We start from the raw sequence: 53,901 nt of genomic DNA, 5'->3' as shown, positions 1-53,901 counted from the left end.
GATCCCTCTCAACACCGCGGAGCGCTCCTGGGGGTCAAGATACTGGGCTACCGCTGCATGGCCGCCTCAGGGCTTGGAGGGCTGGAGAAAAGGTGGGCGCTTGGCTCATGACTGCGGATACCAGAGGGATTCGAGGGTGTGGACAAGGGCCGCTGCCTGCTGCGGCGAAGGGGCAGTTGGCAGACAGACGGTAACATGGCCCAGCTTGCGCCCGGGGCGGGCGGGGGTCTTGTGGTACCAATGCACGGTGGCATTGGGGATCTCCGCCAGGCGCTGCCGCTTCTCGGCATAGTCGCTGGTGGAGTGCTCGTAGCCCAAGAGGTTGACCATCACCGCCCCCCCACACTTGAGGGAGGGATCCCCCAAGGGAAGGCCAAGGATGGCCCGCAGATGTTGCTCAAATTGCGAGGTGTAGCAGGCTTCTAGGGTGTAGTGGCCGGAGTTGTGAACCCGCGGCGAGATCTCGTTGATCCAGATCCCAGCCTTGGGATGAGGCGGCGGCACCCAGAACAACTCGATGCCGAACACCCCAACCGCTTCTAGCTTTTCCATCACCTTAACTGCCAAGTCCCGGATCTCGGCCTCGACCGTTGGGGGGATGCGGGCGGGCACGAGGACGTGGCGACAGATTTGGTTAACCTGAACAGTCTCCACGACGGGGTAGACCCGGATCTCCCCCGTCAGCCCCCGCGCCACCATCACTGCCAGCTCCCGCTCAAAGGGGATCCACTCTTCCACAAGCAGCGGGATCCCCCTGTACTCGGCAAGGGTCTGTTGCAAAGCCGCGCGATCGGGCAAGATGCGGGTGCCCTTTCCGTCGTAGCCCTGCCGCCGCCGCTTGAGCACCAAGGGAAAGCTCAGGCTAGATAGATCTGCCGTCTCTGCCGGCCAAAAAGACGGCACCGGCAACCCCAGCTCTGCCAGAAACTGCCGCTGGCGCAACTTGTCTAGCAACGGCTCCAGGGTGCTAAGGCGAGGGCAAAAGCGGGATTCTTCCGGATCCAGCCTTTTTAGCTCCGGCAGCAGGATGAACTCGTTTTCAAAAGTTACCACTGGGCAGCGCTGCAATAGCTGCGCTGTAGCCTGGGTGTCGGTTACAGCGCCCCAAACTACCCCATCGGCCACCGCCACTGCCGGATCGGTGGGGGCAGTCGCCTGCACAATCAGCGGAATCCCCAAGGAGCGGGCCGCCAAAGCCAACATCTGCGCCAACTGCCCCCCGCCGATTACCCCTACGGGCTGCATCTGGGTTTGGGACTTCACTTCTATACTGAGAGGAGAAGCACCGTCTAGTCTACCGCCCTTGGCCCCTACCTCTAGGGCAAGGAGAAGCACTGTGGAGTCATCCAAGCTAAAAGAACTCATCGACCGGGCTTTGCAGGACAAGATCCTCACCCGCGCCGAGCAACAAGAAATCCTCCAGGCAGTTACCGCCGATTCCCAGGTCTCACCGGAAGAACACGAACTGCTGGAAATGATTGTGGAGCGCCTCAACAGCGGCGAGATTCGCGCCGTCGATTGATTCCTTTTCGAGTCTTGCCCAAAAGTAAGTGGCAGCTTGGAAGCCAGCAGTTGTCAGCGCAGCTCCAAAGGGCTGGGATAGACTGGAGATCCCCTGGCTCTATCTAGCATGCTGCCGCCATGAGTTCTCGCTCCTCAGACTGGTTTACGCGGGCACGCCACTTCTTTTACGGCACAGCCACTGCCCTGGTGGAGCTCCTGGAGGATCCCCAGAAGCGCGCCGAAAGTTTCGGCCGTCTTTCTGGCGACTGGGCGGCGCTGGCTGCAGAGCTGGAGCAAAAAGGAGAGCAGATTGAGCAAGAGGCTGTTCGCTACCTTAAAAGCCTCCGCCATGAAGCCACCAAGGCTCCTGGCCCAGCCGTAGAGAGCCAAACACCGGCCCCCCAGAGCGGCTCCCCAACCGCCACCATCTCCAAAGAAGAAATGGGCGAACTGATGGAGCTGATCCACCAGATTGAGTCCTTGCGCCTGGAGCTAGAGCGGTTGCGCACGGAACCCTGCTCGGATGCTGGCCTTTCTGCTTGATCCCAACGCCCGTGCGGTTTGACGTTGTTACCCTTTTCCCAGAGTTTTTTGAATCGCCCTTGCGCATTGGCTTAGTGGGCAAAGCCCTACGGCAAGGGATCGCCGAGGTTCATCTCACCAACCCGCGCGACTTTGCCGCCGATAAGCACCGCCGGGTCGACGATGAGCCCTATGGGGGCGGGGTAGGCATGGTGCTCAAGCCAGAGCCCTTTTTTGCTGCTGTCGCCTCCCTGCCTTGCCTGGATCCCCGCGAGATCATCTTGCTCACGCCCCAGGGACAACCCCTAAACCAAGCCCTGCTGCGGGAGCTGGCCCAAAAGGCCCAGCTCATCCTGCTCTGCGGCCAGTACGAAGGTTTTGACGAGCGGATCTGCCAGTATCTAGCCACTCGCGAGGTGTCGCTGGGGGATTTTGTGTTAACAGGGGGGGAGATCCCGGCACTGGCCTTGATCTACGGCGTGATCCGTCTCTTGCCTGGCACGGTTGGTAAGGTAGACTCTTTGAAGAAGGAGAGCTTTGAGGAGGGTCTGCTCGACTATCCTCAGTACACCCGCCCAGCCGAGTTTCTGGGGTACAAGGTGCCCCAGGTGCTTCTTTCAGGTAACCACGAGGCCATTGCCCGATGGCGTCTGCAGCAGCAGTTAGTACGCACCTGGCAACGACGGCCGGATCTGCTGGCCAAACGTCCCCTCACCCCCGAAGAACAACAGTTGTTGGCTGAAGGCCTGGCCGAGCAGCGCACTGAGGTGGAGAAACAAGATGCGCGTGAACTGTCTCAACTCCCTTCTCAGCCTTGCTGACCATGGGGCTAGGATTCTGGGGCTGCTGCTGGTAGGGATCCTGGCTAGTCCGGGGCTTGCTCTAGCCCAAACTGCCCAAACTGGAAGTGGCAACGAGGCCATTTATCGCGACGGCAGAACCCCGCTGTTCAACGGCTCCAGCCTTGATATGAGCGATCTCTTCCGGGCTGCTGAACTCCTCTCCCGCCAGAGGGCCACCTCCCGCTGGGACAGCCGGGCGGCCATCGATGCCGCAGTGGAGCAGTTTAACCAATCCCGCCGTCGCCCCTTGCTGTTTTCGCCGGGAGCAGGGAGATCCAAAACCCCTCTTGCTCGCTAACTTAGCTCCCCTCCTCAACCTAACCTGTGTTAGGATCGCAAGGCTATTCTTGTGGGCGCTAAGCAATAGCGCCAGGTTTTCGGGATCCCCTAGGAGATACTGCCGTGGTTAAGAGTACCCCCTCCAGCAAAACCGATAGGGAGCAGCACCTGGATCCCGCTAGGCGGGGTCACTCCAAGGACAGTTCCACCGAGTCCAAGGGGATCTCGGGCTTCCTCCAAGAGACGCGGGCCGAACTGGCCAAAATTGCCTGGCCAAGCCGTCGACAATTGGTTAGCGAATCCATTGGCGTTTTGCTAATAGTGCTGGCCTTCGCCTCATTTATTTACCTGGTTGACCAGCTGTTTGGCTGGGTAGCCACTCAACTGTTCTCGTAGCTTTAGGCAGGGGAGGGGAGAGGAGGTGAAGTATGAGCCCAGGGTTAGAGCAGCGGCGGAGACGCCGCAGAGACTACGTTGAGCCCCTAGAAGCTGCGGAAACAGAAACGACGGCGGAAGAAGGGGAAGGTCAAAGCCAGCGCAACTTGCGCTGGTACGCCGTTCAGGTAGCTGCTGGCTGCGAAAACAAAGTTAAAAGCACTCTCCTGCAGCGGGCAGCAGCCCTGGATGTGGCCGATCAAATCGTCGAAGTGGTGATCCCAAAGCGGGTGGGCTTCAAGCTGGATCGATCCGGCAAGCGCCAGGAGCAAGAGGAAAAGATTTTCCCCGGCTATGTGCTCGTGCGCATGGATCTCAACGACGACACGTGGCGGGTGGTGAAAACCACTCCCAATGTCATCAACTTCGTTGGCACGGAACAGAGACGACCCTATGGTCGCGGTCGGGGGCATGTGACACCGCGGCCCCTCAGTCCCAGCGAAGTTCAGCGCATCTTCAGCACCGCTGAGGTGGAGGCGGTGCCCCTCAAGATTAACCTGGCCCCTGGGGATCGCATTGAGGTGCTGTCTGGCCCCTTCCAGGGGTTCTACGGCGAGGTGGTGGATGTCAGCCCAGAACGGGGCAAGCTCAAGGCTTTGATCTCAATTTTTGGGCGGGATACTCCGGTAGAATTAGAGCTTGGTCAAGTGCGAAAAGAGGTGTAACTGCGTCGCATGGCTAAGAAACTGGTGGCAGTAGTCAAGCTGGCCATCCAGGCGGGCAAAGCCACCCCCGCCCCCCCCATTGGCCCCGCCTTGGGTCAGCATGGGGTCAACATCATGGCCTTTTGCAAGGAGTACAATGCCAGAACGGCGGATCAGGCGGGCATGGTGGTGCCGGTCGAGATCTCCATCTACGACGATCGCAGCTTCACCTTTGTCCTCAAGACGCCGCCAGCCTCGGTGCTGATCAAGAAAGCCCTTGGCATTGAGTCAGGCTCCAGCGAGCCCCACAAAGTCAAGGTGGGATCCCTGACCCGCGCCCAACTCCGCCAGATTGCCGAGCAGAAGCTGCCAGATTTGAATACCAACGATGTGGAGGCGGCGATGAGAATCATTGCCGGCACTGCCCGGAGCATGGGAGTGACGATAGTTGACTAGGGCTCTGCTAGCCCAGCTTGTTTGTCGTTTTGGGGGAGAGAAGTTCTCGCCAGAACCCCGAGGAGAAGTTATGGCTCGAAAACTGTCCAAACGCATGCAGGCTTTGCGGGAGAAGATCAAGCCCATCCCCTATCCCCCCGCAGAAGCCATTGCCCTCATGAAGGAGACAGCCACTGCCAAATTTGACGAGGCGGCTGAGGTTCACATTCGCCTGGGGATCGATCCCAAATATGCTGACCAGCAGCTGCGCTCTACGGTGGTTTTGCCGCGCGGCACCGGGCAAGAAATTCGAGTAGCGGTAATTGCCCGCGGCGAAAAGGTGGTGGAAGCCCAGAATGCTGGGGCCGACCGAGTGGGGTTTGAGGATCTCATCGAGGAAATCAGCAAGGGCGTGATCGACTTCGACCTGCTGATTGCCACTCCCGATGTGATGCCCCAGGTGGCCAAGCTGGGGCGCCTGTTGGGGCCGCGCGGCCTGATGCCCTCTCCCAAGGGGGGAACGGTTACCATGGATCTGGCCCAGGCAATTAAGGAGTTCAAGGCCGGCAAGCTGGAGTACCGGGCGGACAAAACTGGCATTGTCCATTTAATCTTCGGCAAGTGTCAGTTTCCGGTTGAGGCGCTGCTGGAAAACCTAAAGGCGGTGCAGGAGTCGATTGACCGCAACCGTCCCCCTGGGGCAAAGGGCAAGTACTGGCGAACTATGCATATTTGTGCTACGATGGGTCCTTCCATTGAAGTTGACGTTAATGCCCTGCGGGAGTTAAAGTTGGTTGCCTAGGTCTGGCGTAATAAGGTAAGTTGACTAGGGCAAATTTTGGCCAGGGAGGGAGCCAAACGGGAAACCTTTCCACAGTTGAAATAGAGAGCCGAAGACAGCAGGCGCCAAGTGGCTTAATCTCCTGCCGAGGCTTGGGTGGAGTGGGAAAAATTCCCGAAGCTTATGCTTGCCCAAATGCGTCTCGGCGGAGGCTGGGGCGCATTCCTTTTGCAGTGGCAACCACATTACAGACAATCGAGGAGGTGAGCGCGTGGGCAAGCAATCCTTAGCAAAGAAAGCAGAGGTAGTCGATGAGGTTCGATCCCTGTTGCAAGCTAGCCAAATGGTGCTGGTCATCGACTACAAAGGTCTAACCGTTGCTGAGATGAACCAGCTGCGGGCGGAGCTGCGCAAAGCAGACGCCGTCTGTATGGTGGTTAAAAATACCCTGATGCGGCGGGCCGTTGCTGACCTTAAGGCTTGGGCAGGGATCCTGCCTTTCTTGTCCGGGCCAACGGCTTTTATCCTGATCCGGGGCAATATCGCGGCGGCCCTGAAGGCGTATCAAGACTTTGCCCGGCAAACCAAGAAGACTGAGTTTCGCGGTGCTGCCGCTGAGGGGCTGTCTCTGACCTTGGATCAGGCCAAGGCCATTGCTGACCTGCCGCCTAAGGAGGTGCTCCTGGCCCAAGTGGCAGGCAGCCTTAAGCTAGTAGCCACCCGACTGGCGGTTGGGCTCAATGCTGTGCCTAGCCAGGTGGCCCGCGGTATCCACGAGATCCCGGCCTCACTGGCGCGGGCTGTGCGAGCCATTGCCGACAAGGAGGCGGCCTGAAGGTAGCCGCTTCGATGGGCCAACGGCTCAATTGCACCCTGCTACTTCTTGTTACCTAAGGAGACACAACCATGGCTTCAGAGCGTGTTCAAAGCATCCTGGAAGAGCTGAAGACCTTGACTTTGTTGGAAGCTGCCGAGCTGGTGAAAGCCATTGAAGAGACCTTTGGCGTCAGTGCAGCTGCACCGGTAGGCGGCATGGTCATGGCTGCTCCCGTGGCGGCAGCAGCGGCATCGGCACCAGCAGCGCCGGCTGAGCCGGTAGAGGAGCAAACGGCTTTTGATGTCATTCTCGAGGCTGTTCCTGCCGACAAGAAGATTGCCGTTCTTAAGGTGGTGCGCGAGCTAACCGGCTTAGGCCTAAAGGATGCCAAGGATCTCGTGGAAGCTGCTCCCAAAGCAGTTAAGGAGGGAGTCTCCAAGGAGGAGGCCAACGAGATCAAGAAAAAGCTGGAAGAGGCCGGCGCCACGGTTAAGATCAAGTAGTCGGAGGTGGGGAAGAGGCGTTTTTTCCCTGCTCTCTGCCGAAGCTGCAAAAGAGGGGAGGGGCGGTTTGCCCCTCTTTTTTGCTGGTTTCTACCCCTCAAAACGGGTTGCCGGGGGGCTCGCGGGGGCTGCAACTTCGACCAGCGCTCATCGCCGGATGGGGAAAGAGCCCTCGTCAGGAGGTCGGAAACCATTACAATGGGTTACGGACGTTTGCCACCACCCCCCATGGACTTCGGAGTCGGATTTCTCTCCAACAATGTCATGCTGCCGATCCTGGATTTTTTCTACGGGATCGTGCCCAGCTATGGTCTGGCCATCATCTTTCTGACATTGGTGATCCGCTTTGCCCTCTACCCCCTCAATGCCGGGTCCATCCGCAACATGCGGCGCATGAAAGTCATTAGCCCGGTGATGCAGCGGCGGATGCGAGAGATCCAGGAGAGGTACCGCGACGACCCGCAAAAGCTGCGCGAGGCCCAGGCCAAACTCTACAGCGAACTAGGGGTTAACCCGCTTGGGGGGTGCCTGCCGCTGCTTATTCAAATGCCAGTGCTGTTTGCGCTCTTTGCCACGCTGCGGGGATCCCCTTTTGCGGCGGTAACCTACGACGTCAACCTGCAGATCTTGCCAGCAGAGGTGGCGGCTGAGGTGGTACCCACTCCCTACGTCAGCTCCAGCAAGAACATCTTCGTCGCCGACTCAGTCCACAAGCCGGTGGTGCTGGTGGTGCCTAAGGGTACCAAGGTTGCCGTAGGGGAGCAGGTGCAGTGGATGCTGCAAGGGCCAGGGGGCAAACCCTTCGAGCAACTGGTAACAGAAGCGGGGGGAGACCCCAAGCTGTTGCAGCCAACTTGGAGGATTGTCAAGGGAGAGGAGCGGGTCCAGCTCCAGCCCGATGGCACCTTGCTGGCCCTGCAGCCGGGGGAAGTAGCGCTGCAGGTCTCGATTCCAGGCTTGGCCTCAGATACCGGCTTTCTGTTTATTGATAAGCTGGGCCGCGTTGGCGCTTTTGACCCCGATGGAACCATCCACTGGGATATCATCGCCATGGTCGCCCTCTTTGGCCTTTCCATCTACCTCAACCAGGCCCTGACCAATACCGGCCAGGAGGATCCCAGCCAGAGCTCGATGGCCCGCATTACCCCGGTGCTGTTTTCGGCGATGTTTCTATTTTTCCCCTTGCCGGCTGGGGTTTTGCTCTATATCCTCGTCTCCAGCATTTTCCAGACGCTGCAGACCTTCTTGCTCTCGCGAGAGCCTTTGCCAGAGAGCCTGCAGCAGTTGGTGGAAGAGGAACGGCGCCGTGCTGCCCAGGTTAGTAAGGAGGTAGACCGAGCAGTAAAACCCAAAGCCGCTGGGGGAGCTCGGGAATCTTTGCCCTTTGAGCCCTAAGCAGTCCTCTGGCCGCTGGGTGGGTGGGCTTGCAGTTAACTGGTTGATAGTCTTTCAGCAGTTGGAAGCTGTTGGGATGAGCCACCCTGAGTCTTCTACAGGTTCCCCAAGGGGAGCCGCCGCTAAGAAATCCCACCCGCAGTTTGAAGAGACCGCTGCTCCTTTCCAAGCTAAGCTTTCTCCCGCCGAGCAGCGAGAACGGGCTAGAGAGTGGTTGCAGCAGGTGCTATCGGCCATGGGGATACCGGCAGCAGTGCGGGTAGTGGGCGAGGTGATTGAAATTGAGGCCAGTTCTCTCACGCCTGTGCAAAAGCAAGTCTTGCTTTCCAAAGTGCCCCCAGGGCCCGTCCCCAAGGAGACTAAAGTTGACGAAGAGCGTACCCCAGTAGTGCTGGATGCTTTGCAATATCTGGCCAACACCCTTCTCAACCTCAACCAGCCAGAAGACCAGCAACAACCCTATATCTTGGACTTAGACGGCTATCGAGAGCGCCGCTTGCAGGAGTTGAAGGCTTTGGTGGCTACGGCGGTGGAGAAAGTGAGAGCAAGTGGTCGGGAGTACGAGTTTCCCGAGCACCTTTCGGCTGCCGACCGGCGGCAAATCCACACGCTCCTCAAAGACCCTGCCTATGCTGACCTAGAAACCTTTAGCCGAGGTAAAGAGCCGGATCGCCGCTTGGTCATCCGCCGGGCTCCGCGCCGGGGTAAGTGAGGGCGCAGCTAAGGGACCCCAACTGTCTGGAGGGAAATGGGGCTATGCTGAAGCCAATTCGTCTATCCGAGCTGCGGCAGCTGCCTGGCCAAACCCAGGAGGTACGGTTTCGGCAGTTTTTTGCTGGCTTTGAGAGCCTGACACCGGTGGAGGGATCCCTGCGGGTCAGCCACCGAGGACACTTTGTTGAGGTAAAGGCCCAGGCCCGCACCATCGTGACTCTCACTTGTCACCGCTGCTTGCAGCAGTTTAACCACCGGCTGGAGCTAGATGTTGAGGAGATCATTCTCATTCGCGAGCCCAACTCTGGCCCTCCACCCCTGGAGCTGGAACTGAAGGAGGAAGAGGATCTGCTGGAAAGCTTGCCCCCCAACGGTGAGCTGGATGTGGAGGACTTGATGCGCCAGTACCTGCATTTGGAGATGCCCACCCAGTTGCCCTGTCGCCCCGATTGCCCAGGTATTGTGGTGGAGTCGGCTGCGCCGGCAGGGGATCCCCGCTGGGCGCCGCTGGCAGCTCTTCTCAGAGAGATCTCCTAGAAATACCGCTTCATTTGGATCCGAAAGCGGCCTTTTTTCGTCTCAACCACCTCTTCAATTTGCAGCCGACCCCGACCGCGGATGGCAATCCAATCCTGAGGGCTAAGGAGGTAGCTGGCTTGGGTAACTGGCTTCCAGTTGACTCGTACTTCTCCCCGCTGGATCTCTTCCACCATTTTGCTGCGGGAGATGCCGAATCCGGCTGAAGCCACTGCGTCCAAGCGCAAAGAGGCTTCCACACTGGTAATGGACTTTACCCGCGGCGGCTGCACCTTTAATTGGTTGAGAGGGATGGAGCTAACCTTGACCGGCACACTGCGCACTTGCTTCAGGTTGAGGCTGAGATAGTCCACCAGTTCAGGTACCACGATAGCCTGCGCGCCTGCTTCTCCAACTGCGAGAATGTCTCCTACCTTTTCGCCGGCAATTCCTATTGCCAGAAGGGCTTCTAAAAAGTCGCCGTGAGTAGCTGGGTCGAAGAGAAAGTTCCCCTGAATTTCAATAGCCGCTAGCGGGATCCCTGGTGCCTCCACACCAACCTCGGGGCGAGCCAGGGCCAGGCGCTGGCGCTCTGCCTGGGCATAGCCTCCCCAGGCCACCACCTGCAGTTCGGCTAGCTTGTTCAATCGGCTTTGGACGGCGGCAATCTCCGGCGGCGAGAGAAAATCGCTGTAGACCACCTGCCAAGTTTTCAGGGCCTGCTCTCCTAGGTCTAGGATGCGCGCCAAGGTTTCTCGATACTCCGCTCCCTTCAGTAGTTCGGCTCTGGGCAACATGGTGGGGCGCTTCAACCCTTGCGGCTCTGTTCCGCTTGCTACATGCTAAGCTGGATTAGGGTCCTGGCGGGCGTAGCCAAGTGGTTAAGGCAGAGGATTGTGGTTCCTCCACTCGTGGGTTCGAATCCCATCGTCCGCCCTCTCTACTCGCAGCTTAAGACCAGCGTGCCTACGGCGTCGATGCTGCCGGTCCAACCGGCTTCAATCACCACGGTAGCCTCCGGCATCTCCACAATTGCCGGCCCGCACAGTTGAAACCCCACCCCCATGTACCGCCGATTGTAGACGGGCACCGGCCGCATCCGGCCCCCAAACCAGGCCTCTCGTTTCCCCTGGAGGGGATCCCCCGGCAAGGGTGGGGGGGCCTGCAGAGGGACACAAGGCAAGGCCTGCACCGCCCGTAGGCGCAACTGGATCACCTCCACCTCTTGGTCAGGATCCTGCCAGCCGTAGCGCTGGCGGTGGGCTTGGTGAAACCGCTGCTCGAGGCGGGAAACTGGATCCGACAACTGGGCCGGGATCTCCAGCTCAAAGGACTGGCCGCGGTAGCGCAGATCCAGACTCAAGGAGAGCTCCGGCTCTTGCAGGTCGGCTTGTGCCTGGCGGATGAGGGGCTCAGCCCACTGAGCCAGAAGGGATCCTTCTCCCTCCCCCTCTAGCTGCCGCAGCGGCTGCAGGACGGCCCGCCGGTAGTCCCGCCGCAGATCGGCCAAAGCCATGCCCAGCGCCGAGAGGACACCGGCAAAGGCCGGGATCAAGATGCGGCGGATCCCCAGCTCTTCTGCTAAAGCACAGGCATGCATGGGCCCAGCTCCGCCAAAGGCCAGCAGGGCAAAATGGGCGGGATCCAAGCCTCGCTCCACGCTGATGACCCGCAAAGCCCGTGCCATGGCCACATTGGCTAGGGTGCGAATGCCAACGGCCGTCTCCTCCAAACTCAAGCCCAAGGGCTCCGCGAGCGTTCTGAGGGCCTGGCCAGCCAAGTCTCGCCGTAGGCAAACGGCATCCCCCAGCCAGCCCCCGTCCGGCAGGTAGCCCAGCCAGAGGTTGGCATCGGTTACCGTGGGAGCCGTTCCCCCCCGACCGTAGCAGGCCGGCCCAGGGTTGGAGCCGGCACTTTCCGGCCCCACCTGCAGCCCGCCCCCGGGTAGCAGGGAGGCCAGGGATCCGCCCCCAGCACTGACCGTGTGGATGTCGATCTGGGGCTGCTGCACCGGCAGGCCGCACACTACCGCTGACGGGGTAACCTGGGGGATGCCGTCCTGAATGAGGGCCACATCAGTGCTGGTTCCTCCCATGTCCAGGCTAAGCAGATGGGAGTAGCCACTCAGCCGGCCCAGGTAGGCCGCTCCGTAAACGCCGCCCGCCGGCCCCGAAAGCAGCGCTACCGAGGCGTGGGCTGCTGCCTGGGCAAGGGAAGTGACGCCGCCGGAGGATTGCATGATCAGGGGTTCGGGGATCCCTCGCTGCCGGCAGCCCTGGGCCAAGCGGTGGAGGTAGCCCGCCAGCGCTGGGCTAAGGTAGGCATCAATGGCCGTGGTGCTGAAGCGCTCGTATTCCCGAAACTCTGGCGCCACCTCGCAGGAGAGGGAAACATGCAAGCTGGGAAAGGCCTGTCGCAAAGCCGCCCCCAAGCGCTGCTCATGCTCTGGGTAGAGGAAAGAAAACAGAAACCCCACCCCCACGGCGCGGATTCCATCCCGCTGTACCCGCTCCCCCACTTCCCGGACTACACGCTGGATCTCCTCCTCAGTTAGCGGCTCGACCACGCCACTGGCGCTGCAGCGCTCCTTCACCTCCAGGCAGTGGTGGCGGGGCACCACCGGCTCTGGCTTGGGCTGGGTGAGGTCGTAAAGGGAAGGACGGTTTTGGCGGCCAATGGCCAGCACATCCCGAAAGCCCGCCGTGGTCAAAAAGAGAGTGGGGGATCCCTTGCGCTCCAGGAGGGCGTTGGTGGCCACGGTCATGCCATGGCAGAACACGTCCACCTCAACTGGGCCCAGCTTGTCCAGGGCAGCGAAGACCCCCTCTTCCGGGCTAGGGGTGGAGAGGACCTTGGCCGTCCGGATCTGGCCCTCCTGCAGCAGCACTAGATCGGTAAAAGTGCCTCCCACATCGATCCCCAGGCGGGTCGGGATCCCTCGTTGGCTGCCGACAGTGGACATGACTCGTGGGCGCAGGCTAACCCCTCCCTAGCTCTTTGACTCGGCTTCCAGGGCCTGTTCTTGCTGCACAAGCTGACGGAAGGCCGGCTCGTCCAAGCGGTAGTCCCGCTGCTCGATGAGATCCCGGTCGGTGGAGTAGATGGTGTCCGCTTCCTGCACCACCTCCTGGCGGCGGAAGCGGCGGGCAAAGTCGAGCTTGCGCCGCAGCACCTCCGAGGGACGCTGTAGTTGCTCTTGCCAAAACCGCCGAATGCGATTGCGGCGCTCCACTCCCTGGTTGCGGAATTGCAAGGTCAACCAACGCACCGTGGGCACTGCCAAAAACAGCGTGCCGTAGAGGAAGAGGAATCCAATCAGCGGGTAGATAACCGCCAAAAAGGCATTGCTCCCAGCGGCAGCGGCCACCTCCTCCCGCGCCCCATAGAGAATGGCCGCCAAGAAGAAATTGAGCACACCCAAGCCGGCGGCTAGGGCCAGCTGCCCAGGGGTGGCGCGGCTAAACACCCAAGGTTTTTCTTGCAACACCTCGGGAAACCGCTGCCGTGGGCCTTCGGCGGCCGTTACCTGCAGCTCTGGAAAGCGATAGACGATATCTCCCTCCTCGCTTACCTCCGGCTGGCCGTCAAACTTGAGCAAAATGGGCAGCATGTAGTCTTCGTACTCCAGGGCGGGGGATCCCGGCTCCACATCCAGGTAGGGCAACACCTGCTCGGCGGCAATGACTCCCCCATTGGCGCGGATGAGCTGGCCGATGAGGGCATAGCGTTCTTCTTCCAGGTTGGCATTGGGATCCCCGTCGCCAAACAGGAAGCTGTAGACCGCCTCGAGAAAGTTCATCTCCGCCTTTTCCTGTCGGGGTTGCGCCAGACCAGAATAGCCCCCGCAGGGACTCCAGAAGGGATTGCCTACCCACAGGTCGGGAACGTAGAAGAGCTCCACCCCTCCCGAGCGGCTGCGGCTATCCTCCTCACGGCTGCTCCTACTGCTCTGCAGAGCCATCAGGGCCAGAGTAATGAGGACAATTGACACTACCAGCAGGATGCCAAAGGAAATGCGCAGGCCGTAGAGAAACCCTCCCCAAAGCCGGCGCCGCAGGGCTGCCAGCTGATCCTGTTGCTCCTTGCGCTGGAGAATGCTGCGAAAGTCGGGCGGGAAAACGTAGGCGATCTCTCCCTGCCGCGAAACCTGAAGATGCCCCCCTGCCTTTTGGGCCAACTGCAGCAACTCTTGCTTGGCCTCCTCTAAGGCCAGGCCTGTGGTGGAGGCGATGTCTCCCAACGTAACCCGCAGGCCCAGCCGCTCTACTGCCTCCATAACCAAAGTCTGTGCCGCCACCGTCAACCTCCGCTTCTGCCTGCTGTTAACCCGCCAGCTCCCTGTTTCCAGTATCTCTCCTGTGCTGGGCATCGGCGAGAGGATTCCCTCTTGGCAGCCGCTGAGCTAGGGCAGCCAGGCCAGGGTTGCCAGCAAGGCCGAGAGGATTCCAATCAACACCCAATTCAGCCGTTGGGTATTCACCAAGGGAGCGGCCTGGGAAGGGAGGGGAGCGGGGGACGTGGGCCGAGATCCCCGCGGGCGAGGGCGTTCATAGACTAGAAGTCGGCTTTCGGGCTTGGCCTCTTCCAGGTGGCTGAGATCGGGGATTTGGATCAACCACTCCGCTGGGCGGCGTAGACGGGGAGCCTGCCAGATGCTCAACACATAGCGCGCCTGTTGGGCAAGCTCGGGATCTGGACTATATAGCAAGCTCTGCACTAGGCGGACGGCCTCCTCGGTTTCTCCAAGCGCCTCCTGGGCTAGGGCTTGCCAGAGCCGCAGCTGGCCTGCCTGGGGATAGCGGCCTTGGGCCTGCTTGGCCTCCTCCAAGGCCTGTCGGTATTGTCCCCGCTCAAAGCTGGCTTGAATTCGGGCCAGGTATTGGGGCAAGGGCAAGTCTGGGGCCGGGATCGACTCGGAGTCCACGCAGCCTCCCTAGGTCAGCTTTTGTTCCACCCCAAACCCCACCAGGAGTACCTCCTGCAGCGGCTGGCCTTGAGGTGGGCGCCGGTAGTTGAGGATCTGCCGCAGGCGCAGGCGGGGGTTGAGCAGGGTGATGGTATCTACGGAAACAACATGGGTGTAGGTGGTGGTCATCACCAGTTGCAGGGATCCCGGATCGAAGCGGAAGTCGGCCACCATGGGCCGCTCTTCCTCATAGGCGCGATCGCGCAGGTAGTCGCCTTCCAGCCCGCGGGGGCCCTCTCGCCGGGGCACAAACAACATGTTTAGCTCTTGCCCGACCTCCTCCCCCTTTTCGGAGACAGTCTCAAAGGCAAGGTGAAAGCCCAGGAAGCCGTCGACGCCGTGGTTGGGGTAGTTGTTGTCGGCTAGGACCTTCTCCTTGAGCTCAGGGGTGAGGGTGCGAATGGTGAACTCGGTGCGCGAGCGCTCCACCTCCCCTCGATCCAGGTAGTGATAGGTACGCTCGGTGTGCCAGGCGCCAATACAGCAGTTGAAGAAGTGGTGAAACTGTTGGAGGGCGTTCATGCCAAAGGGCTCGAGAGCAGGGCTGAGTTGACACCAAGCCCGATCCTAAACCGAATCGAAGACAAACAGGCACCCCAATCCCTGCAGCAGATGCCTCAGGTGGGGATCCCCTGGGCCACGGACAAAGTTGCCCCCAGCAGTTCCAGAGCCCGCTGCAACTGGCGATCCTCAGGGCCGCCCAGGGTTTCTGCCGTTAGGGGAACGGGGCTCTCGCCCACCACCACATCGGGCTGGATCCCTTGGCGGTGAATGTCGCGGCCGTTGGGGGTGAGGTATTTGGCAGTCGTCACGGCCAGCCCTGAGCCATCTGCCAGCTCCAGCAGGGATTGGATCAGCCCCTTGCCGAAGGTGCGCGTTCCCACCAGTTGCGCCCGCCCGCTGTCCTGCAATGCCCCCGCCAAGACTTCGCTGGCGCTGGCACTGCCTTGATTGACCAAAACCACTAGCGGCGCCTGGGTGAGAATTTCGCCGGTGGCAGGAATGCCTTCTAGAATGCCGTGGCGATCCTTCACCAGCACGATGTTGCCCTTGGGGATCCAAAAGCGGGCAATCTCAATGGCCGCCTGCAGCAGTCCTCCGGGGTTGTTGCGCAGATCCAGGAGGTAGCCCCGCACCCCTCGGGCTTCTGCCGCCTGGATAGCCTGGCGCACTTGGGTGGCTGCATTGCCGTTGAACTGGCTGAGGCGGATGTAGGCCACTAGTCCTTGGGGCAGCTCAAAGAAAGCCGTGCGCACCGGGTTAATGAGGATTGACTGCCGCACCAGCTCCACCTCCCAGATGCGCCCCTGCCGCCTTAGCCGCAGGCTAACGGTTGTACCGCTAGGGCCGCGCATGCGCTCTGCCACCTCGTCCAAGCTCAGCCCCGCCACTGGCACCTGATCCACCGCCAAGATCTCATCCTGGGGCTGGATCCCGGCCCGCTCGGCAGGGGTGCCCTCCATGGGAGCAATAACCCGCACCGCCCCCTGCTCGTCGATGGCAATCTGCAGGCCAACACCGCTCAGCTCGCCGGCAGTAGAGGTCTGCAGACTGAGGTAGTGCTCCCGATCCAAAAAGCGGGTGTAGGGATCCCCCAGGGTGGCCAACATCTCTTCAATGGCCCGATAGGTTTCCTGACGATTCTTCAAGGGCCGCGCCAGAAAACGCTGCCGCACCTGCCACCAGTTTTGTCCGTTAAACCCCGGATCCACGTAGGCCCGATCCACATAGGCCCAAGCCTGGGCCAGCAGTTGCTGCTCTTCTCCCCAGCGGCTGGCCTGAGCTTGGTAGGCATCAGTGCCTAAACTTGCCCAGAGCAGGCACCCCAGCAGCAGAATGCGGAGAACCCAGCGGATCCCCCACTCTTTCTTCTTTGGCTTTGGCGCAACCATAGACGGCAAGACGCTAAGAAAAGTTAAGGAATATGAACAAGACGCAATATCGAAACCTGTTTTGCCAGCGAGAATGCGGATTCCTGCCCCCGAGCTGAGCCTAACTTAAGGAAGTCGTTAACAAATTGTGTTACAGTGCTGGTTGAGGTGGGGCTGTCCTCCACCGTGGAGTGACTTTCTCCTGCCGGGGAGATACCGAGAAATTGGAAAGAAAGGTACCATGGGCAAAGTTTACGATTGGCTAGACGAGCGGCTAGAGATTACGCCCTTCGTCGACGACGCAACCGGAAAATTCATCCCGCCGCACGTTAACATCTTCTATTGCCTTGGCGGCATCACGCTGGTGTGCTTTCTCATTCAGTTTGCCACCGGCTTTGCCATGACGTTTTACTACCGTCCGACGGTGGCCGAGGCCTTTGAGTCGGTCAACTACATCATGACCCAGGTCAACTTCGGCTGGCTGCTGCGCTCCATCCACCGCTGGAGCGCCTCCATGATGGTGTTGATGATGATTCTGCACACCTTCCGGGTTTACCTGACCGGTGGGTTCAAAAAGCCCCGCGAGCTGACCTGGGTCACCGGCGTGATCTTGGCGGTGCTGACGGTTTCTTTCGGGGTTACGGGCTACTCTCTGCCTTGGGATCAGGTGGGCTACTGGGCAGTCAAGATCGTCTCGGGAGTGCCCAGCGCTATCCCAGTGGTGGGTGATGCCCTGGTTCAGCTTATCCGCGGTGGCGAGGCTGTTGGCCAAGCTACCCTTACTCGTTTCTACAGCTTGCACACCTTTGTCCTGCCTTGGCTGACGGCGGTCTTCATGACCATGCACTTTTTGATGATCCGCCGCCAGGGCATTTCTGGACCCCTGTGATCCAGGGCTGGTTGGATCCCCTACTTTCCCTTGCTCAACCCTTTTGCCCCAGACAAGGAGAACTGCTATGCCTCTCTCGAAGCAAGCGCTGGCGACTGAGGTTATTACACGCAAAGTTGACCTGGACAACCCCAAAGTTTTGGCCAAGCTGAAGAAGAACATGGGCCACATGACCTACGGGGAGCCCGCTTGGCCTAACGACTTGCTCTTTATGTTCCCGGTGGTCATCCTGGGCACCATTGGGGTGATTGTCGGCCTGGCGGTTATGGATCCCGCGGGTGTAGGCGAGCCGGCAGATCCCTTTGCCACGCCCCTGGAAATTCTTCCCGAGTGGTACCTCTACCCTGTGTTCCACATTTTGCGCGTTGTTCCCAGTAAGCTGCTGGGCATTGCCCTGATGTTGGCTATTCCCGTCGGCCTCTTGTTTGTGCCTTTCATTGAAAACGTCAACAAGTTCCAGAACCCGCTGCGCCGTCCAGTGGCGACGACGGTGTTTTTGATTGGCACTTTGGTAACCCTGTATCTAGGCATTGGCGCCACTCTGCCGCTGGACAAGTGGGTTACCCTGGGCCTGTTCTAGAGAGCCGAATATTGATAACTCTAGGTGCAGCAGGCTGATGGCCAAGCTGCACTTTTTTTAGGGGAACTTTCCCGGGGGACTTTTCGGCAAACCTGTGGGCAAGGGGATGGTAATATCGCTACGCACTCCTCTTGCGGGGACCGCCCATGAGCGTTTCTTCTTCTGCTGCTCAAACCTATCGGATTACTGCCCTAGCCGGCGACGGAATCGGCCCTGAGATTATGCAGGTGGGTCGAGCAGTTTTGGACGCCGTTGCCGCTCAGATGGGGTTTTCCCTCCAGTGGCAGGAGGGCCTAATTGGCGGAGCAGCCTACGAGGCCACGGGGGATCCCTTGCCCCCGGAGACCTTGAAAATGGCCCAAGAAAGCGATGCCGTTTACTTGGCAGCGGTTGGCGACTTTAAGTACGACACCCTGCCGCGCCAGAAGCGACCGGAGCAGGCTTTGCTGGGCTTGCGGGCCGGCTTGGGGCTATTTGCCAACTTGCGCCCCGTGAAGATCTTCCCCCAACTGGTGCAGGCCTCTTCCCTAAAGCCGGAGGTAGTTGCTGGGATCGACCTGGTGGTGGTACGCGAGCTCACCGGCGGCATCTACTTTGGTCAGCCCCGCGGGATCTTCGTCGATGCCCAGGGGTCCCGCCGCGGCGTCAACACCATGGCCTACAGCGAGGCCGAGGTGGATCGTATTGCCCGCGTAGCTTTTGAACTGGCCCGCAAGCGACGGCGCAAGCTTTGCTCGGTGGATAAGGCCAATGTGCTGGAGGTGTCGCAACTGTGGCGGGAGCGGGTTACCGCCATTGCCGCCGAATACCCTGACGTAGAGCTTTCCCACCTCTATGTCGACAACGCGGCCATGCAGTTGGTGCGCTGGCCAAAGCAGTTTGACGTCATCCTGACAGAAAACCTCTTTGGGGATATCCTCTCCGACGAGGCGGCCATGCTAACTGGCTCCATTGGCATGTTGCCTTCTGCCTCTCTGGGAGCTACCGGCCCAGGCCTCTATGAGCCAGTCCATGGCTCAGCTCCGGATATTGCCGGCCAAGACAAGGCCAACCCCATTGCCCAGGTGCTTTCTGGGGCAATGCTACTGCGCTACTCCTTGGATCAGCCTCAAGCTGCTGACCGCATCGAACAGGCCGTCGAGGCGGTTTTGGCCCAGGGCTACCGCACCGCCGACATCTACTCGGAGGGGATGACCCTGGTCGGCTGCCGGGAAATGGGGGAAAAGATCCTGGCTGCCCTGGCTCAGCTGCCCGCCTCCTAGCAGGTGTCTCTCAGCCGTTGAGAGCTGGCCCCCTAGGTAAAGCGATGGCTAAGCTGGATGGGGTCGTGGACAGTGATCTTCTTCTTGTGGATAGAAATGTAGTTTTTCTTGCGCAACTCTCCCAAGAGACGGGTAATGGTGACGCGGGTTGATCCGATGGCTTCGGCAATAGCCTGGTGAGACAGCTTGAGGTCGATGGTTACGCCATTGGGGCCAGGCACCCCGAAGTCGCGGCAGAGGATCAACAAAAAGCTAACTAGGCGGGAGGCCATGTCGCGGTGGGCCAGGGTTTCAATCATCATCTCTGTCTGCAGGATACGGGAAGCCAAGCTCTTAAGCAGCAACATGGCCAGCTCAGCGTTCTCCCGTACAGACTTTTCCACCTGTTCGATGGGCAGAGAAAGCAGCTCGACGCGAGTAAAAGCTACGGCGTGATAGAAGCGGTCGGAGCGCTGCCCGGTAATGAAGGAGAGCACACCAAAAATACTGTTCTCCCGCAGGAGGGCAACGGTAATTTCTTCCCCCCTTTCGTACACCCGCGAGAGCTTAACCGCCCCTTTGACCAAAAAGTAAACCCGCTCCGCTGGATCGCCGGGGAGAAAAATGGTCTTGCCGCGTTCATAAGTCTCGATAACCGGAGGATGGCGAGATCCTCCTAACTGCTTAAAAGCTGCAATGAGAGATTTTTCTGCGACGGCCACCACGAGATTCGTCAACCTTTCAAGGTCAGTTTATCTCTAGGATCAACCCCAGAGGTTAGCTTGGGGCACCTGGATCGAGCTGCCCACGACTCGAAGACTACCCTAAACTTAAGAGGCTCTGCCTGGATATCTTTGTAGCAAGAGCTACGTTCCTTTGTTGCGACAAGGGAAGGTTGTATGGGGATCCCGCCGGCTGAAGTTGCCACCCCTTCTCGCCCTGGCCGTCAGCACTTTACGGTGCGGATGCCAGAGCCAGCCAGTCACCTCTTGGAGGTGGAGCTGCAGATTCGCGAAGTGGAACCAGAGGTGCCCCTGCGGCTGCGGCTGCCAGTGTGGACGCCGGGATCCTACCTAGTGCGGGAGCATGCCCGCCATGTACAGGAGTTTCAGGCCCTGAGCGAGCAAGGGAGCCCTTTGGACTGGCGAAAGGTTGATAAAAACACCTGGGAGGTAGACCCACCTGGGTGTTCGGCGGTTACAGTCCGCTATCGGGTCTATGCCTATGAGCTGACGGTGCGCACCAACCATCTGGATCTCACCCACGCCTATTTCAATGGGGCGGCGCTCTTTCTCTACGTGCCTGGCCGCGAGCGGGAGCCCTATACGCTGACCGTGATCCCTCCCCACCCCGACTGGCGCATTGCCACCAGCCTGCGGCCCCTGGCCTCTCCTTCCCCAGGGGATCCTAGCGCTAGCCAGTCTTTCTTTGCTGAAGACTACGACGAGCTGGCAGACAGCCCAGTGGAAGTGGGCTTGCACCAGTTGCGCTCGTTTGCAGTGGAAGGGATCCCGCACTACTTCGTGGTCTGGGGAGCGGGCACCCTGAATTTGGATCAAGCAGTGGCCGATGCCGAGAAAATTGTCCGAACCACGGCAGCGTTTTTTGGCGGGCTGCCCTACGACCGCTACTGGTTTATTGTGCATTTGTCGGCCGGGGGATTTGGTGGCCTAGAACACAAGTACAGTGCCACCCTCAACTATTCTGGACTAGAGCTGCATCAGCCTCAGTCCTACCGCCGCTTTTTGGCGCTGCTGGCCCATGAGCTTTTCCATGCTTGGAACGTCAAGCGGCTGCGCCCTCTAGCTTTGGAGAAAATTGACTACAACCAAGAAAACTATGTGGACTGCCTCTGGTTTTGCGAGGGGGCGACCAGCTACTACGAAAATGTTATCTTGCTACGATCAGGGATCCTCAGTGCCAAAGAGTTTTTGCAGATCCTATCTGAGCAAATTAGCCGGCTACAGCGCACGCCAGGTCGAGTCGTACAATCGCTGCAGGAGGCCAGTTTCGATGCTTGGATCAAGCTCTACCGCCCCCACGAAAATAGCCTCAACAGCCAGGTTTCCTATTACCTAAAGGGCGCTTTGGTCTGCTGGCTGCTAGATCTGCACATTCGCCACCTTTCAAGGGGGCGGGGATCCCTGGACACGGCCATGCGGGATTTGTGGCAGCGCTTTGGCCGGTTTGAGAAAGGCTATACTTACCAGGACTTGCGGGAGGCCTTTGAGCGAGCAGCCGGTGTCGACCTTGGGCGCTTTTTTGCCGCCTACGTGGAAGGCACGGAAGAACTGGACTACGACACCTACCTCCATCCGTTTGGCCTCACCCTCAAGGCCCACTTTAGCCGCCCCAACCCTCCTCCCTACCTGGGCTTGAACTTCAACGGCGAGGGCAACCGCATCAGCGCCGTCGAGATGGGCTCCCCGGCTCAAAAAGCAGGCATCTGGGCTGGCGACGAGCTGGTGGCTTTGGATGGCTTTCGGGTAAGCGCCGCCACCTTGCCGGAGCGCCTGGCAGCCTATCAGCCCCACCAAACCATCTGTCTTAGCGTCTTCCAAGGCAATCAGTTAAAGCACTTTTGGATCCCCTTGGATCCACCCCGCCCGGATGTGTACGCCCTCGAGGCCTTGCCTGAGCTCACTCCCGCCCAGAAAGCGCTCCAACAAAGCTGGTTGGGATCCTTGCTCGGCTCTTCGGGACAGGATACGCCTCTTCTTGCCTGAGCATCTTGAAACAGGCGGGTAACCTAGTTAACCTAGGCAAAAAGTAACAATAGGGGCAAGGAGCCAATCTGATGGACCTCGTTTTGGCTTTGTTGATTGGGGTGGCTGTTGGTTTCTCATTGGGTGTTTACGTTGCCCGCCGTTACAAGGCCAATCCTAGACCAGAGGCCTGGCAGCGAGAGGTCATTAGAGAGATATCTTCATGGCTAGGCCAAGAACTCGACAAAACCTTAATCAAGTTAGGAGAAGGATTGGCAGACGAGACTTCTCAGAGGTTACAGTCTATCCAAGCTGATCTTGAAGAGTTCAGGCTGCGTCTTCTAGAAAGTTATCAAAGTTTTCTGCAGGTTTGGGGTAAGGATCTTACGCAGGCTATATCTGTAAAGCTAGCTGAACATAGTGAGCAGCTCAACAGTCAGCAAGCTATCCTAGAAAACTTAGTGAAAGAAGCTAGAGTTATCTATCAGCAACTACAGGTTGCTCTTAAAAAATCTCTCAGATTAGAGATATCCCAAGCTACAGATCAAAACTCTCAAAAAGATCAGGATGCTATCCATAAAACAATAGAGAATAGTCTACCAGACGATGTACCGAGAGATAAGGAAAAAGTAGCTGCTTCTAACATGCTAGAAGTTGACATATCGAAGATAGAACTTTCTTAAACTCGAAAAACATAAAGATTCAGAAGCATAGATATGGAGGAAGAAGAGTAGAAGCTAGTCAAATAGCTGATCTTATGGGTAGTCAGTACTCTTTGATCAAAAGATTCTATGGAATGATTAAGTCAAGTATGAACAGCGGAAACTCTTTCTCAATAAACCTTAGAGACAAACCTCAACCAGTAATTGGCACAACTTGCCAGGTTGCCACAGGGCTATACAAGATTGCATTTTTAGAAGAGTATAGATACTTCAGAGCGCCCAGGTGTCTGCTAGTAGCAAGAGCCAGCAGATCTCCACAAGCACTGAATTTCCAGAGATACGTTAGGAATAGGTTGATTTGCCTTGCTAAAAGGCAAACTGAGAAGATTGATTTTTCTTACATAGCAAATGCCAAAGTTACTTTGGCAAACGGAGATGATTTTGAGATGGATCTTCTCTTCCACGTTAATGATCAATTTTACTGGGTAGAGTCGAAGACAGGTGGGTACCAAGATAAAGTACAAAAGTACTCCAAGATTGCTTCTGACCTTGGTCTTCAGAGAAACCAAGCCATCATAGTTTTGACCGACGTTAGTCAAGATGCAAAAACCAGTCTATCCTCTCTCTATCATCTGTCAGTCATCAGTGTTGATGAGGTTGAGGCTACATTTGAGAGGATCTTAAAAAAAGTCACCTTCGAGAAGTCTGAAAGGCACCCAAGAGCATTAGCTTAAGCCACAATTTTGACAGCTTGTTCCATACACCACCAGGGATCCTCCGCAAAAGCTGGCATGGGCGTGCTGCCCGCCTTGCCCAAGATGGCCAGCCGAACTTCCCGATCCAGCCGGGATCCCGATCCATAAGGATCCTCAGAAGGGGGCTCCAGTCTTTGCCCCAGAGGGGGCATTGCCATGATGCCCGGCTGCATGCCAGTAGTGCTGACCCAGATTTTGAAGCGATCCACCGCTGTCTCTGCCTCTTCGGGCAGTTGCATCTGCAGCAGATAGCGAGGGCCAGAGCCGACCAACACGCTTTCGCTGGGGCGCAGGCGAGTAGGAAAGTCCGGCTGGTAGGGATAGACCAAGCCGACGCTGCACTGCCGTTCGTCAAAGACTGTTACATAGACATGCACTGGGGTGGGGGCCTTATTGCGCAAGGCGATGGCGAGGTTGCGGCCTGCCTGGATTTGCAGCTGGCCTTGGGGATCCCGCGGCAGGGGTCTGACCTCGGCGGGCCTGGAGCCGCTGGCTGGCGTTTCCAGTTGCAGAAACTCCACTTCCAGGACATTGCTTAGGGCGTCGCTAGCCGGTTGCAGGTTGAGGAGGTTGTCGAAGGCGGCCACGTGCTCCAACAGCCGCACAAGCTTGCGGGGCAGAGCCTGCAGCTTTTTCACTGGGATGCGGAAAGCCGCCAGGGCCACGTCTTCTCCGCGGCGGTAGAAGTAATAGGTTGCATCCGGCAGCATCTCTACCCGCAGAGCCGCCGTTTCCGGTTCAGTGTAGGCCAGAAGCGGCGAGGCCGGCAGAGCCGCTACCAACTCGTCAACAGAGATCGGCACTTGGCTGGGATCTGCACAGGTGAAGGCCACCCGCAACGGCTGGAACCGGAAAGATGACATGGGCAATCCTAGAACTCGGCTCCAGAACCTCCAGATCGGCAGGCTAAGCTTTATGCTAGCTGTTGTCGCAAAGGCCAATCCTAGCTGCTGGAGATCCTGAATTTGCAATTAAACTTAACACTCCAATGAAGGGAAAGGGAAGCCAAAATCCTGTCTGCAAGTGATCCCCAATGGTCTATCCTTAGATCCTGGTGTCGGGTTTGTCGCTGGAGCAAAGCTGACGCCCTTTTTGAAGTCATTGATGGAGACCCATGTTTAGCAAATCCTTTTCTTTCCAGAAAGCGCTGGCAGCGGCGCGTCGGCGGCTGTTGATTTGCATCCTGGCGCTGGGGCTGGCTGGGTTTGCTGGGTGGCCGGCCCTGGCAGCTAGGCAGATCCCTCCGGTACCCCTGTCGCCAACTGAAACCATTACTTTTACCGAGGCGCAACTGGCCCGCGGCAAGCAACTTTTTAACAAAACCTGTGCCCAGTGCCATGTGGGGGGTCAAACCCTTCCCAACCCAGATGTGACCTTGAAGCTTGCGGATCTGGCGGGGGCAACACCTCCTCGCGATAACGTGCTGGCAATCGTGGACTACATCAAAAACCCAGTCACCTACGACGGGGTAGAGTCCCTGGTGGAATACCATCCCAACACGCAGCTCTTGAGCGAGTATCCCCGCCTGCGCAACCTTACCGAGGAGGATCTGAAGTTAATTGCTGGCTATATCTTGGTTCAGGCCAAGACGGTGCCCGGCTGGGGCGGCACCAAGAGCGAATCCCACAGTGACCTTTCGGCCTATCTCTGATGCCTGGGCAAACTCAAGGGGCAAAGCGGTGGCGGATCCCTCAGCCGGCCTGGAGGTGGGCGGGGATCCTGCTCCTAGTTTGGCTGGGGTTGGCTAGCCCAGCGCTGGCCCGCGTGGATCCCTACGTGAGCCAATATCTGCGGGCAACTGGGCCGGTGGAGCTGCCCTGGGATGCGGAGGGACACACCCTTACCTTTACTCCGGAGCAGCTGAGCGACGGGAAAAACCGCTTCCAATCTGCTTGCTTGAACTGCCATGTGGGCGGCTCTACCCTGCCCGCTCCCAACATTTCTCTCTCGCTGAAAGACTTGCGTGGTGCCACTCCGCCCCGCGACACCATCCAAGCTCTTGTCGAGTACCAGCGGGATCCCCGCAGCTACGACGGCAGCAAGCCTAGCTACGGCTGCCGCCCTGTGCCCCCCTCTTGGATGGATGATGAGGCGCTGCGCAACCTAGCTGCCTTTATCCTGAGAGCCGCTCAAGTGGCCCCTGGCTGGGGATCCAACACCTTCAACTAACCCCGTCCTGCCCCCCGCCGGGGATTGGTGGTAGCCTAGGGGAGAGGGAAGGTTGAGGTCATGCTCCAAAACATCCGCTCCCTGCTCCTAGGGCTGTGGATCCTGGCCTTGGGGATTTTCCTGGTCCAAAACTGGGGATCGGCAGCGGTGGTTGTTGTAGCTGGGCAAGCTGGCCCTGCTGTACCTCTGTCGCTGGTGCTCTTGATGGCTTATGGAGTAGGAGTGGGCTTGGGATTTTTGTACGTGGGATCCTGGCAGCTCCACGAGCGGGCGTTGCAGCGCCAGGCCATTCGCAAGCTCAATCAGCTCCTCGACCGGGTGCGCTTTTTGGAAGCGCAGCTACTTCCCCCCGACCACTATTTGCCACCAGATTTGCCGGATCCTGAGACAGGCCGCTATTCTTATTCCAATATCCCGCCGGAACGCATTCGCGAGCCTGCCCCCGAACCCAGCGAACCTGAGGACGATGCAGCAACAACCCCCAGCTGGCGGATTGTCCGGCGGCCTTACTCTGCTGAAGAGGAGGAAGAATGGGATTCCTAAACTGGTGGAGATCGTCTCCAGCCCCCGCCCCTGAGCCCGCCCCCCGCCCCGAACCCCAGGGGCAGAATAACTACCTGCTCATCGTGCTAGACAGTTGCCGCTTCGACAGCCTGCTGGCGGCTAAGCCCAAACACTTGCTGAAGCTAGGTCCTCTGGAAAAGCGCTGGAGCTACGCTTCCTGGACAGCTCCTGCTCACTACAACCTGCTCATGGGCCTGCTGCCCCATACCAGCCCCACCCACGTTTTTGCCTCCGAACACTACAAGCAGGAGTATTTGCGCTATAACGAGCGCCTCGGCACCCGGCAGCCGATTGAGTTCAAGCACCTGCTGCCTCACCTCTACTTGCCAACGCTCCTGAAGCACCAACTGGGCTACACCACCCACGCCCTGGTCTCCATGCCGGTGCTCAATCCCAGCACTCTGCTCAATCGCGACTTCGATTCCTACCGTCTCATGCCCCGGCACAACGACATGGCGGCTATGGTGGAGCAGTTGCGCTTTGATCCGGATCGCCCTAGCTTTTACCTGCTCAATGTAGGCGAAACTCACTATCCCTACGCCCTGCCCGATGAGGATCCCAGCGCGTGGCCCCACATTTCGGGGGTCAACGGGGTGCTCAAGCGGCTGGATGAAGGGAAAGAGGAGGGGATCCCTTTTTTCAGCGCCGCCCAGTTGGAGGAGCTGCGGCAGCGGCAGATTGAGGCGGTGCGCTACTTAGACGGGGTCTTTGAGCAGCTGTTCGATCTAGTTCCCAAAAACACCTACATCACGGTTACAGCCGACCACGGCGAACTGTTTGGAGAGGGAGGGTACTTCGGCCACGGCCCCATCCACCACGAAAAGGTGTTGGAGGTGCCCTTTATCGAGGGCAAAATTCGCTAGGACAATGCCTATTGGAAGCTAGACCTCCTGGATCTCCTCCCGGCGAGTTTCGAGGGGGCTTTTGCCGAGGGAGGTCACCTTTGCCGTCAAGTCCAACCCCTCTTCGGCGGCTAACTCGGCGGAACGGGCCACCTCGTAGAGACTCTTCACCACGCTGCTGAGGGGGATGGCAACGATCACGCCCAGGATGCCCCCCAGCTGTGCCCCCGCCAACAGGGCAATCAAGATCCACACCGGGTTGAGGCCAATCAGCTCTCCCATCAGCCGGGGAGCGATGACCCGATCCTTGATCTGCTGCACGATCAGGGAGACCAGCACCACCTTGAGGCTGAGCCAAATGTCCTGGAAGGCCAGCAGCACTGCTGCCGCGCCAATACCAATGAAGCCCCCTACCAGCGGGATCACCTCCAGCAGGCCAATCAAGAGGCCAAACAAAAGCCCAAAGGGTACTCGCAGCAGCCCAAACGCTGGCACCAGCATCAGGGCCATCATGAACCCCAACACCAACTGGCTGATGAGAAAGTTCTGAAAGCTGAGCACCAGGGCTTCGCCGATGCGCGGCCCCCAGGGCTTGGGAAAGAGGCTGAGCAACCCCTGCCAAAACTGGCCCCCATAGAGCAGCATGTAGAAGGCCAACACCAAGACCAACACCAAGTCGACCACCTGGTTAAAGGTGCCCAGGAGGATGTCGAGGGATTGGCTGGCAATTTTTTCGGCACCGGCCTGCAGGCGGCTGAGGAGAGTGTTCACCAGCTCCGGCTGGCCAAGATTGATGTTGCGCTCGGCAGCCCAGAGGCTAATCTGGCCAAGCCAATGTTGTAAAGTATCCACCCACTCAGGGATCCGTGCCCCCAACTGCACCACCTGCTTAGCCAGGAGGGGCACAACGGCAATCCCCACCAAAACCAGCAGCACCACCGAGAGGGCAAAGACCAAAGCCACCGCTACAACGCGGTTGACCCGGTAGCGCTGCAGCGCCTGGACTGGGTAGTTGAGCAAAAAAGCCAGTACCGCCGCTGTCAGGATGGTGGCGAGCAGATGGCCAAACAGACGGCCCACTTGCAGGGCCAGCCAGCCGCTAATGACCATCAAAATCCAGGTCACTAGCAGCCGCTGCAAGGGGGAAAAGCGGTTCATGCCAGGGAGATCCCACCGAGCCTAAAAACCCAGGATGCTATATCCACTATCTACGTAGATCACCTGGCCAGTAATGCCGCTAGCTAGGTCGCTGGCCAGAAAAGCTGCCACATTGCCCACCTCGAGCTGGGTAATATTGCGCCGCAGCGGCGCTTTCTCCTCGACCGCGTGCAGCATGGCATGAAAATCAGCAATGGCCGAGGAAGCCAAGGTGCGAATGGGTCCAGCAGAAATGGCATTCACCCGGATCCCGGCGGGGCCCAGCTCGGCTGCCAGGTAGCGAACGCAGGTTTCTAGGCCCGCTTTGGTGACAGCAGCCATGTTGTAGTTAGGCACCACTCGCACTCCCCCTAAGTAGGTGAGGGTGAGGACGCTGCTGCCGGATCTCAAGAGGGGCTTAGCGGCCCGGCAGAGGGCAATCAGGGAGTAGGTGCTTACATCCATGGCCAGGGCAAACCCCTGCCGCGAGATATCGCTAAAGTTGCCGCTCAGCTCCTCTTTTTTGACGTAGGCCAGGCAGTGAACCAGGATGTCGAGCTGGCCCCACTTTTGGGCCACTTCCTGAAATAGGTCGTTGATTTGCTGATCGCTTTGGACGTCGCAGGGAAGGAGAAAATCCGGCTGCAGGGGCTCAGTGAGTTGTTGGACTTTCGTCTTGAAACGATCCCGCTCGTCCGGCAAGTAGGTAACCCCCAACGTAGCTCCTGCTTTGTGCAGCTGCTGGGCAATGCCCCAGGCAATGGAGCGCTCGTTGGCAATGCCGGTTACCAAGGCTTTCTTTCCGGTCAGATCTAGCATAGGGAGACCAAGAAGTAGGGGTGGATGCTTATCCGTCGTTTAGCCGGGGTGGTAGGTGGAGGCTACGTGCAGTTCTTTAAGCTGCCTGGGCTCAACACCGGAGGGAGCGCCGGTGAGCAAGCACCTGGCCTGCTGGGTCTTGGGAAAGGCGATGACATCGCGAATGGAATCTTCCCCTGCCAGCAGCATCACCAGCCGGTCCAGTCCGTAGGCAATGCCCCCGTGGGGTGGGGTGCCGTACTCAAAAGCTTCTAGCAAAAAGCCAAACTTCTCCCGCGCCTCCTCAGGACTAAGGCCAATGATTTGGAAAACCTGCTCCTGGATCTCCCGCTGGTAGATGCGCAGGGATCCCCCCCCCACTTCCACGCCGTTCCAGACCAAGTCGTAAGCCTGGGCCCGCGCCGTCTTCAAGTCGGCCAAGTCGTCAGGATGGGGAGCAGTAAAGGGGTGGTGCAGGGCTTCCAGGCGGTTTTCTTCGGCGTTGAATTCAAACATCGGGAAATCCGTAATCCAGAGGAGATTCAAGGCATTCTCCGGGATCAAACCCAGTTCATGGCCTAGATGCAGCCGCAGCCGGCCCAGCGACTCGTTGACCACGGCAGCCGGCCCTGCCCCAAACAGCAGCAGATCCCCTGGCTTGGCGTTGGTCAGCTGCCGCAACTGCTGTTCCTGCTCAGGGCTGAGGCTCTCCTTGAGGGCACCAATGGTGTCGAGGCTGTCGGGACGCACCCGAATGAAGGCCAAACCGCCTGCCCCGTACTGAGTGACGAGCTTAAACAGATCTCCGCCCGGTTTGATGCGGGTGTTGGAGATCTGTTCATCGCCGCCGGGCACTGGCAGAACTTTGACGACTCCTCCCTGCTGCAGGGCTTTGGCAAAGACTTGAAAGCGGGATCCCTGAAACACCGCCGAAACATCCACCAACTCCAGCCCAAAGCGGGTGTCGGGCTTGTCGGAACCGTAGCGATCCATGGCCTCGGCGTAGGTTAGCCGTGGGAAGGGCCGGGGCAGGTCGATCCCTTTAACGGTTTTGAAGATATGGCAGATGAGCCGCTCGTTGAGCTCCAGGATTGCCTCTTGATCCATGAAGCTCATCTCCATGTCCAACTGGGTAAACTCCGGCTGGCGATCCGCCCGCAGATCCTCGTCCCGAAAGCAGCGGGCAATTTGGTAGTAGCGATCGACACCAGCCACCATCAGCAACTGCTTAAAAAGCTGGGGCGACTGCGGCAGGGCAAACCACTCCCCGGGGTTGAGGCGGCTGGGCACCAGGTAGTCTCTGGCGCCTTCCGGGGTAGAGCGGGTGAGGATGGGGGTCTCTACCTCGATGAAGCCTTCCTCGTCTTCCAGAAAGCGGCGGATGGCCTTGATGACCTGGTGACGCAGTTGCAGGTTGCGCGACAGCCGCTCCCGGCGCAAGTCCAGGTAGCGATAGCGCAGGCGAATCTCCTCCCGCACCTCTTCCCCTTCTTCCCCGGAGACGCTGAAGGGAAGCTGCTTGGCCACCCGGCTAAGAATCTCCAGCTGCTCTGCATAAACCTCCACTTCGCCCGTGGCCAGGCGGGGGTTGAAGGAGTCGGCAGGCCGGGGCTGAACTGTTCCCGTTACCCGCACCACGTACTCATTGCGCACCTCCTTGGCTAACTCGTAGGAGAGGGGAGTTTTCTGCGGATCAGCCACCAGTTGCACAATGCCGGAGCGATCCCGCAAATCGAGGAAGATCACGCCCCCGTGGTCGCGGCGGCGGTCAATCCAGCCATAGAGGGTAACCGTCTGGCCGATGTGGGCTGGGCGCACTTGGCCACAGTAGAGAGAGCGAGGCGGGCGACAGATGGCAGCAGGCATGGACGAGGCAGGATAACGAAACGATAAGTCCGAGCCCCTATCATACAAAACTCAGCCCCCCTGTCTGGGAGCCCCTTCAGCTACCTTAACCCCCGCTTCGGCGGCGACCGTTTGGACGAGAGCGGGATTAAGGGTGGTCTCGGCAAAGACTGCTGGCACCCCCAGGGCGCGAATTAGCCATCGTCTCAGCACTAGGCTGTTCCTTAAGTGCTGATTCCCAAGAGGGATCCTCCCATTCGGATCGTCTCTTCCGCCTTCTTTTCCCTGGGGATCCTCCAGCGGGCCCGCATCGAGCTCAGCCACTTTCTCTTCAGCAACATCCTGAAGGTAAGCAACGCCAGCGTGCTGACAGGGGTGGGCATCACTCTCCTATTGCTGGTGCCTCGACTGCACCAAGTGAAGTTGCTGGGATCCCTGTTTGGCGCCAGCAGTAGCCTGCTGGGGATGTACGCTAGCTACTCCCTCAACACGGTAACCTGACGACCTAGAAGCGAGAGGGACGAGCACCTCGTCTACTGCTGGCCTGACGCGGCAGTGCCTTGTTAACTCTTAAATCTCGGCCCATCCAAGTAGCTCCATCCAGTTCTTCGATAGCTTTTTGCTCGTCGGCTTCGTTTTCCAGCTCCACAAAGGCAAAGCCTCGCTTGCGGCCTGTCTCGCGATCTACTGGAATCTTGATTTGCTTGACAGTGCCGTATTCAGAAAAAACCAGACGCAGGTCTTCTTCACTGGCCTTGAAGGACAAGTTGCCGACAAAAATGGTCATAACCCTGCGAACTCCGAACTTTACCCTCTAGCGCTCAGTTCGGAAGCTCGCCTGGTTAGACCCTTGGCTTGATCCGAAACTGATGCCAACCCCATCTTAGTCCTAGCAGCAGCATTTGCAAACTCCCCCCTCCAAAATTTTCTGCAGACATCCCCGAGCCAGGAAATTCAGGATTGCAACCTTTGGGAAGGCTTGCCCCGCCCCAAGGGTTGACGTTGGGGAACACCAGGAGGGCGGGGATAGAGAGCTGGTGTGGGAGCCACTTTCTCCAGCAGCAGACAGTGGCGTACGCTGTGGCTGTGGGGAGTGGTGAAGGCTTCGATGTGAACCAGTTTCCCTCCCAAAAGGGAGAGGGCCCGCTCTAGAACTTCGGCTTCGGCCCTGGTCCAATGGCCGCGATAGAGGATGGCGCGTCCTCCCACCCTGAGTAGGGGCAGACAATACTCGGCACAGATCTCCGCTGCGGCCAGAGCCCTGGCCAGGGCCAGATCGTAGCTGCCACGTTCCTGCGGGTCTTGCCCCCAAACTTCCGCCCGCTGGGCCACTGCCCGCGCCTGGGCTAGGGAGAGCTGCTGCAAAACGCCTTGCACAAAGGCAATCTTGCGCTGGGTGCTATCTAGCAGGGTAAAGCTGGCCTGGGGTAGGGCAATTTGGGCCGGGATCCCTGGAAAGCCTGCTCCAGTGCCAACGTCGATGCCCCGCCAGGGCTGGGTTTGAATGACCTCCCACGGACCCAGCAAGCACAGGCCCCGCAGCGAGTCCCACAGGTGTTTTTCCCAGAAGTCGATGGGGTCAGTGATGCGGGTGAGGTTTTGGGTGCGGTTGCCGGCCATCACCAGGGGGTAGAGCTGCTGCAGTTGCCGTTGCTGGCGCTCCGTGGGTTGCCAACCCAGCTCTGCTAGCCACCTTGCCCACAGCGCCTTGAGCTCGGGGGGCTCCAGTGGAACCAGCGGGGTCTTTTCGTCGGCTTTGGTCATCCTGGGAGGCTCAGCTTCAAGGCAGCAGGGATGGCTTTTTCGGCCCAACCCTTAAGCTCCTGGGTCAAGCCCTGCAAAGAGCGCTCCGCCCCCAGCAGTTCCTGGTTTAGGCAAACCAACTCCTGCAAATCCAGCTCCTGGTAGGGGATCCCCTCCTCCAGCAAGAGGTTAATCGGCTGGGCCTGAGCCTGGAAAGGCTGACGGGAGGCCAACTCCAGCTCTACCTCCAAAAGCACCTGCTCCAGCCGCTCCACCCGCTCCTGCATCTGCGCCAGCAGGGCTGCTAGCTGCTGACAGCAGTGGTGAACCTGGCGGGCGTAGACTTTGAGGGGCAAGGCCAGCGGCAGCAAGGATTCGGACAGGAGCTGGACGAGGTGCTGGGCCTCCAGCTCTTCCAGTTGGAGGTCTTGCCAAATAGCCTGATAGGAGCGCAGCGCCTGGCGACAGGCCTCCAGGCGGCAGTAGCAGGGCTGTAGCACCGAAGCCCGTAGCTCCTGCAGGTAATCGGCCCACAGTTGTCCCACCTCTACCATCGAGCCGGGACGCAGAAAACTCCACCCCTGGGCCACCAGCCAACTGAGTACCAGGCCGGCCAACAGTTGGTTTTTTCGGCGTAGCAGGAAAGGGGAAAGCTGCTCTCCCCAAGTGGCCAGACCCAGCCAGATCAAGGCAGCTAAAGCCAAATGGGGCAAGCTGATCATTTCGGCCAAAAGCTGGGCGGAGCAGCGCTGGCGCAGCCTCCAGATCATCGCGGCGCCTAGGCTGTAGAGCCCTCCCCCCAGCAGCGGGATCACCGCTAGCCACGGGAGCGGTAACAGCTTACTCTTGCCCAGGGCCTCCCAACTGAGCAAGTACAAGGCCAAGAGGGCCAAAACCGCAACCCACCCTTGCTGGTGCTTGAAACGGCGGGCTAGCAGATGTCGGCGGCGACGTAGATAGGTTTGAAAGGATTCGGCAACGAGGGCGGACATGGGGATCCCTGGCGCTATGCCCACTGGCCTAGAGCGCTATCCTCATTCTGCCCGCTTTCAGGCCTGGCCGATGGCAAACTCTATCAGGGATCCAGGGGGCGGTTTTGCCCCAAAAGCTCCTCTGCGAGAAGCTCCCTGAGAGAGGTTTTCCAGGGTAGATGCCTGCAGGAAAGCTCTCTGTCCTTGCTACGATGTTATCCCCAGCTAATCTCTTGGCCCTGCTTTTCATCCGGCCCTGGGTAAGTTTTTTCCGGCTCCCCCCTCAAGGTGCAGCGCCAGATGATCGTCATTCTCGACTTTGGCTCCCAGTACTCGGAGCTGATTGCCCGTCGCGTCCGTGAAGCCCGCGTTTATTCGGAAATTCTCTCCTACCGCACCACCGCCGAACAACTGCGGCAACTGCGGCCCCAAGGCATTATCCTCTCCGGCGGCCCCAGCTCCGTCTACGAGCCGGGTGCTCCCGCCTGCGACCCGGAGATCTGGAAGTTGGGGATCCCCATCTTAGGCGTGTGCTACGGCATGCAGCTCATGGTGCAACAGTTGGGGGGCCGGGTAGAGCCTGCCCGCAAAGGCGAATATGGCCGCGCCGCCCTCCATGTTTTGGATCCCACTGACCTGCTCACCAACCTGCCAGAAAACAGCACTGTGTGGATGAGCCATGGGGATGTGGTTACTGAATTGCCGCCAGGCTTTCACGCCCTGGCCGCCACGGACAACACTCCCTTTGCTGCCATCGCCGATCCCGTCCGTCGTCTGTACGGAGTGCAATTTCACCCAGAGGTGGCCCACTCCGAGGGCGGCGCTTTCCTGATGCGCAATTTTGTCTATCACATCTGCCGCTGCGAGCCCACCTGGACCACGGAGGCTTTTCTGGAGGAGGCCATCCGAGAGGTTCGCGCCCAGGTGGGCAACAAGAAGGTGTTGCTGGCTCTCTCCGGCGGGGTGGATAGTTCCACCCTGGCTTTCTTGCTGCACAAGGCCATTGGCGACCAGCTCACCTGCGTGTTCATCGACCAAGGGTTTATGCGCAAGGGCGAGCCGCAGCGGCTGCTGCGCCTTTTCCAGGAGCAATTTCACATCCCCGTCCACTATGTAGATGCTCAAGAGCGCTTTCTCCAGCAGTTGAAGGGGGTTACCGACCCAGAAGAAAAACGCAAGCGCATTGGGGCAGAGTTCATTCGCGTGTTCGAGGAGGAGTCGCAGCGGCTGGGTCCTTTCGAGTACCTGGCCCAGGGCACTCTCTACCCGGATGTGATCGAGTCGGCCAACACCAACGTGGATCCGGTAACTGGGGAGCGGATTGCCGTCAAGATCAAAAGCCACCACAATGTCGGCGGCTTGCCGAAAAATCTGCGCTTTAAGCTGGTAGAACCCTTGCGCAAGCTCTTCAAGGATGAGGTGCGGCAGCTGGCTCGCTCCTTGGGCCTGCCGGAAGAAATCGTTAATCGTCACCCCTTTCCAGGGCCGGGGCTGGCCATCCGCATTGTAGGAGAGGTTACCCAAGAGCGGCTGGAGATCCTGCGCGAGGCCGACATAATTGTTCGCCAAGAGATTAACCGCTCTGGCTACTACTCCAAGCTCTGGCAAGCCTTTGCCGTGTTGCTGCCAGAAGTGCGCTCGGTGGGGGTAATGGGAGACAAGCGCACCTATGCTTGCCCGGTAGTGGTGCGGTTGGTTACCAGCGAGGACGGCATGACGGCAGACTGGGCCAGGGTGCCCTACGACCTCTTGGCCACCATCTCCAACCGCATCGTCAACGAGGTTCCGGGTGTCAATCGGGTGGTCTACGACATCACCTCTAAGCCTCCGGGCACCATCGAATGGGAGTAGACGGGATCCCTAGCGAGGGCCTGCTTTCGGGAGAGAGTGGGAAAGCTGAGCCTGGGCGGCTTGGACTTCCAGGCGGGCCAAGGTTGTAGCGGCATCGGCCAGTTGCAGGGCCAAATTGGCACGGCTAATTGGATCCTGGGCTTTCCAGAGATCCTGTCCCAAACAGAACACTCGATAGCGGAAAGCTTTGATGGAGTGGGATGGGATTGCTTTAACGGTCATGGTTACAGCCTTTTTTCCACAGCAATGCGAGTGTTCAGCAGTACCCGCTCGGGCTCAAGGTAAGTAAATGTTACCAAAACAACTTCATCGACAGCCCTGATGACTACTGGGCAGGTGGCTTTTGGCGGTTCCACCCGCCCGTGCCGTACTCCCACAATGTATTCCCCAACGGGTAGGTCATCAAAGCCGGCGTCGGCGTAGATTAACTCGATGGTTTCTTCCCCAATCCGTTTCCCCTCCTGCTCCAAGAAGGCGACAAAAGGGATCCCCTCGATGGAAGTGAGGGCATTGTTGGCTTGGTTGCGGATCATCACAAAAATGTCGGCCATGGGCGGGATGCCCTCTCTCAAGGCTCCCCTCGCAAGGCTGCTGGAACAGGGCCCGACTAACTCCTAGCCCTAGACGGGCGCAGGGACAAGACAGGCTTCCAACTTTTGCCGCAGCTTGGCCGTATCGAGGTGCTGGCCAATGAGCACCAACTGGTTTTTGGGCTGGCGAGGCCACTCATCGCTGCTGAGGGTGTAGCGTCGGCCGCTGAGGTGGAAGATATACCGCTCTGGGCTTTCTTCAAACCATAGGATCCCTTTGGCCCGAAAGACCGCCTCAGGCAACTCGTTGAGAAAGTTTTGGAAGGCGTCCAGAGAGAAGGGCCGATCGCTTTCAAAGGAGAGGGAGTTAAAACCCTCAACCTCGATGTGGCTGTGGTGCGAGTGGCCATGCTCATGGTCGTGTTCGTGGTCGTGCTCAGCCTCGTGGGCTTCCTCCTGGGGCAGGGAGCTGGGCTGAAATAGATCGGTATCTAGGATGAGCTCTAGGGGAACAACGCTGTTGACCGTGCGCAAGATGCGGGCATCTTCCTTGATCTCGCGGATGCGTTTTTCCAAGCGCTCAATTTCTGCCGCTTCGACAAGGTCAGTTTTGTTGAGGAGGATGACGTCCCCACAGGCAATTTGGCTGTAGGCTACGTCGCTGTGGAACAGATCGGGGGCAAAGTTGCTAGCATCCACCAGGGTGATAATCGAATCAAGCCGCGTCAGATCCCGCAATTCTGGTCCCAAGAAGGTGAGGGCAACCGGCAAGGGATCCGCCAGCCCAGTGGTTTCCACCACCAGATAGTCGATTTTGTCCGAGCGCTCCATCAGGCGCAGCACGCTGTCGACAATGTCATCGCGAATGGTGCAGCAGATGCAGCCGTTGTTCAGCTCCACCAGGTCTTCTTCGCTGGAGATAATCAGCTCGCCGTCGATGCCGATTTCCCCAAACTCGTTGACCAGCACCGCCGTGCGCATTCCCTTTTGATTCCTGAGGATGTGGTTTACGAGAGTGGTCTTCCCACTCCCCAGAAAGCCGGTGATGATGGTAACGGGTAAGCCCCGCTTAGGCACTTCAAGGGTTGTGGTCATAGCGCGCTGCCCAAGTGGATGTCCTTACTTCCTTCTACCTTACCTGCGTCTGCAGGGGACTAGCTCCAGCGGCTAGGCCATGCAGTAAGCTAATGAAGGCGGTTAGGAAGCGGGTGCTATGGCTTTGCTGCCCTTTTGGCCGGAGCAGTTGGGGTTAGCCCTGCCGCTACCTCTTGTAACCTCTGCTTCTGAGAACAACCTGGGAGAGGGATCGCCACTGCACCTTTGGCTGGTTACCTTTTTAACGGTTTTTGTGGCGGAAATGGGTGACAAGACCCAGTTGGCAATCTTGCTTCTAAGCGCCCAGTCCCAGTCTCCCTGGGCCATCTTTTTTGGCTCGGCCAGTGCCTTGGTCACCGCCACCTTGCTCAGTGTCCTGTTGGGCGGGTGGCTAGGTCAGGTGATCCCGGCAGCCTGGGTAGAGTGGGCGGCGGGAGTGGGCTTTTTAATGATCGGAGTCTATGTGCTGTGGCGGGAGTGGCAGAGTGCTCGCCTAGAAAGGAACGTGGTGAACCGAGAAAACGGTAGTCCAGCCTCCTCTTTTTCTCTCCGGCCAATAGCCAATCGGGCTGCTTTGGTCAGCTTTGCCTCAATTCTGGTGGCCGAAATGAGCGACAAAACCCAATTGGCTACGCTGCTCCTCAGTGCCCGCTCGCAAGACCTGACAGTAATCTTCTGCGGGGCTGCTGCGGCCCTCATCAGCGCTAGCTTTCTCGAGGTGTGGGCCGGAGCCTGGGTGGCGCAGCTTATCCCCCCACGTTGGATGAAAACCCTGGCGGGCGTGGGATTTGTTCTCATTGGCCTAGGCTTGCTGGGAGAGTCCCTGGCTGCCGGCGGCTAGGAGGTTTGGAACGGCCCTGTCCTCTAGGGCTGGATCCCTGGCGGGGAGCTCGCCCCTAAACCTGCTATTGTATTGCAGGGGTGGGCTGGAGCGGAGGAGTTATGAAATACCGACGGATTCTCCTGAAGCTAAGTGGCGAAGCCCTGATGGGGGATCGTTCCTACGGGATCGACCCCAAGGTTTTGAGTTTCATTGCCAACGAGGTAGCCACGGTGGTGCAAGCCGGGGTACAGGTGGCCATTGTGGTGGGAGGGGGCAACATCTGGCGTGGGCGCCAAGAGGCGGCTGCGCAGGGAATGGATCAGGCCTCTGCTGATTACGTGGGCATGTTGGCCACCGTCATCAACGCCTTGGCCTTGCAGGATGCTATTGAGCGGGCCGGGATCCCGACGCGCGTGCAGACGGCCATTGCCATGCAGGAGGTGGCAGAGCCTTACATTCGTCGCCGCGCCATTCGTCACCTGGAAAAAGGGCGGGTGGTGATCTTCGGGGCGGGTTCCGGCAACCCCTTCTTCACCACTGACACCACGGCAGCCCTGCGAGCAGCGGAGATCGACGCCGAAGTCATTTTCAAGGCCACCAAGGTGGACGGGGTTTACGATGCCGATCCCAAAACTCACCCCCAGGCCCGCCGCTACGATGTCCTCAGCTACCAGGATGTGCTGACCCGCGATCTGCGGGTGATGGATAGTACGGCCATTGCCCTCTGCAAGGAAAACCAACTCCCCATCGTCGTCTTTGACTTGACTACCCCTGGCAACATTTATCGGGCTGTGCAGGGAGAGCCCATCGGTACTTGGATTGGCCAAAGGAGTTCGGGGAGCAACGGGATCGACAAGCCTTCTCCCTAGGGCTCCGACTGGCTGGAGGTCAGGGGAGGATATGATGATTTTGCCGCCGACAACCAAGGCAGGCTGGGGCAGGGTTTCCGCCATGGAAAGAGGAAGGCGATGACGGCTCAGGGGCCCAGGGATCCCCTCTCGTCCAAGCGCGCTGCAAAGCAAAGCGCTGAGGCACCCCTGGCTGCTGTGCAGCACCTCCGCAAGCGTGGGAGCCAGCGTTTTTGGCAGAGCTTGATTTTTCTGCTGGTTCTATCAGGAGGATTGGGCTACTGGCGATGGCAAACCTGGCTTCAGCCAGTGGGGGGTTCAGAGCCAATCCAAGTAACGATTCAGCCGGGCAGCAGCAGCCGCCAGATTGGGAGACAACTCCAGCAAGCAGGGGTGATCCGCTCGGCGCTGGCCTGGGAGCTGTGGAGCCGCACCTTGGGGCGCAACTGGCTATTTCAGGCGGGCACCTACGCTCTGGATCCCAACCAAGACATGCTGGCAGTGGCCCAGCAACTGCGACAGGGCCGCATTCTGCAGCGGCGGCTCACCATCCCGGAGGGCTGGCGGATTCAACAGATCGCGGAGGCTTTGGCCGAGCGCAATTGGATCCCAGCCGAGGTCTTCATCGCCACGGCTCGTGTGATCCCTCCCCTCGATTGGCTGCCTCCCAACCTCAGCTCCCTAGAAGGCTACCTCTTCCCCGACACCTATTTCTTCCCTGCCGAGCAGCTGGAGGGATCCCTGCCGGATCGCCAGAAGGCTGAGCTAGTCATCAACGCTATGCTGCAGCGCTTCGCCGAGGTGGCCCTGCCCCTGTTTCGGCAGCATGCCACCCCTCTCTCGCTGCACGAGTGGGTTACCCTGGCGAGCATCGTGGAGCGGGAGGCTGCAGTGCCAGAAGAGCGAGCCCTGATTGCAGGCGTCTTTTTGAACCGCCTCAAAGCAGGAATGCCGCTGGCTGCCGACCCAACCGTAGAATACGCCCTCAACATCCAGCAAACCCCAGCCCGCCGTCTCACCCTTGCCGAGGTGCGCACCCCCTCTCCCTACAACACCTACCTCAACCCCGGCCTGCCTCCTGGCCCCATTGCCAACCCTGGCCTGGCCAGCCTGAGAGCTGTTTTGGAGCCTGAGGAGACCGACTACCTCTACTTTGTGGCCCGCTACGATGGCACCCACGTTTTCAGCAGAACCCTAGCAGAGCACGAGGCGGCCCAACGGCAAATTCTTAGCCAACTCCAGCAACCTCCTTCGCCAACAAGTCCCTAGCGATGGTTCGCAAGCCTTGGTTTAAGCTCCTGCAGCCGGATGTGATCGTGGATGGCACTGTCTTGCAGCTGCAGACAGAGGAGCTGCGGGCCCGGCAGGTAAGGGGCATCATCTTTGACGTAGACGACACGCTGGTGCCGAGCCGGCAGACGGAGGTGGATCCAGCAGTAGCGGCTTGGCTAGAGCAGTTGCGCCCCCACTTTCAGATTTGGCTAGTGAGCAACAACCTCAACCGCAACCGCATTCGGCAAATTGGCGAGCGTTTGAACCTACCTTTCATTCACGGGGCTGGCAAACCCTCGCGGCGCGCCCTGCGACAGGCTGTGGCACACATGGGCTTGCCGGTCGAGGCAGTGGCCATAGTCGGCGATCGCCGGTGGACGGATATTCTGGCGGGCAACCGGCTGGGCTTGGTGACCGTCCTGGTCAACGGGGTCGGCCCAGGGAAACAGCAGCAAATTCTGCCAAGCTGACCCCTTGGCCCAAGTTTTTTGTAAAGTGACGAGGTAGCCGGATCCCCCCTTGCGGCCCAGTAGAAACCCCTCCCCCTCGTCAAATCTGCCCTGGAACAGGTAAAGCCCATGCTGCAAAAATCCCTGCGCTTAGTTCCGTCTCTACCCCATGGACGAAGTTGGCTGAGCAGCTTGCTGGCCGTACCCTTGCTGGTTGCAGCCTCTCCTGCCTGGGGCCTGACCCCAGTGGCCCGTCCCGATCTCGCCAAGCTCAAACGGGCAGAAGTCATTGGGGTAGTTGACTCCAGCACCCTGGTTGTGCAAATTGAAGGGGACTTACAGGCGCGGCTGGTGCACCTGATTGGGGTCGATCCCTTGCCAGGGGGGATCAACCCTACTTGGACAGAGCTGCGGCGGCAAACCCCTCTGCCTATCTGCGCTGCCGGCCAATACCTAAAAACGACTTTGCTGGGGCGCGAGGTGCTCTTAGAGCTGGATCCGGCCCTTGCTCCTGGACCAACCCTGCCCGCCTACGTCTGGCAGGCCCACACCCTCATCAACCAGGAGGTGCTGTTTTTGGGGCATGGCCTGCTAGCAAGGCAAACGGATGGCCTCAAGTACGGACTTATCCTCAAGGAAGCTGCCAATGCTGCAAAGCAGCAGGGCCGAGGCTATTGGGCCCCCTATGGCCCCCGCTAGGGCTTCTGATTACTTTGCCTTATTGGTCGCATTATAGTGGTATCTCGAGGGGGCTCTTGGCGCCGCCAGCCAGATCCTTGAGGATCCACACCGGCAGTTGGAGTTCTCTATGGCCGATGGATTGCCGTTTACCCTAGATCAGCTCCTCATCGTCCAAGCCATTGCCCAGGAGGGAAGTTTTCGTCGGGCTGCTGACAGTCTATTCATCTCCCAGCCGGCGGTTAGCTTGCAAGTGCAGAACCTGGAGCGCCAGTTGGGGGTAGTGCTGTTTGACCGGAGCGGGCGCAAGGTGGAGCTGACGGATGCAGGGCAAGTGTTGCTTCAGTACAGCGAGCGCATTCTCAAGCTTTGCCGGGAGACCGTTCAGGCCCTGGCGGAAGTGCAGGGGATGGGAAGGGGACAGTTGGTCTTGGGGGCTAGCCAAACGGTAGGCACCTATGTGATGCCTTTTTTAATTGCCCAGTACCACCGCTACTACCCCGGCATAGCTGTGCAGCTCTTGGTGCAATCCACTCGGCGAATTGCTCAAAAGCTGGTTGACGGTCGCTTAGACCTGGCCATAGTTGGAGGAGAGATCCCGTTTGAACTGCAGCGGCATCTGAAGGTAATTGCTGTGGCAGAGGATGAGTATGTCTTGGTTGGCGCCCCCGGCTGCACCCCTGCTGCTCCTGCTCTAGGCGATTTGGTGACGCTGCCTTTTATTACCCTGGATCCCCAATCCTCCACGCGGCAGACTATCGACCGAGCCCTGAGTCGCCACGGCATTAACCCTGCGCAGTTGCAGGTGCGGCTGGAGCTTAGTTCCATTGAGGCTATCAAAAATGCCATCCAGGCCGGCCTGGGGGTGGCTTTTCTGTCAATGGCGGCCGTGGGATCTGACTTGGAGCAGGGGCGGCTGCAAAAGCTGGAGGTGGAAGGGCTGCAGATACGGCGCACCCTTTGGCTAGCCTACAACCCCGAGCGCTACCAGTCGCAAGCGGCCACCCGCTTTCGCGAGGGTTTGCTGGGCTACCAGGACTGGCTAAAGACGCCTCCGCGCCACCTGCAGTTGCTGGCTTGAGCTGCAAAAGCAGGAGCTGTTGGAACGACTGCGGCTCTGAAAGTACTTGCCTCGCGAAGGGGACCAGAGGCCTTTGACCGCCTACCACCCCGCCAGAAGGATCCCCACCCCAGGCGTCACTTCCTCGGAGCAAACTAGTGAGGAGAGCCCACCCTGGTAGTTGCCGCCAAGCGAGACGACACCCTTCCCTCTTGGCATTGCCAAGACCTAGGCAGAGGCAATCCCTGGCGCGCAGCTTCAGATCTTGCCAGGGGCCTACCTGCAGAGCAAGTCCTACCTTTGGGCGAGAGCTTCTGAGTACCACCCCTCCCCCGAGACAGCTATAGGCAGGGCCCGGTTTGCCAAAGGGGAGATGTCTATAAACTTAAGGGGTAGGTGGATTCTGGCAAGGCAGGAGTTTGACGGCAGGGAGGGCAGATTGGTGAGAAGACCCATCTGGCTACGGGGCGTGAGCTATGCCATCTATGGCTTTCTCTACCTGCCGATTTTGCTCATTGCCGTCTATTCCTTCAACCGCGCCCGCTTTGGCCTGGTGTGGACCGGCTTTACCCTCGATTGGTACCTGGCTCTCTTTCGCAATGCCGCAGTCTGGCAGGCAACGCAAAATACCTTTGTCTTAGCAGGGGCCAGCACCCTGGCTAGCACGCTGCTGGGATCCCTATTAGGCTACGGCCTCTACCGCTACCATTTCCCCGCCAAAAAGATGGTGCAGGGTCTGCTGCTTTTGCCAGTAGCCCTCCCCGATATCGTGATGGCCGTCGGGCTGCTGCTGTTTTACCAGCTGGTGCGCGCCTATACCGGCTGGTTTGAGCTGGGCTTGGGAACGATGATCTTGGCCCACGTCACCTTCCAGCTTGCCTTTGTGGCCCTTGTTGTGCGCAGCCGCCTCCAGCTTTTGGATCCTGCCTTGGAAGAAGCTGCCTACGACCTCTACGCCAACACCTGGCAGAAGCTGCGCCACGTCACGCTGCCGCTTGCCCTGCCAGGGATCCTGGCTGCTGCTCTACTGGCTTTTACCCTTTCGATAGATGACTTTGTGATCTCTTTTTTCACCAGTGGCCCCGAAAGCCAGACCCTGCCCATTCTGATCTACAGCATGGCGCGGCGAGGAGTGACGCCGGAGATCAACGCCCTCTCCACCGTGATCATCTTGGCAACTTTGGTGGCAGTGATGGGACTTCCCCTGCTCCGCCGCTCGCGCCAGCAACAATGCCGCTAGAGAGGGGCTACAGCGCGCGGCTAAGAGCGCTACCTAGCCCCTGAAAGGCGAGCCAAGAAATCAGAAAGTTGGTTACAAACACGCCCAGCAACGCTGTTACAACTGCATCCGTGGTGGAGCGCCCCACCCCCTTGGCCCCCCCACTCGTGGAAAGGCCCCAGCTGGAGCCAACAATGGCAATGAGCGCGCCAAACACCATCGCCTTCAAGCAACAGACGATTAAATCCCAAGCGGTGAGGAGAGTCTGCGCTGAGGTAAGAAAGACAGAAGAAGAAATGTTGTAAACCGAAGCGCAGATAATCATTCCCCCAACTAGCCCCGTCAGCAGGGAGAGGATGGTGAGCACCGGCAGCATGAGCCCCGCCGCCAACACCCGTGGGATCACCAAGTAGTCCACCGGATCGGTGCGCAACAGGTAAAGGGCGTCGATCTGCTCAGTGACCTTCATCGTGCCTAGCTCTGCGGCAAAGGCGGATCCCACGCGTCCGGCTAGGATTACTGCTGTTACCACTGGCGTCAGCTCGCGGGCAAGCGCAATGGCCAAAACCCCCCCAACTAGAGAAGAGGCCCCAAAGTTGAGGAATTCTCGAGCTACCTGGATGGTGAAAACGCCGCTAATCACCACCGCCGTAATCAAAACAATCAGCAGCGAGTCCAACCCCACCGCTGCCAGTTGCTCCAGGGTGTTGCGGCGGTGGATACGGCCCTGCAGGAGGTGTAGGATCACCTGACCAGCCAGCAGAAAACTGCTGCCAAGCCGCTGGAACCAATTCATGGGCCCCGCGCTACGCCTCAGTCACAGAGCTGCAGCTGCCGCACAACCGGATCTGGCTCGCAGATGAGCTCAAAGTTAATCACTCGCCAGCGCTGGGGGGATCCGCCCGCACCTTCGGGGAGCTGAGAGCTGAAGCTGACCGGCAAACCATAGAGGCGGGGGGGGCCAGGGCGACGCGAGGATCCCTGGTCTAGGTAGGGGGTGAGCAAGGGGCGATAGCGCTCGGCAACGATAATCTGGGTGGCCCGCATCCCCTGCAGGCGCAGGCGATCCAGCTCCTCGTGGATCTCAAAGCGGATCCCATCGGGGTGGGTGTGTTGGCGATACCAGCGGCCTTCCCAGAGACGCCAGCGGCGCCCCGACTGCAGGTGAACCAGCTCCTCCTGCTCGGGATCCGCCTCAAAGGCGCCGTGACGAGGGCAAAGATAGGTATCGGTCAGGGTGAGGGCTGCAATGGTCTGCCGACAGTGGGGGCAGGGAATGCTGGGGCCGAAAATGGGATAGGAAAAGGCAACGGTCATAGGAAACCCCTGCGTGCCTGGGCAAATCGGCGGCTGTCCACAATTATAGAGGTTGCCTTTTGCGGATCTGGCCTCAGGGATCCCTCTGGCAAAATCCGCCGGAATCCTTTAGAATCGATGTAGGGAAAAGCCTGGGCGATCTCCCTTGAGGCTGCAGGTGGATCCCGCAGAGCCTCCGCGATAAGAAGGGGGAGTGGGTAACGCCCACTTTTTTGCTTTTTCAGAGGGAAGATGCCCCTGCTGCCAGCTCTGGCTCGATGGGCTGGGCTCTGGCTATTCCACCGAGTTGGCGATATTGGCTATGGTTCACCCCCTTATCCCCCAGCTGGAGAGCTTGGCCCGTCCTGTGGCTGCTCGGCTGGGGTACCAACTGGTTCAAATAGCCTTCCACACCAACCAGTATCCGCCGGTGCTGCGGGTAGATATCCGCCCCTTGGATCCAGAGCGGGAAACCAGCCATGCCGACTGCGAAGCCATGAGCCAAGCCCTGGAAGTAGAGCTGGATCGGGTGGATCTCATCCCTGGGCACTATGTTCTGGAGGTCTCTAGCCCCGGCATCAGCAACCTTCTCACCAGCGACCGTGACTTCACCGTCTTTAAAGGGTTTGCAGTGGAGGTGACGGTGGATCCCCCCTACAAGGGCAAAGCCGTCTGGTCAGGGCATCTGTTGGGTCGCGATGAGGAGAAAGTTATCCTCTCCCTCAAAGGGCGGCGCGTTCAGTTGCCCCGCGCCTCAGTGCAGCGGGTTGTCCTTTCCGAGGCCGAAGCCGAGTAGCTGTAGCCCCTGCTTTTCCCCTTTAGGATTCCAGTTGCCAGTTTCCTCAGGAGGATAGGCTATGGCAATGGTACCTCTGCCAGGTTTGGCAGAAATGGTGGAGATGATCTCGCGGGAGCGCAACTTGCCCCGCCATGTGGTTACTGAAGCCTTGCGAGAGGCGCTGCTCAAAGGCTACGAGCGCTACCGCAAAACCATCCAGCGAGACGTCGTTTTCCCAGAAGACCACTTCCGCAACTTTGAGGTGGAACTGGATGTGGAGGCAGGGGGCTTCCGCATTCTAGCCACCAAAACCATCGTTGAGCAGGTACGGGACCCGGATCACGAGATCTCGCTGTACGAGGTTCAGCAGGATTACCCCGAAGCCGAAGTTGGCTGGGAAGTCACCAACGACGTCACCCCCCAACAGGCGGAGTTTGGCCGCATGGCAGCTATCCAAACCAAGCAGGTGCTGGCCCAGAGGTTGCGCGACCAGCAGCGCCGCCTCATCCAGGAGGAGTTTCGCGACCTGGAAAAGACCGTGTTGCAGGCACGGGTGCTGCGCACGGAGGGGCAGACCGTGATCATGGCCGTATCCAGCGGTTTTGGTCGGCCCGAGGTGGAGGCTGCGCTGCCCAAGGAGGAGCAGCTGGCCAGCGACCGCTACGTCCCCAACGCGGTGATGAAGGTCTACCTCAAAAAAGTCCACGAGGGATCCCGGCGGGGGCCCCAGCTTTTGGTTTCCCGGGCTGATGCTGGCCTAGTGGTCAACCTATTTGCCAATGAGGTGCCGGAGATTGAAGAGGACATCGTGCGCATCGTGGCTGTGGCCCGAGAAGCCAACCCACCTTCCCGCAACGTGGGACCGCGCACCAAGATTGCCGTCGATACCCTAGAGCGGGATGTGGATCCAGTGGGGGCCTGCATTGGGGCAAAGGGATCCCGCATCCAGGCCGTAGTGGCGGAGCTGCGCAACGAGAAAATTGACGTTATTCGCTGGTCGCCGGATCCGGCCACCTACATTGCCAACGCCCTCAGCCCAGCTAAGGTGGTGGAGGTGCGGCTGGTGGATCCAGAGATCCAACAAGCCCATGTCCTGGTTACCAGTGACCAACTTAGTCTAGCCATTGGCAAAGAGGGACAAAATGTCCGTCTAGCTGCCCGCCTTACTGGCTGGAAAATCGACATCAAAGAAGTGGAGAGCTACCGAGCGGCGCTCGAGGAGGCGCAGGCCCAAGGACTGCCCTATCCCTTCATCACGCCAGCTGCCTTAGAACGCTTCCGGCGGCGGGAAAAGCAGGCTGCTCTGCAACTGGAAGAGGAGTACCCGGAGAAGCTCCGCCTGGAGGAGGAGCTGGAAGCAGACGAGAGGCTGGAGGAAGAATGGGTTGAGGAAGAGGAGGACTTCGACTACGATGCCGAGTTTGACATTGCTCAGCCCAAGGCCTAGAGCGGTGGGTCTGGCCAGTCGATAAATTAGATAGAAGCGATAGAAGCCTTTCCTCACTTACCCTTGAACTCCTCCCCACCAATCATCCTGGGCATATCGGGCGCCTCCGGGATGCTTTATGCCGTGCGCGCCCTGCACGTTCTGCTTAGCCTGGATTACCGCGTCGAAGTCGTGGTCTCTAAAGCGGCCTACCAGGTGTGGCAGGGGGAGCAGGGAGTGCCCTTGCCGGCGGATCCCCAGCAGCAGGCCCAGTTTTGGCGACAGCAGGCTGAAAGCGAGGGCGGATCCCTAGTCTGTTACCGCTGGCAAGACCTAGGGGCGGCCATTGCCAGCGGCTCCTACCGCACCCAGGGGATGTTGGTGATCCCTTGCAGTATGGGCACGGTGGCCAAGCTGGCTGCCGGCTTGAGTTCGGATCTGCTAGAGCGGGCTGCCGATGTGCAGCTCAAGGAAGGCCGCCGCCTGGTCATCGTGCCCCGGGAAACCCCCTTTAGCCTCATTCACCTACGCAACCTGACCACCTTGGCAGAGGCAGGGGCGCGCATTGTCCCCGCCATTCCGGCCTGGTACCACCAACCCCGCACCATCCTAGATCTGGTGGATTTTGTGGTGGTGAAGGCCTTGGATCAATTTGGCATCGACAGCCACCTCATCCAGCGCTGGCAAGGGATGCGTCAGCGCCAGATCCTCAAGTTGTCCTCTGAGGAGTAAACCCCGTAGCCAAGGCGAGGGCCTCCCGGCCGCGTTTTTTGGCGGTTGGTTTTCTTTCCCTGGGCTGGCCCCGTGGAGACATAGATCCTGGCTTATGATTCAAGAGCAAGTCATTGCACCCTCTGATTAACATGAAGACGCTCACGCTGCACCAGTTACAAATCTTCGAGGTTGCCGCCCGTCACCTCAGCTTTACCCGCGCTGCTGAGGAGTTGTACTTGACCCAGCCTACGATTTCGATGCAGATCAAGCAGCTCAGCAAAGCCGTGGGGCTGCCCCTGTTTGAGCAGGTCGGCAAGCGGCTCTACCTTACAGAAGCCGGCCAGGCTCTTTACCAGACTTGCCAGAAAATCTTTGAGCAGTTGAATCAACTGGAGATGACCCTCGCTGACCTGAAGGGACTAAAACAGGGACGGCTGAGCATTGGGGTCGTCACCACTGCCAAGTACTTTATTCCCCGCCTGCTGGGGGCGTTTTGTCAGCAGTATCCCGGTATCGACGTGTCCCTGAAGGTGCTAAACCGGCAGCAAGTTCTGGAGCGGCTGAGTAACAACATGGACGACCTCTACGTGATGGGGATGCCGCCAGAGGATCTGGATGTGGTAGCCCAGCCTTTCCTGGAAAACCCCTTGGTGGTGATGGCCCCCATTCACCATCCTTTGGTAGGCCAAAAGCAGATCCCCTTGGCCCGCATTGCCCAAGAGCCCTTCTTGGCCCGCGAGCCCGGTTCTGGCACCCGCATGGCGGTGGAGCGGCTCTTTGACAAGCACAACTTAAAGCTCAACATTCGCATGGAGATAGGCAGCAGCGAAGCCATTCGCCAGGGCATTATCGGCGGGTTAGGCATTTCGGTTTTGTCCCAGCATGTGTTGGCTCTAGGGGGGTGGCAACAGCATTTGGCCATCTTGGATGTGGAGGAGTTTCCCATCCAGGGGTTTTGGTATTTGGTCTATTTGCGCTCCAAGCGCCTTTCGCTTGTGGCTAAGGCTTTTGCTGATTTCCTGCTATCTCAGGTTTCTCAGATGGAGCTGGATTTTCTTGCAAAAGAGCAGCACAGATCCCCTCTAAATTCCAATCCAGATCAGCTTTCTGGCAGAGAGGATGAAAAGCATTTACCAGCTCTTGCCGCAGCCCCTGGAGGCCCTGGAAATCACGGGTAAAAAAGACCCGTAAAAACGCCAAGTAGGCCCGTGCCCAGTTGTCTTCAGGATTCAACTTGACAATTTGTTCAAAATGCTGCTGGGCTGCTTGCGGCCGCAACAGAGCCACCTCCAGCAACGCCAGCTCGTAGTGGCTTTGGATCTGCTTTTCCCGCTGGCCCTGGGCGGCTGCCCAGTGTTGTTCTCCCTCCAGCAGTTGGCGGATCAAAGCTCGGTCCGGATCGGTGAGAAAAGTTGGATATTGCAACGTTGTCCAGGCGTTGAGGTAAAGGGAGAGGGCCTCGAGATCTCCCTGCACAGCCGCCTTGGCCGCCTGTCGTAGGAGAAAGAGGGGATCTCCTGGGGAAATAGGGGATCCCCCTTTCCCGCCGCGGGATCCCTTCCAAGCCTGACTGAAAGACCGGCGCCTTCCTCGGGGGGATTGCCACTCCAGGTGGAGGATTCCTTCTTTTGTTGCTAGCTCTGGCCAGGCCAAGATCTCCTCCACCTGCCAACTGCCGGGGGCGTAGAGCAGCAGGCGGTTTTGGCCGACCACCCAGGCCCGCTTGGCCAAGACCTGCCCCTGGGGATCTTCCAGTCGCGCCCAGACAAGGGTTTGGGCCAAGTCCTGAGCCGGCCCCTGCCACTGCAGCCGCCAGGCTTGGGTTCCTCCTTTGAGCTGCAGCAGTTCCACTTCCTCTTCCTCTGCCGGAGCGGGCAACTCTTGCAGCACAACCCTGGGCTTGGTGGGGAAGTAGGTGTACAGCCAGCCCACCGCTGGCAGATCGAACTGCTGCCGCTGCCAGTCAGGACTCTTGTCTAGGAGTTGCCGGATTTGCTCCTTGGCTGGACCGTAGGGGCCGACAATTCCCTGCTCCCCTGCCGCGTCCACAAACCCATCCAAGAGCGCCAGCTCCACCTCCGGCCAGGGAGTTTGCCCGGCACTACGGAAGGTAATTGGCCAGCGCTGCAAAGCTGCCAGGTAGCTGAGCGTCTCGGAGGAAATCAACTCGGTGTTGGGGAGGACGCCTAGGGTGGTGGTCAAGCCTGGCTGCACCAGGGATCCAATCCATCTCGTCAGCTCCTGCTGGGGGTGCTGCCCATGCCAGCGCATTTGGATCCCTTTCCAGAGAGGAGCCACGCCGGGAGTGAGGGGCTGCCCCAGGTTAAGGAGGGCCAGGGATCCCAGAGCTAGGCTTATGCCAACTCCCTGGCGCAGCGCCTTTTGCCCCCAGCGTCCCCCCAGCCAACGCCAGACTTTGTCCAGCCCACCCGCCGAGAGGAGAGCCAGCAGGGGCAATAGCGGCAGTGTAAAGCGCACATCCTTGATGGCCACCAGGGTGTAGAGCAAGTAGCCCGAGCCGTAGAGGCCCCAGAGGAGAGCCTCCCGCCGGCTTGGGGATCCCCAGAGCGAAAGCAGCGGCAAGGGGCATAGCCAAGGGCCCATTTGCAGGGGCAAAAAGCGCAAATAGGCCGTCCACCAGCACAGGGATCCACCCGGGCAGGTGAGGTAGTAGTGGGCAGTCTCGGCATAAGCCCAGCCGTTGCTGAGTACAAACAGCCAGTTGGCTCCATACCAGGGCCAGCACAAGAGCAGCATGACCCCCATCCCCAGGGTCAGGTGGGCCAGCCGCACCAGCCAAGGGATCCTCACCCCCAGCAGAACAGCCAGCAGGGGCGGTAGCAAAAACAGCACCCCTGTCCACTTGGTCAGCAGCACCGCCGCCACCCCTGCCCCCACCCCCACCGCCCCCCACCAGGAGGGCTCCTCCCCATAGGCCCAGAGCGCCCAGAAAGCCAACGTCACCGCCACCAGCAGCGGCAGCTCCAACATGTACACATGGGCCAGGGCCGCAATCCCTGGGTAAAGCACCAGCAGCGCTGCTGCTAGCCAGCCCACTGCTTGGGAGTGGTAGATCCGCTGGCCCAGGCGCTGGGTTGCCAGGGTCAGGATCCCCAACAACGCCAAATTGAGCAACTGCCCGTCTGCTCGGCTAAAGGGGTGCAGAGCTGCCAACGGGATCCCCAGCCAATAGGCCAAAGGCGGGTAGCGCTGGTTCAGGTGCAAAAACTGCTGCCACCACAGCCCTTCCCAGCGAAACCGCCGCAGGTGCTCCCCAAATGCCTGCGCCTGCAACAGGTGCTGCGCCTCATCCCAGGCCGGTGGCAGGGGATCGCTCCAGTTCCAAACCAGCAGCAGCAACAGCGCCGCCATCCCTAGGACGGCCCAGGCCTTGAGCAAAGGGATCCCCCCCGGTCCTCTTGCCCCCGCCAGCCAACTGGATGCCCTCTCCATTCCCTTAGCCCTGATTCCCGACGCTACACTCAACTTGGGCTGCCCTTAGACAATACCCACCTCCCCATGACCGTTCCACCCTTTGGTCCCACAGGCGTCTGGATCCTCCCCGATCAGCTCCACCCGCAGCAAGCTGCCCTTGCCTCTCTCTCGGATCTACCCCCCCACCGCGTTCCCGTTCTTTTCATCGAATCCCACGCCTGGGCCAGCTCCCGCAACCATCACCAGCAAAAGCTGGTCCTGGTCTGGTCGGCCATGCGCCACTTTGCCCAGGAATTGCAGCAGCGTGGCCACCCCGTCACCTATGTGGAAGCCGAGGGCTATGCCGAGCCTCTACAAGCCTGGGCCAGGCAAAACCGGTTGCAACAAATCCGCCTCATGCAGCCCGCCGACATCCCCGTCCGCGAGGAGGTGGGAAAGCTAAGATCCGTCCTCCCCTGCCCGCTCCTAGTCCTAGAAAACAACCACTTCCTATGGACAGCTCGCCAATTTATCGACTGGGCCCTAGGCCGCAAGCGCCTCCTCCTAGAGGACTTCTACCGTCAAGGGCGCAAACGCTTCCGCATTCTGATGGACGGCTCCCAGCCCCTCGGCGGGCGCTGGAATTACGACCGGGAAAACCGCCAGCCTCCCCAGCCTGGCCGGCGCTACCCTCCCCCTTTGACATTTCCCCCCGATGCCATCACTCAGGCGGTGATGGAGAAAGTGCGGCGACGTTACGGCCACCACTTCGGATCCCTGGAAGGCTTTGGCTGGGCTGTTACTCGCACCCAAGCCTTGCAGGTGCTTGAGGACTTCATTCAACACCGCCTGCCTTATTTTGGTCCTTGGCAGGACGCCATGCAAGCCGGGGAAGACTTCCTCTACCACTCCCTCCTTTCGCCCTACCTCAACCTAGGACTTCTCACCCCCCACGAAGTCATCGCTGCTGCCGAGCAGGCCTACCATCGCGGCGGGATCCCCCTCCCTTCGGCCGAAGGCTTCATCCGCCAGATCCTGGGCTGGCGAGAATACCTGCGCGGCTTCTACGAATACCAAATGCCCAACGGCTATGCCCAGAAGAACTTCTTCGGCCACCACCGCCCCCTGCCCCAGTTCTTCTGGACGGGCGAAACCGACATGGCCTGTCTGCGGCACACCCTCGGCCAGATTCGTCGCCACGGCTACGCCCATCACATCCAGCGGCTGATGGTACTCAGCAATTTCTCGCTCATTGCCGGCATCCAGCCCCAAGCTGTAAAAGCCTGGTTTCACGATGTCTTCATCGACAGCTACGACTGGGTGATGCAGCCCAACGTCATCGGCATGGGCCTTTTTGCCGACGGCGGCATGCTTTCCACCAAGCCCTACGCCGCTTCTGCCCAGTACATTTGCAAAATGAGTGACTACTGCCGCCGCTGCCGCTACAATCCCAGCGAGAAGGTTGGCGAACGGGCCTGTCCCTTCAATACCTTCTACTGGGATTTCCTGTTGCGCCATCGTTCTCTCTTGCTTCCTCTGGGAAGGATGAAATGGGTACTGGCCCACCTGGATCGCCTGCAGCCAGGGATCAAAGCCCAAATCCAAGCGCAAGCCGCTGCTTGGTGGGAGTCCACGTCCAATGCCTAGGGGCAACTCCCTGGGCCTGCTGTCTGGTATTCACTAGAATTGGAGACCCTTTTTCGCGTGCTACTTGGTTCTAAGGAGCCCACGTCATGAAATGTCCCCGCTGCGGCAAGCAAGAAATCCGTGTTTTGGAGTCCCGTTCGGCAGAAGGTGGCCAAAGCGTGCGGCGGCGGCGGGAATGCATGTCCTGTGGCTATCGCTTCACCACCTATGAGCGCATCGAATTCATGCCCATCATGGTCATTAAACGGGATGGATCCCGGGAGAGTTTTAACCGCAACAAGATCTTACAGGGGGTGATGCGCGCCTGTGAGAAAACCCCCGTGACCCATAAGCAAATGGAAGAGCTGGTCGACGAGATCGAAGAGAAGCTCCAATTAGAAGATGTGCAGGAAGTAACCACCCTCCGCATTGGCGAGATGGTTTTGGAGCGCCTGCGGCATCTGAGTGAAGTGGCCTACCTGCGCTTTGCCTCTGTGTATCGTCGGTTTCGAGACATCAAAGACTTTGCTCACGAGTTGGAACAGTTAGAGCAGTTGGAACGACCGTCGCGCCAGGATTTAGAGCGCCTCCTCCAGGACTCCTTTGCTTCAGAAGGGAGCACAAAGTAGAGAAAATGCTCTCCAGGGGCTCCCATTTGCAACGCTTGGCGCTATGCTTGGGGTAGCAGTCGCTGCTTGCCCTAGGCCTAGCGCTAGGCAGGCGGGGGTAGGCGGCGTTTAGCACTACCCTTAGAAGATCCAGATTTCACAGTGTAGGTCTTATGCAACACAACTTTCGGGCTTCCAGCCTCTCTGTAGCTCCTAGCAGCAACAACAGCTTTCCCTCTCCCGAGGCCCTGGAAACTGAGCCTAGGCCTGGGACAGTGCCGCTCCGGGTACATCAACAAATGGCCGAAGAGCTGGAGTCTGCCCGTCAACAGGTAAGCCGCCTCTCCTTGGAAAATCAGCGCTTGCGCACCCTGCATCAGCAGTTGTCTGGAGAAATTGCCGCCCTCGAGCAAGAAATTCAGGGACACGTGGGCCAGATCCTAAAGCGCCTGCAGCAACTTAACCTGCGGCTTGCTGACTCAAGTCAACAAGCTGCTGCTTCCGAAAGAGAAGCTACTACAGCGTCCTGGCGAAGGGATAACCCAACCTCCTCGCCCTACGACTTTCTCAATCGCCTTAAGCAGCGCCAAGCCCGCAGCGAAGCTTCACCCTTCTCCAGCAATGGCTACTCTCCTACCTTGAGCTTAACTGGGCCCCCTTCTGAGTCGCTTCACCAAGCCCACTTCTCCGCTGTTCCCACCTGCCCTCCTCATGAAACCCCTGCCGCGCCCCCTTCGCCCCAGGCTAAGTACCAATTTCCTTCTCTAGAGGAGCTAATGCAGAACAGGGGGAATCCAGCTCTCTATCCCAGCGAAGCCTACCAGCGTGCCCGGGATCACCACCATGGCTCCCAAGGATCCCCCCTACTTTGGATAGCAGCAGCTATTGTCTTAGTGGTTGGCTCTTTTGGACTAGGATTCGTAGCAGTGCAACCCTTCTTGCATAGCAGTTCCCCCTCTCCTCAAGCACCGTCGGCAAGCCCCCAGTAACACACAGGAATAGCAGCCCCTTTTTGGTGAGAGGGGGCGTGGTGGAGTCTGGCACCGAGCTATTTTTCCGGAGGGTCACCCCTCCAGTAGGTTCGCCGCTG

At 59.2% G+C, this 53,901-nt stretch carries 60 protein-coding genes, 1 tRNA gene, 1 pseudogene and 1 other annotated feature; of the genes and pseudogenes, 40 read left to right on the top strand and 22 right to left on the bottom strand.

The annotated features are described in order from the left end of the window. Window positions 1-105 precede the first annotated feature (105 nt). Window positions 106-1,245 (bottom strand): 5-(carboxyamino)imidazole ribonucleotide synthase, encoded by a 1,140-nt coding sequence (locus NW808_RS07055; RefSeq protein ID WP_414420833.1) that lies wholly within the window; start codon window positions 1,243-1,245, stop codon window positions 106-108. Between the two features lie 91 nt (window positions 1,246-1,336). Between NW808_RS07055 and NW808_RS07050 the strand changes: the two genes are divergently transcribed. The 13 genes from NW808_RS07050 to NW808_RS06990 all read left to right on the top strand — a co-directional run bounded on the left by NW808_RS07050 (window position 1,337) and on the right by NW808_RS06990 (window position 9,407). Beyond that, entirely contained in the window at window positions 1,337-1,522 is a 186-nt protein-coding gene (locus tag NW808_RS07050; protein ID WP_414409823.1) for a hypothetical protein, read from the top strand. 119 nt (window positions 1,523-1,641) lie between these two features. After that, entirely contained in the window at window positions 1,642-2,046 is a 405-nt protein-coding gene (locus tag NW808_RS07045; protein ID WP_414405873.1) for a hypothetical protein, read from the top strand. Between the two features lie 11 nt (window positions 2,047-2,057). After that, a complete protein-coding gene (gene trmD / locus NW808_RS07040) occupies window positions 2,058-2,846 on the top strand; it encodes a tRNA (guanosine(37)-N1)-methyltransferase TrmD (protein ID WP_414396481.1) in 789 nt (262 codons plus the stop codon). Further along, window positions 2,806-3,165: a hypothetical protein gene (locus NW808_RS07035; RefSeq protein ID WP_414420741.1), complete on the top strand. Its 360-nt coding sequence runs from the start codon at window positions 2,806-2,808 to the stop codon at window positions 3,163-3,165. The genes trmD and NW808_RS07035 overlap by 41 nt, the downstream gene beginning before the upstream one ends. A gap of 104 nt (window positions 3,166-3,269) precedes the next feature. Next, window positions 3,270-3,542 carry a preprotein translocase subunit SecE gene (gene secE, locus NW808_RS07030; protein ID WP_414396486.1) on the top strand — a complete coding sequence of 91 codons (273 nt, stop codon included), beginning with the start codon at window positions 3,270-3,272 and terminating at the stop codon, window positions 3,540-3,542. A 32-nt stretch (window positions 3,543-3,574) separates the two neighbouring features. Then, window positions 3,575-4,246: a transcription termination/antitermination protein NusG gene (nusG, locus tag NW808_RS07025; RefSeq protein ID WP_414405870.1), complete on the top strand. Its 672-nt coding sequence runs from the start codon at window positions 3,575-3,577 to the stop codon at window positions 4,244-4,246. 9 nt (window positions 4,247-4,255) lie between these two features. Further along, window positions 4,256-4,681, top strand: coding sequence for a 50S ribosomal protein L11 (gene rplK / locus NW808_RS07020; RefSeq protein WP_414396490.1), 426 nt, complete (start codon window positions 4,256-4,258; stop codon window positions 4,679-4,681). Window positions 4,682-4,751: 70 nt separating this feature from the next. Continuing rightward, the gene (rplA, locus tag NW808_RS07015; protein ID WP_414396491.1) at window positions 4,752-5,462 is read left to right on the top strand and encodes a 50S ribosomal protein L1; all 711 of its coding nucleotides are present in this window, start codon (window positions 4,752-4,754) and stop codon (window positions 5,460-5,462) included. Window positions 5,463-5,532: 70 nt separating this feature from the next. After that, window positions 5,533-5,677 (top strand) — a sequence feature (ribosomal protein L10 leader region). A 35-nt stretch (window positions 5,678-5,712) separates the two neighbouring features. Continuing rightward, entirely contained in the window at window positions 5,713-6,276 is a 564-nt protein-coding gene (gene rplJ, locus NW808_RS07010) for a 50S ribosomal protein L10 (RefSeq protein ID WP_414396493.1), read from the top strand. Window positions 6,277-6,347: 71 nt separating this feature from the next. After that, window positions 6,348-6,761, top strand: a complete 414-nt coding sequence (gene rplL, locus NW808_RS07005; protein ID WP_414420740.1) for a 50S ribosomal protein L7/L12 — start codon at window positions 6,348-6,350, stop codon at window positions 6,759-6,761. 228 nt (window positions 6,762-6,989) lie between these two features. Further along, the gene (yidC, locus tag NW808_RS07000; protein WP_414420739.1) at window positions 6,990-8,156 is read left to right on the top strand and encodes a membrane protein insertase YidC; all 1,167 of its coding nucleotides are present in this window, start codon (window positions 6,990-6,992) and stop codon (window positions 8,154-8,156) included. A gap of 76 nt (window positions 8,157-8,232) precedes the next feature. Beyond that, window positions 8,233-8,868, top strand: coding sequence for a protein jag (locus NW808_RS06995; RefSeq protein WP_414420738.1), 636 nt, complete (start codon window positions 8,233-8,235; stop codon window positions 8,866-8,868). A 44-nt stretch (window positions 8,869-8,912) separates the two neighbouring features. Then, window positions 8,913-9,407 carry a YceD family protein gene (locus tag NW808_RS06990; protein ID WP_414420737.1) on the top strand — a complete coding sequence of 165 codons (495 nt, stop codon included), beginning with the start codon at window positions 8,913-8,915 and terminating at the stop codon, window positions 9,405-9,407. Here the strand turns inward: NW808_RS06990 and NW808_RS06985 are convergent. Then, window positions 9,404-10,183 carry a photosystem II S4 domain protein gene (locus tag NW808_RS06985; protein ID WP_414420736.1) on the bottom strand — a complete coding sequence of 260 codons (780 nt, stop codon included), beginning with the start codon at window positions 10,181-10,183 and terminating at the stop codon, window positions 9,404-9,406. The genes NW808_RS06990 and NW808_RS06985 overlap by 4 nt on opposite strands. 66 nt (window positions 10,184-10,249) lie before the next feature. On the opposite strand from NW808_RS06985, the gene NW808_RS06980 reads away from it, so the two are divergent. Further along, window positions 10,250-10,322: transfer RNA gene (locus NW808_RS06980), tRNA-His, on the top strand. Window positions 10,323-10,326: 4 nt separating this feature from the next. On the opposite strand, the gene NW808_RS06975 is transcribed toward NW808_RS06980, so the two are convergent. The 5 genes from NW808_RS06975 to NW808_RS06955 form a co-directional block, all read right to left on the bottom strand. Continuing rightward, window positions 10,327-12,348 (bottom strand): hydantoinase/oxoprolinase family protein, encoded by a 2,022-nt coding sequence (locus tag NW808_RS06975; RefSeq protein WP_414420735.1) that lies wholly within the window; start codon window positions 12,346-12,348, stop codon window positions 10,327-10,329. Between the two features lie 27 nt (window positions 12,349-12,375). Continuing rightward, a complete protein-coding gene (locus NW808_RS06970; protein WP_414420734.1) occupies window positions 12,376-13,683 on the bottom strand; it encodes a hypothetical protein in 1,308 nt (435 codons plus the stop codon). Between the two features lie 105 nt (window positions 13,684-13,788). Beyond that, window positions 13,789-14,310, bottom strand: coding sequence for a hypothetical protein (locus NW808_RS06965; protein WP_414405863.1), 522 nt, complete (start codon window positions 14,308-14,310; stop codon window positions 13,789-13,791). Between the two features lie 9 nt (window positions 14,311-14,319). Then, window positions 14,320-14,874, bottom strand: a complete 555-nt coding sequence (locus tag NW808_RS06960) for a phycobiliprotein lyase (protein WP_414409833.1) — start codon at window positions 14,872-14,874, stop codon at window positions 14,320-14,322. Between the two features lie 95 nt (window positions 14,875-14,969). Beyond that, a complete protein-coding gene (locus NW808_RS06955) occupies window positions 14,970-16,244 on the bottom strand; it encodes a S41 family peptidase (RefSeq protein WP_414420733.1) in 1,275 nt (424 codons plus the stop codon). A 220-nt stretch (window positions 16,245-16,464) separates the two neighbouring features. Between NW808_RS06955 and petB the strand changes: the two genes are divergently transcribed. The 3 genes from petB to leuB all read left to right on the top strand — a co-directional run bounded on the left by petB (window position 16,465) and on the right by leuB (window position 18,954). Continuing rightward, a complete protein-coding gene (gene petB / locus NW808_RS06950) occupies window positions 16,465-17,112 on the top strand; it encodes a cytochrome b6 (RefSeq protein WP_414396519.1) in 648 nt (215 codons plus the stop codon). Window positions 17,113-17,179: 67 nt separating this feature from the next. Further along, window positions 17,180-17,692 (top strand): cytochrome b6-f complex subunit IV, encoded by a 513-nt coding sequence (petD, locus tag NW808_RS06945; protein ID WP_414396521.1) that lies wholly within the window; start codon window positions 17,180-17,182, stop codon window positions 17,690-17,692. Window positions 17,693-17,838: 146 nt separating this feature from the next. Next, window positions 17,839-18,954: a 3-isopropylmalate dehydrogenase gene (gene leuB / locus NW808_RS06940; protein WP_414405859.1), complete on the top strand. Its 1,116-nt coding sequence runs from the start codon at window positions 17,839-17,841 to the stop codon at window positions 18,952-18,954. Window positions 18,955-18,986: 32 nt separating this feature from the next. On the opposite strand, the gene ntcA is transcribed toward leuB, so the two are convergent. Beyond that, window positions 18,987-19,658, bottom strand: a complete 672-nt coding sequence (gene ntcA / locus NW808_RS06935; RefSeq protein WP_414396526.1) for a global nitrogen regulator NtcA — start codon at window positions 19,656-19,658, stop codon at window positions 18,987-18,989. Window positions 19,659-19,832: 174 nt separating this feature from the next. Here ntcA and NW808_RS06930 point away from each other — a divergent pair, with 174 nt between their 5' ends. The 3 genes from NW808_RS06930 to NW808_RS06920 all read left to right on the top strand — a co-directional run bounded on the left by NW808_RS06930 (window position 19,833) and on the right by NW808_RS06920 (window position 23,034). Then, complete coding sequence (locus NW808_RS06930; protein WP_414420732.1) at window positions 19,833-21,659, top strand: M61 family metallopeptidase; 1,827 nt, start codon at window positions 19,833-19,835, stop codon at window positions 21,657-21,659. Between the two features lie 71 nt (window positions 21,660-21,730). Continuing rightward, entirely contained in the window at window positions 21,731-22,321 is a 591-nt protein-coding gene (locus tag NW808_RS06925) for a hypothetical protein (protein ID WP_414420731.1), read from the top strand. Window positions 22,322-22,395: 74 nt separating this feature from the next. Continuing rightward, a complete protein-coding gene (locus tag NW808_RS06920) occupies window positions 22,396-23,034 on the top strand; it encodes a hypothetical protein (protein WP_414420730.1) in 639 nt (212 codons plus the stop codon). Here NW808_RS06920 and NW808_RS06915 read toward each other — a convergent pair. Beyond that, entirely contained in the window at window positions 23,031-23,918 is an 888-nt protein-coding gene (locus NW808_RS06915) for a hypothetical protein (protein ID WP_414420729.1), read from the bottom strand. The two genes, NW808_RS06920 and NW808_RS06915, sit on opposite strands and share 4 nt — an antisense overlap. Before the next feature lie 251 nt (window positions 23,919-24,169). Here NW808_RS06915 and psbV point away from each other — a divergent pair, with 251 nt between their 5' ends. From psbV to NW808_RS06895, 4 genes are read left to right on the top strand one after another with little or no spacing between them, the layout of a single operon-like run. Next, window positions 24,170-24,706: a photosystem II cytochrome c-550 gene (psbV, locus tag NW808_RS06910; protein ID WP_414409839.1), complete on the top strand. Its 537-nt coding sequence runs from the start codon at window positions 24,170-24,172 to the stop codon at window positions 24,704-24,706. Next, window positions 24,706-25,224: a photosystem II cytochrome PsbV2 gene (psbV2, locus tag NW808_RS06905; protein WP_414420728.1), complete on the top strand. Its 519-nt coding sequence runs from the start codon at window positions 24,706-24,708 to the stop codon at window positions 25,222-25,224. Before psbV ends, psbV2 begins: the two co-directional genes overlap by 1 nt. Before the next feature lie 60 nt (window positions 25,225-25,284). After that, the gene (locus tag NW808_RS06900; protein WP_414396544.1) at window positions 25,285-25,767 is read left to right on the top strand and encodes a LapA family protein; all 483 of its coding nucleotides are present in this window, start codon (window positions 25,285-25,287) and stop codon (window positions 25,765-25,767) included. Continuing rightward, on the top strand, window positions 25,755-26,651 hold the full coding sequence (locus NW808_RS06895) for a sulfatase-like hydrolase/transferase (RefSeq protein WP_414420727.1): 897 nt from the start codon (window positions 25,755-25,757) through the stop codon (window positions 26,649-26,651). The genes NW808_RS06900 and NW808_RS06895 overlap by 13 nt, the downstream gene beginning before the upstream one ends. An 18-nt stretch (window positions 26,652-26,669) precedes the next feature. Here the strand turns inward: NW808_RS06895 and NW808_RS06890 are convergent, their stop codons facing one another. From NW808_RS06890 to NW808_RS06875, 4 genes are read right to left on the bottom strand one after another with little or no spacing between them, the layout of a single operon-like run. Further along, entirely contained in the window at window positions 26,670-27,788 is a 1,119-nt protein-coding gene (locus NW808_RS06890) for an AI-2E family transporter (protein ID WP_414409842.1), read from the bottom strand. Between the two features lie 21 nt (window positions 27,789-27,809). Next, entirely contained in the window at window positions 27,810-28,586 is a 777-nt protein-coding gene (gene fabI / locus NW808_RS06885) for an enoyl-ACP reductase FabI (protein ID WP_414396552.1), read from the bottom strand. 39 nt (window positions 28,587-28,625) lie between these two features. Next, window positions 28,626-30,431, bottom strand: coding sequence for an aspartate--tRNA ligase (gene aspS, locus NW808_RS06880; RefSeq protein WP_414420726.1), 1,806 nt, complete (start codon window positions 30,429-30,431; stop codon window positions 28,626-28,628). A gap of 51 nt (window positions 30,432-30,482) precedes the next feature. Continuing rightward, window positions 30,483-30,623, bottom strand: coding sequence for a hypothetical protein (locus NW808_RS06875; protein WP_414420725.1), 141 nt, complete (start codon window positions 30,621-30,623; stop codon window positions 30,483-30,485). Between the two features lie 15 nt (window positions 30,624-30,638). Here NW808_RS06875 and NW808_RS06870 point away from each other — a divergent pair, with 15 nt between their 5' ends. After that, window positions 30,639-30,911 (top strand): hypothetical protein, encoded by a 273-nt coding sequence (locus tag NW808_RS06870; RefSeq protein WP_414420724.1) that lies wholly within the window; start codon window positions 30,639-30,641, stop codon window positions 30,909-30,911. Window positions 30,912-30,915: 4 nt separating this feature from the next. Here NW808_RS06870 and NW808_RS06865 read toward each other — a convergent pair whose 3' ends face one another. The 3 genes from NW808_RS06865 to NW808_RS06855 all read right to left on the bottom strand — a co-directional run bounded on the left by NW808_RS06865 (window position 30,916) and on the right by NW808_RS06855 (window position 33,145). Then, window positions 30,916-31,197, bottom strand: coding sequence for an RNA recognition motif domain-containing protein (locus NW808_RS06865; protein WP_414420723.1), 282 nt, complete (start codon window positions 31,195-31,197; stop codon window positions 30,916-30,918). A gap of 167 nt (window positions 31,198-31,364) precedes the next feature. After that, window positions 31,365-32,174, bottom strand: coding sequence for a 16S rRNA (guanine(527)-N(7))-methyltransferase RsmG (gene rsmG / locus NW808_RS06860; RefSeq protein ID WP_414420722.1), 810 nt, complete (start codon window positions 32,172-32,174; stop codon window positions 31,365-31,367). Beyond that, a complete protein-coding gene (locus NW808_RS06855; protein WP_414420721.1) occupies window positions 32,171-33,145 on the bottom strand; it encodes a hypothetical protein in 975 nt (324 codons plus the stop codon). Before NW808_RS06855 ends, rsmG begins: the two co-directional genes overlap by 4 nt. Before the next feature lie 279 nt (window positions 33,146-33,424). On the opposite strand from NW808_RS06855, the gene guaA reads away from it, so the two are divergent. Beyond that, a complete protein-coding gene (gene guaA, locus NW808_RS06850) occupies window positions 33,425-34,975 on the top strand; it encodes a glutamine-hydrolyzing GMP synthase (RefSeq protein ID WP_414420720.1) in 1,551 nt (516 codons plus the stop codon). Between the two features lie 9 nt (window positions 34,976-34,984). On the opposite strand, the gene NW808_RS06845 is transcribed toward guaA, so the two are convergent. From NW808_RS06845 to NW808_RS06835, 3 genes are all read right to left on the bottom strand, one after another. Beyond that, a complete protein-coding gene (locus tag NW808_RS06845; RefSeq protein ID WP_414396568.1) occupies window positions 34,985-35,197 on the bottom strand; it encodes a hypothetical protein in 213 nt (70 codons plus the stop codon). A gap of 2 nt (window positions 35,198-35,199) precedes the next feature. Next, window positions 35,200-35,526 (bottom strand): hypothetical protein, encoded by a 327-nt coding sequence (locus NW808_RS06840; protein WP_414396571.1) that lies wholly within the window; start codon window positions 35,524-35,526, stop codon window positions 35,200-35,202. A 69-nt stretch (window positions 35,527-35,595) separates the two neighbouring features. Then, window positions 35,596-36,600, bottom strand: a complete 1,005-nt coding sequence (locus tag NW808_RS06835; RefSeq protein ID WP_414420719.1) for a CobW family GTP-binding protein — start codon at window positions 36,598-36,600, stop codon at window positions 35,596-35,598. A 118-nt stretch (window positions 36,601-36,718) separates the two neighbouring features. On the opposite strand from NW808_RS06835, the gene NW808_RS06830 reads away from it, so the two are divergent. From NW808_RS06830 to NW808_RS06800, 7 genes are all read left to right on the top strand, one after another. Then, window positions 36,719-37,441: a TMEM165/GDT1 family protein gene (locus tag NW808_RS06830; protein ID WP_414420718.1), complete on the top strand. Its 723-nt coding sequence runs from the start codon at window positions 36,719-36,721 to the stop codon at window positions 37,439-37,441. Window positions 37,442-37,542: 101 nt separating this feature from the next. Further along, window positions 37,543-38,292 (top strand): UMP kinase, encoded by a 750-nt coding sequence (pyrH, locus tag NW808_RS06825; protein WP_414396578.1) that lies wholly within the window; start codon window positions 37,543-37,545, stop codon window positions 38,290-38,292. A gap of 99 nt (window positions 38,293-38,391) precedes the next feature. Continuing rightward, window positions 38,392-39,540 (top strand): endolytic transglycosylase MltG, encoded by a 1,149-nt coding sequence (mltG, locus tag NW808_RS06820; protein WP_414420717.1) that lies wholly within the window; start codon window positions 38,392-38,394, stop codon window positions 39,538-39,540. A 2-nt stretch (window positions 39,541-39,542) separates the two neighbouring features. Beyond that, on the top strand, window positions 39,543-40,013 hold the full coding sequence (locus NW808_RS06815) for a YqeG family HAD IIIA-type phosphatase (protein ID WP_414420716.1): 471 nt from the start codon (window positions 39,543-39,545) through the stop codon (window positions 40,011-40,013). Between the two features lie 108 nt (window positions 40,014-40,121). Next, window positions 40,122-40,691 (top strand): thermonuclease family protein, encoded by a 570-nt coding sequence (locus NW808_RS06810; RefSeq protein ID WP_414420715.1) that lies wholly within the window; start codon window positions 40,122-40,124, stop codon window positions 40,689-40,691. Window positions 40,692-40,800: 109 nt separating this feature from the next. Further along, complete coding sequence (locus NW808_RS06805; RefSeq protein ID WP_414420714.1) at window positions 40,801-41,751, top strand: LysR substrate-binding domain-containing protein; 951 nt, start codon at window positions 40,801-40,803, stop codon at window positions 41,749-41,751. Between the two features lie 421 nt (window positions 41,752-42,172). Further along, complete coding sequence (locus NW808_RS06800; RefSeq protein ID WP_414420713.1) at window positions 42,173-42,970, top strand: ABC transporter permease; 798 nt, start codon at window positions 42,173-42,175, stop codon at window positions 42,968-42,970. Between the two features lie 7 nt (window positions 42,971-42,977). Here the strand turns inward: NW808_RS06800 and NW808_RS06795 are convergent, their stop codons facing one another. Together NW808_RS06795 and NW808_RS06790 are read right to left on the bottom strand one after the other, a co-directional pair. Next, complete coding sequence (locus tag NW808_RS06795) at window positions 42,978-43,745, bottom strand: MlaE family lipid ABC transporter permease subunit (protein WP_414396594.1); 768 nt, start codon at window positions 43,743-43,745, stop codon at window positions 42,978-42,980. Between the two features lie 17 nt (window positions 43,746-43,762). Further along, window positions 43,763-44,266 (bottom strand): TIGR02652 family protein, encoded by a 504-nt coding sequence (locus tag NW808_RS06790; protein ID WP_414406149.1) that lies wholly within the window; start codon window positions 44,264-44,266, stop codon window positions 43,763-43,765. A gap of 301 nt (window positions 44,267-44,567) precedes the next feature. Here NW808_RS06790 and rimP point away from each other — a divergent pair, with 301 nt between their 5' ends. From rimP to NW808_RS06770, 4 genes are all read left to right on the top strand, one after another. Next, the gene (rimP, locus tag NW808_RS06785; protein WP_414420712.1) at window positions 44,568-45,041 is read left to right on the top strand and encodes a ribosome maturation factor RimP; all 474 of its coding nucleotides are present in this window, start codon (window positions 44,568-44,570) and stop codon (window positions 45,039-45,041) included. A 61-nt stretch (window positions 45,042-45,102) separates the two neighbouring features. Then, entirely contained in the window at window positions 45,103-46,470 is a 1,368-nt protein-coding gene (nusA, locus tag NW808_RS06780; protein WP_414396601.1) for a transcription termination factor NusA, read from the top strand. A 63-nt stretch (window positions 46,471-46,533) separates the two neighbouring features. Then, a complete protein-coding gene (locus NW808_RS06775) occupies window positions 46,534-47,181 on the top strand; it encodes a flavin prenyltransferase UbiX (protein WP_414396604.1) in 648 nt (215 codons plus the stop codon). A 131-nt stretch (window positions 47,182-47,312) separates the two neighbouring features. Next, complete coding sequence (locus tag NW808_RS06770; protein ID WP_414409856.1) at window positions 47,313-48,341, top strand: LysR substrate-binding domain-containing protein; 1,029 nt, start codon at window positions 47,313-47,315, stop codon at window positions 48,339-48,341. A gap of 1,627 nt (window positions 48,342-49,968) precedes the next feature. On the opposite strand, the pseudogene NW808_RS06765 reads toward NW808_RS06770, so the two are convergent. Next, a pseudogene (locus tag NW808_RS06765) lies at window positions 49,969-50,535 on the bottom strand (phospholipid carrier-dependent glycosyltransferase); the annotation flags it as partial. Between the two features lie 147 nt (window positions 50,536-50,682). On the opposite strand from NW808_RS06765, the gene NW808_RS06760 reads away from it, so the two are divergent. From NW808_RS06760 to NW808_RS06750, 3 genes are all read left to right on the top strand, one after another. After that, window positions 50,683-52,224, top strand: coding sequence for a cryptochrome/photolyase family protein (locus NW808_RS06760; protein ID WP_414420711.1), 1,542 nt, complete (start codon window positions 50,683-50,685; stop codon window positions 52,222-52,224). An 86-nt stretch (window positions 52,225-52,310) separates the two neighbouring features. Next, window positions 52,311-52,832, top strand: a complete 522-nt coding sequence (gene nrdR, locus NW808_RS06755; RefSeq protein WP_414420710.1) for a transcriptional regulator NrdR — start codon at window positions 52,311-52,313, stop codon at window positions 52,830-52,832. 278 nt (window positions 52,833-53,110) lie between these two features. Next, complete coding sequence (locus tag NW808_RS06750; RefSeq protein ID WP_414420709.1) at window positions 53,111-53,800, top strand: hypothetical protein; 690 nt, start codon at window positions 53,111-53,113, stop codon at window positions 53,798-53,800. Window positions 53,801-53,901: the final 101 nt, after the last annotated feature.

Origin of the sequence: Synechococcus sp. W70.1 (assembly GCF_047461515.1) — a bacterium.
Classification (GTDB): domain Bacteria; phylum Cyanobacteriota; class Cyanobacteriia; order Thermostichales; family Thermostichaceae; genus Thermostichus.
This window is presented reverse-complemented; position numbering and strand designations above follow the sequence as displayed.

Excerpts from the sequence above, each read along its gene's own strand:
- NW808_RS06750 (WP_414420709.1), top strand. The coding sequence starts at position 53,111 with ATGGCCGAAGAGCTGGAGTCTGCCCGTCAACAGGTAAGCCGCCTCTCC.
- NW808_RS06855 (WP_414420721.1), bottom strand. The coding sequence starts at position 33,145 with ATGTCCGCCCTCGTTGCCGAATCCTTTCAAACCTATCTACGTCGCCGC.
- petD (WP_414396521.1), top strand. The coding sequence starts at position 17,180 with ATGCCTCTCTCGAAGCAAGCGCTGGCGACTGAGGTTATTACACGCAAA.
- rplA (WP_414396491.1), top strand. The coding sequence starts at position 4,752 with ATGGCTCGAAAACTGTCCAAACGCATGCAGGCTTTGCGGGAGAAGATC.
- leuB (WP_414405859.1), top strand. The coding sequence starts at position 17,839 with ATGAGCGTTTCTTCTTCTGCTGCTCAAACCTATCGGATTACTGCCCTA.
- NW808_RS06865 (WP_414420723.1), bottom strand. The coding sequence starts at position 31,197 with ATGACCATTTTTGTCGGCAACTTGTCCTTCAAGGCCAGTGAAGAAGAC.
- NW808_RS06795 (WP_414396594.1), bottom strand. The coding sequence starts at position 43,745 with ATGAATTGGTTCCAGCGGCTTGGCAGCAGTTTTCTGCTGGCTGGTCAG.
- psbV2 (WP_414420728.1), top strand. The coding sequence starts at position 24,706 with ATGCCTGGGCAAACTCAAGGGGCAAAGCGGTGGCGGATCCCTCAGCCG.
- NW808_RS06975 (WP_414420735.1), bottom strand. The coding sequence starts at position 12,348 with ATGTCCACTGTCGGCAGCCAACGAGGGATCCCGACCCGCCTGGGGATC.
- NW808_RS06835 (WP_414420719.1), bottom strand. The coding sequence starts at position 36,600 with ATGACCACAACCCTTGAAGTGCCTAAGCGGGGCTTACCCGTTACCATC.
- NW808_RS07055 (WP_414420833.1), bottom strand. The coding sequence starts at position 1,245 with ATGCAGCCCGTAGGGGTAATCGGCGGGGGGCAGTTGGCGCAGATGTTG.
- NW808_RS06840 (WP_414396571.1), bottom strand. The coding sequence starts at position 35,526 with ATGGCCGACATTTTTGTGATGATCCGCAACCAAGCCAACAATGCCCTC.
- NW808_RS06815 (WP_414420716.1), top strand. The coding sequence starts at position 39,543 with ATGGTTCGCAAGCCTTGGTTTAAGCTCCTGCAGCCGGATGTGATCGTG.
- NW808_RS06790 (WP_414406149.1), bottom strand. The coding sequence starts at position 44,266 with ATGACCGTTGCCTTTTCCTATCCCATTTTCGGCCCCAGCATTCCCTGC.
- NW808_RS06990 (WP_414420737.1), top strand. The coding sequence starts at position 8,913 with ATGCTGAAGCCAATTCGTCTATCCGAGCTGCGGCAGCTGCCTGGCCAA.
- nusA (WP_414396601.1), top strand. The coding sequence starts at position 45,103 with ATGGCAATGGTACCTCTGCCAGGTTTGGCAGAAATGGTGGAGATGATC.
- NW808_RS07045 (WP_414405873.1), top strand. The coding sequence starts at position 1,642 with ATGAGTTCTCGCTCCTCAGACTGGTTTACGCGGGCACGCCACTTCTTT.
- petB (WP_414396519.1), top strand. The coding sequence starts at position 16,465 with ATGGGCAAAGTTTACGATTGGCTAGACGAGCGGCTAGAGATTACGCCC.
- rplL (WP_414420740.1), top strand. The coding sequence starts at position 6,348 with ATGGCTTCAGAGCGTGTTCAAAGCATCCTGGAAGAGCTGAAGACCTTG.
- nrdR (WP_414420710.1), top strand. The coding sequence starts at position 52,311 with ATGAAATGTCCCCGCTGCGGCAAGCAAGAAATCCGTGTTTTGGAGTCC.
- aspS (WP_414420726.1), bottom strand. The coding sequence starts at position 30,431 with ATGCCTGCTGCCATCTGTCGCCCGCCTCGCTCTCTCTACTGTGGCCAA.
- fabI (WP_414396552.1), bottom strand. The coding sequence starts at position 28,586 with ATGCTAGATCTGACCGGAAAGAAAGCCTTGGTAACCGGCATTGCCAAC.
- NW808_RS06805 (WP_414420714.1), top strand. The coding sequence starts at position 40,801 with ATGGCCGATGGATTGCCGTTTACCCTAGATCAGCTCCTCATCGTCCAA.
- NW808_RS06845 (WP_414396568.1), bottom strand. The coding sequence starts at position 35,197 with ATGACCGTTAAAGCAATCCCATCCCACTCCATCAAAGCTTTCCGCTAT.
- NW808_RS06760 (WP_414420711.1), top strand. The coding sequence starts at position 50,683 with ATGACCGTTCCACCCTTTGGTCCCACAGGCGTCTGGATCCTCCCCGAT.
- NW808_RS06830 (WP_414420718.1), top strand. The coding sequence starts at position 36,719 with ATGGCTTTGCTGCCCTTTTGGCCGGAGCAGTTGGGGTTAGCCCTGCCG.
- NW808_RS07035 (WP_414420741.1), top strand. The coding sequence starts at position 2,806 with ATGCGCGTGAACTGTCTCAACTCCCTTCTCAGCCTTGCTGACCATGGG.
- NW808_RS06960 (WP_414409833.1), bottom strand. The coding sequence starts at position 14,874 with ATGAACGCCCTCCAACAGTTTCACCACTTCTTCAACTGCTGTATTGGC.
- pyrH (WP_414396578.1), top strand. The coding sequence starts at position 37,543 with ATGAAATACCGACGGATTCTCCTGAAGCTAAGTGGCGAAGCCCTGATG.
- nusG (WP_414405870.1), top strand. The coding sequence starts at position 3,575 with ATGAGCCCAGGGTTAGAGCAGCGGCGGAGACGCCGCAGAGACTACGTT.
- NW808_RS06955 (WP_414420733.1), bottom strand. The coding sequence starts at position 16,244 with ATGGTTGCGCCAAAGCCAAAGAAGAAAGAGTGGGGGATCCGCTGGGTT.
- NW808_RS06770 (WP_414409856.1), top strand. The coding sequence starts at position 47,313 with ATGAAGACGCTCACGCTGCACCAGTTACAAATCTTCGAGGTTGCCGCC.
- rimP (WP_414420712.1), top strand. The coding sequence starts at position 44,568 with ATGGTTCACCCCCTTATCCCCCAGCTGGAGAGCTTGGCCCGTCCTGTG.
- NW808_RS06985 (WP_414420736.1), bottom strand. The coding sequence starts at position 10,183 with ATGTTGCCCAGAGCCGAACTACTGAAGGGAGCGGAGTATCGAGAAACC.
- rsmG (WP_414420722.1), bottom strand. The coding sequence starts at position 32,174 with ATGACCAAAGCCGACGAAAAGACCCCGCTGGTTCCACTGGAGCCCCCC.
- yidC (WP_414420739.1), top strand. The coding sequence starts at position 6,990 with ATGGACTTCGGAGTCGGATTTCTCTCCAACAATGTCATGCTGCCGATC.
- NW808_RS06890 (WP_414409842.1), bottom strand. The coding sequence starts at position 27,788 with ATGAACCGCTTTTCCCCCTTGCAGCGGCTGCTAGTGACCTGGATTTTG.
- NW808_RS06900 (WP_414396544.1), top strand. The coding sequence starts at position 25,285 with ATGCTCCAAAACATCCGCTCCCTGCTCCTAGGGCTGTGGATCCTGGCC.
- guaA (WP_414420720.1), top strand. The coding sequence starts at position 33,425 with ATGATCGTCATTCTCGACTTTGGCTCCCAGTACTCGGAGCTGATTGCC.
- NW808_RS06810 (WP_414420715.1), top strand. The coding sequence starts at position 40,122 with ATGCTGCAAAAATCCCTGCGCTTAGTTCCGTCTCTACCCCATGGACGA.
- NW808_RS06995 (WP_414420738.1), top strand. The coding sequence starts at position 8,233 with ATGAGCCACCCTGAGTCTTCTACAGGTTCCCCAAGGGGAGCCGCCGCT.
- NW808_RS06920 (WP_414420730.1), top strand. The coding sequence starts at position 22,396 with ATGGGTAGTCAGTACTCTTTGATCAAAAGATTCTATGGAATGATTAAG.
- rplK (WP_414396490.1), top strand. The coding sequence starts at position 4,256 with ATGGCTAAGAAACTGGTGGCAGTAGTCAAGCTGGCCATCCAGGCGGGC.
- psbV (WP_414409839.1), top strand. The coding sequence starts at position 24,170 with ATGTTTAGCAAATCCTTTTCTTTCCAGAAAGCGCTGGCAGCGGCGCGT.
- NW808_RS06895 (WP_414420727.1), top strand. The coding sequence starts at position 25,755 with ATGGGATTCCTAAACTGGTGGAGATCGTCTCCAGCCCCCGCCCCTGAG.
- mltG (WP_414420717.1), top strand. The coding sequence starts at position 38,392 with ATGACGGCTCAGGGGCCCAGGGATCCCCTCTCGTCCAAGCGCGCTGCA.
- NW808_RS06915 (WP_414420729.1), bottom strand. The coding sequence starts at position 23,918 with ATGTCATCTTTCCGGTTCCAGCCGTTGCGGGTGGCCTTCACCTGTGCA.
- NW808_RS06925 (WP_414420731.1), top strand. The coding sequence starts at position 21,731 with ATGGACCTCGTTTTGGCTTTGTTGATTGGGGTGGCTGTTGGTTTCTCA.
- NW808_RS06930 (WP_414420732.1), top strand. The coding sequence starts at position 19,833 with ATGGGGATCCCGCCGGCTGAAGTTGCCACCCCTTCTCGCCCTGGCCGT.